Genomic DNA, 56,930 nt, shown 5'->3' with positions numbered 1-56,930 from the left:
GGGCTGTTGGGGTCGTCCTCCCACTTGGTGATGTCGACGGTGAGCTGGCCGGCCTGCCGGGCCGGGATCTGGGCGGTGATGAGGTCGGAGATGAAGCGGGTGCCCTGCTTGCGGATCGCCTCCGGTGAGCCGGCGGGCACTCCGCGGATCGTGAGCTCCCCGGGCTGCCAGGTGTAGATCCACACGTGGCCGCGGTCGATCTGTGCGTCGATGACGCGTTCGACATTCTCCCGGAAGGCGCGCTGGGAGACGTCGTAGGCGCCCAGGGTGACAGTCAGCTCGGTGGGGGCTTCGCGGCCGTCGCGGTCCTCCCAGGCGCCGACCGCGACGGACACGTCGACGTCGACGCCGCGGGGCGCGGGGAAGAGCTGGCCGATGACTGTGTTGATCCACCGCTCGTCCTGCATACGCAGCAGTCGCGGGTCGCCCTCGTTGACGAGATCGCACGCCAGGGAGCCGGGGTTGGCCCAGTCGAAGACCCAGCCGGTGCCGGGTGGGATGGGCGCGGCTTCGACGGCTTTCTCGGCCTGCCACCGGGTGCGGGCCTGAGCTGCCGGCGCCGAGGGGGCGATCATGATGCGGGCGGCGGCGATCGCGGTGGAGCGCCGCCAGCGGGTGACGCGGATGTACTGGCCTTCGTTCACCGGCCGGGTAACGGTGGGAGCCGGCAGTCCGCATGGCTTCATCACACGGCCGTACAGCTCGGACAGAGCTCGCCGCTGGCGGGGGATAACCCGTGCGGCTCGCCCAATCGTGTACAGCAGGGCGGTGACGGTGACTGAGGAGAGGACTTGCCACTGACGCCACTGCAGGTACCAGGCTCCGGCTAGCACCGGCATGATCAGCCAGTTGAGGAGGACGTGCGGCACTTTCCCGAATGCGCGACTGCGGTCGCGGCCCAGGGTGAACGCCAGCCACGTTCGGGTGTGCGCGCCAACCGGCCATCCGGGCCCTGCGGCGGGGCGGCGGGCGGCGGGGCGGCGGCGTTTTCTGGCCGCGGGCATGAGGGTAGTCCTCCCGAGTCGACAGCGGTGTTACCCGGATCGTGCTCGGGAAAGCGGACAGCTCTGATCCGCCGGTTCGCAGCCGGTGAGCAGGGAGGTGGGCAAGAGCCGTGCTCCCGGCCTGGTGTGACGGTGGCCCGCGTGAGGTACGCAGACGGGGCACCGTCACCTACGGACTTGGCCGGGCTATGCGAGCGTCGCGCCGGGGTCGAACCGGGCGTAGGCAAAGCCCTGCCAGATCTCCCAGGCGGTGCTCACGTGACCGGTGCCCGCCGCCGTGCCGGTAGCGGCCCAGAAGGGACGCAGGACCAGAGCACGGGACTCCGGCGGTCGGCATCCGACCGCGTGCGTGACCAGGTGGGCCGTGTGGTTGAACTGGCCGGGGCCGTGCAGGTGGCCGCAGCAGGGAACACGCCAGTCGACGACTCGGTGGCTGGCCGGCACCCGGTGGCGGTCCATGTGGGGACGGTAGTGGTCACGGATGACGTGGTCGCCGTGGGCTTTGGCCGCGTCGAGGTTGGTGTAGGTGCCCAGTGTCTGATCGAACTTCTGGATGTTCCAGAGGCTGGTGCTGGCCATGGTTGAGGTCCTCGCATCTCGGCGGCGCGTACGGATCGCTGCCGCTCGGAGTCGGCGTGCTGTCGGCACGTGTGTCATCGCAGATGGGTGTCGTCATGGAGGGCGACCCTGGCCAGCTCGATGCTCTGATCGGGCAGTCTCCACCACATCAGGCGGGGCGCGGCCGAGGTCTGGTTCTTCAGGTGGCAGCGCATCGCGACGGCCTGGTCGGCGCGTACGAGCGGGACTCCGCCGCGCTCATCGCGGGCCCGCATCCGGTGGACCTGGCGGCCGGGTATCGCGGCGGCGAGGCCGGTGAGCACTTCGACGGTCACCTCGACGATCTTGCGTCGGTCCACGAGTTCGATGGCGTGCAGTGAGGTGAGCCAGTCCGGGCCGAGGGTGAAAGGGGCGAGCGGCTGGCTGGGGCGGTCCGGCTCGGCGATCATGCGCAGCCAGCATTGGTCGAGCTCGTAGCGGAACTGCTGTTCGGGGTCGGCGTAGATGGTGGGGGTGTCGATCTCGGCTCGCTCTTCGGCTGCTCGCAGTGCCTTGCTGAGCCGTCGTACGTCCTGACGCAGCGATGAAGCGGTGCGCTTCTCGGCCACCAGCAGGGTGCGCAGGTGCTCGATGTCATCCGGCGCATGGCCGCTGCGGTCGCCGGGCACGGGCAGACGGCTGTTGCCGGGCTGGGGCGTCGTGGTGCTGTAGACGAGGGTGCGCCCGAGCAGCTGATGCTGGATCTCCCGGAGGGCCTCGTCGCTGCGGCCCGGGGTGATCTTGACGAGAGGATGCCGGTGCTTGGGGTCGTCCGGCGCTGCGCCGGGGCGGACGATGCGGACGGCTCCTCCCCACACGGCCAGATCAGGCATCAGGTCCCGCAGGTTGCGGGCAGCTGTGTGCGTGGTGAGAACTGCGACTTCCGCCTGAGGGTTGATCTGTTCGTACAAACGGATCGGATCGATCAGCGAAACGCCGTCCTCGCGGCGGGGATCAGGAGAAAGCACCACCACGGGAGCTGTGCGGGACAGATCGAACAGATGGTTCATCAAGGCGGCAGTATCCGTGTCGCCGACCTCACGTACAGGGTGAGGCGTCGCCGCGGTGGTCTTCTCCGGTGCGCTCGGAGGGGGGCTTGGTACAGGCATGGGACTTTCCCTTCTCTGAGTCAGATGTCAGCTGGCGTAGGCGTAGAAGGCCTCGGAAACAGGAGGGGCGGGTTCCTCCCTCGCTATGGCAAGGACCTGCTCGCGGGTGGCTCTGCGTGCCCGCCGGATCCGTTCACGCTGCTCGCGGTACTCGGCGCTGGGGGCGTCGCCCGGGTGCGGGCGCGCAGGAGGCGCGGGCGTTCCTGACGGCTGCGGGCAGGTGGGCTCTCCAGCTGCTTTCCGCGCGGCCCGGGCTTCCGCCTGCCGGGCACGTTCCTGCTGGTACTCGGCGGTGGGCGGCGCGGCGCGTTCCTTGCGGAGTACCGGGGCAGGTGCCTCGGGGGCCGCTGGCGCAGCGTCGTGGGATGACGCGGTGGGGCGGCCGCTGCGTAGCTGCACGTCGAGTCGGCGCAGCGGGCTGGAGCGGCGCTTGCCCTGGTACGTCTGGGCCTGGAGCCGCTCGAACTTCTCGTTGATCTCGGCGATCACCTGGGACGAGAGGAGCCGCAGGTTGGCTGCCCATGAGGCGGATTCGCACAGGACTCGCAGGGTGCCGGTCTCTTCGTCGAACTCTTCGGCCTTCCAGTGGGTGGCACGTGTTTCACCGAGGAGGGAGGGCCACTCCTTCTTCAGGTCCGCTCCCGCAGCTTCTCCCTCCCATTCGTTGTCCACCACCAGCTGGCTGATGATGCTGCCCAGGGGGTTGGGGTCCCGGCCGTCAGAGCCGCTGGCCCGCCGGGGAGCAGCAGCCCGCTTGCGTTTGGTCTTGACGGGGTTGTTCTTGGCGTCGGCCCTGGCCCGTCGCAGAGCGATTCGCGCCAGGTCAGCGCCTGCGACCGGCTCCGTGGCTGCTTCGCTGGAAGGGGCGGTGGAGAGAGCAGCGGCGTCCGCATTCGGTGCACCGGTGAGGTCCGGTTCCAGGTGCATGGCGGGGTGTGCCGTCATGTCGTTCGTCCTCCTCGTGCTCGAGTGCGGGTCAGCAGGCGTTCTGCAGGCGCGGGTTGTTGTGGAAGCGGATGCAGGCGTCGACGAGCTGCGCGGTGTAAAGGCGGGATGCCTCGGCCACACCGAGTCCGTCGACGGCAGTGAGGACCAGGTCGGTGTCGCCGTAGTGCTTGAAGCGCCCCCAGGCGTCGGCCCTCATCTGCTGCACGAGGCTGGCATCGAGCTCGTCGATGGTGGTGGCCGCCGCGAATTCCTCGATCTCCTCGGCGTTGCCGGCGCTGTCGTTCCTCAGGGCCTGGACGGCGTTGGTGAACTCGGCGGTGGGCGGGGTGGCCCGGGCTTCGTCGGCCAGCCGCTGCGCCGTCTCCCGTTCCTGGGCGGAGTCTCGCTGGAGCTGTGCGGCGACGTAGGCGTGCGCGCGATGGGGGCGCCAGCGCGGTCCGAAGTAGTGGCTGGGGTTGATCTCGTGGAGCCAGGCGTGGACCTGCTGGAGAGATGCGCCGGCGGCGGCCTTGTCGACCAGAACCCAGGACAGCTGCTCGATGCGGGTGCGCTGAAGCCAGTTGTGGAGCGGGCGGAGTGCTCGGGCGAACCGGTCGGCTACCTCGTAAGCGGTGGCGGTGACGGGGTGGCCGAGGACGGACCTCTTCTTGGGCTGAGTGATCTTGTTCGCTCGCGCCTGGCGCGTAGTTGTTGATCTACCTCTCACGTCAGCTTTAGGGGAGTGGGTGGTGGTGCTACGGGAAGGGGGCTCATGCCGGTTCTGATCTGCTGCTTCCTGCGCGGCGGCGATGGCCTGGGCCCGGCCTTCAGGGGTGAAGCCGGTATGCCTAGCGGTGTATCCGTGGCCGGACAGGCGGTGGCCGTGGGCAGCGTCGTAAGCCGGCGGGATGGTGGCGCCGTAGACCGTGGCCGTGGCGGTGTACGGGCGGCCCGGGAGACGGAGGTTGCGGCGGCTGCCGTGTTCCAGCCAGACGAGCGCGCCGAGCTCGCGCAGGACCTTGATGTGCCGCTTCACGGTGGCGCGCGATATGCCGACGCGCCGGGCGGTGCCTTCGAGGTCGTACAGGACGATGCCCCGCTGGAAGTCCATACGGGCAGCGAGGTCGAGGGCGATGTCGACCGTCGTGGTGGCCAGTGCCTTGGGATGCGCGCCGCTGTCGATGAGCCAGGCGACGGCCCGGAGCCAGGCGCGAGGTTGGCAGCGCCGGGACCGGGTGGTGATGACGTCCTGCTCGGCAGACGGGACAGGCTCCAGCCGATGCGGCTCGGCGTGCGGCTGGTGGGACGGGCGGCGCATGAAGAGGGGCTCTCAGTGTTTTCGGGCAGCACAAAGTCAGGCGTGGCTGCCGCTCAGGTGCGGAGGAAGAAGGGGATCCGCCTCAGGGGCGGGCGCTTGCCGGCTGGAGACCGGAAGCGAGGTAGCCGGGGTCGGCGGTCAGCCGCTGTGGGCGGCGGAGGCCGACCCCGGTAACGCAACGGGCGAGAAGGCCGCTCTCGGCCTGCCGCAGCTCGCGCTGTCCGATGTCACGGTCAGAACCAAGGCAGGAGCTGTTCGGCGGTGCTGAGGACCTTCTTCGGGGTGAGGGGGTTCCGTCGCGGCCGCCGGCGCACGTTGCAGGAGCTGCGCTGCTTGCGGCGGATCGTGCGGGTGGAGCACCCGAGCTCCTCCGCCATCTCCACCTGCGTCAGCTGGCCGGCCGCGGTCATGGCGGCGACCTTCTCAGCGTCGACCTCGTCGTAGGTGCGGCGGACCATGAGGTAGATGTCCGTGTCCTCTTCCGCGAAGGGGGCCAGGCCGAGGCTGCTGCGGATCCGCTCACGGTCAGTCTCGGTGGTGCCGGCGACGATGCCCTTGACCGCATGATCGGTTACCGCGGCGAAAAGACACGACTCAAGCATCGGGCAGGCGGCGCACAGGGCGCGGGCCTGGCCGAGGGCCTCACGGAAGTCGGCTTCCTCGTCGGTGAACATGGCGAGCTGGTCCCCGTCGAGCATCTGGTCGTTGATGCCGGAGCCGGATAGGTCCTCGAGGAGTCGGAAGAGATCGGCGTGGATGATGCAGGGTGTGGTGCTCATGCGATGTCCTGGCGGGAAGCTGCGGAAGGTGCGGGGGCGACGGCGATGGTGACGCCGGGCTCCGGAAGGGCCCAGTCGTGCGTTCCCAGCGGCGCGGGATAGGTCTTGTGGGGGCCGATGTCGTAGCCGACGATGCGGGAGTCCTCCGTGTAGACGCGGAAGGCCTTCTTGTCGGCAGGGGACAGTGCGTCCTGGACGGCGCGGATCAGCTTGTCGATGTCGGGCTTGGTCGCGGCGTGGACGGCTTTGGTCTTGGGCGCGCTCTTGGGCCGGGGCAGGGTGAAGACGGCCGACATGATGAGCGGGCAGTTCGCCGGCTCCCAGTCCGTGCCGCAGGTCTTTTGCGCGGCCGCGTTGATCTGGCGGCGCCACTCACGGAGTTCACGGCTGTACTTGACGACGCCGGGGGCGGGAACTTCGACAGAGCCTTGGGTGACGGGCGTTCCGATGACGGTGAAGATCAGTCGCCTTTCGGGGAGGTTCTGCAGACTGCCGAGGGCTGCTTCGCTGACGGCGGCCAGACGCGAGCCGGAGGTCTTCCTCGGCAGGGGCGCGTCCGCCGACGGGGCCGGCACGAGGGTGCGGCAGTGGGGGCAGCGGGTCGTGGTGGGACGGAGCACGGCAGGGCATGACGGACAGGGACGGTAACCGCGGTCGGTGATGAGGCGCTGTATGTCGATGCTGGTGCCCATCGTGCGTCCTTCTCTCGTTCGGGCCCGGTGGGGGCGGAAGCGTCTGTGCGGCGCTCCCGCCCCCACCGGGGTAGATCAGGCTGCTGTGGCAGCGGATTCGGCCTCGGCCGTCTGGCGGGCGGCGGCGCTGGCCCGGGCGGCTGCGAGGAACGCGGCCGGGTCGGCTTCCCACTCCGCGAGCGCGGGAAGGAAGTGGGCGATCTCGATGCGCTCCAGCTCGTGGGTGCCGAAGCGGTCGGTCAGCAGCGGGAAGACACGGTCGGGCCAGCCCGCGAGGCCGACGTCCTTGTGGGCTATGAGGATCTTGAAGCGGGCGAAGGCGTCGCTTCGGGCCACCGGGTGCACGACGGGGATACCGTCCGGGCCCACGGCGCGGTCGGTCTCGGCGACGCGGGCCACCGTGTCCATCAGCGGGCCGACGGTGGCGATGACCTTGCTGGCCCACGCGTTGCGGGCGAGGACCGCCTCAACGCTGATCGGGTCGGTCATCTCGGCGGTGTAGGCGAGTGCGGGCTGGTGGCTGACGACGAAGTCGATCCACGCACGGGCTTCGTGGTGGGAGCGGTCGGACCGGATGGCGCTGCCGTCGGTCTTGCGGTAGACGCCGAGCTGGATACGGTCGGCCATCCCCAGGATCAGTTCGGCGAGGGTACCGACCACGGCCGGGTCGGTGTCAGGGTCGACGCCCGCCGAAGCGATCATCTGGTGCGCCTGCGCGTACGTCTCCCGGATGGCGGTGGCGAGGTAGGAGCCGTGGTTGAACCGGCCGTCGGTGTTCCAGTCCTCCCACGGCTTGGCCTCGGCGGCGTGGGCAGCCCGCTGCGCCGGGCGGCCCGGGCGCGCGCTGGTGGCCGGGGCGGTGTTGGAAGAGCCGAAGAACTTCTTCAGCTCGTTCCGTATCTGCTGGCTCACGTCGACGCTGCCGGACGAGGCGTTGGCGGCGGGGATGATCGCGCCCTGGAAGACGGCGTACCCGTCGGGGGCGAGACTGCCGTCGCGGTTCTCCCGCAGCGACTCCCACTCCTCGGGGTCGGAGACCAGCTCGTCGGTGAACTCGCCGTTGACCGCGACCACGAGGTTGCGGCAGTTGCGGTTGGTGATCTCCGCGTTCGCCCGGGTCGAGTCGCCGACGATGCCGCGCAGCTCGTGGATGGGCGTGAGAGGGCTGATCAGCTCACCGCTGTCGTTCTGCTTGTACCGGCGGGTCGTCTCGATGGCGACGGTGACCGGCAGGTCGTTCTTGAACGCCTCGGCCAGCAGTTCCGCCGCCTTGGAGTCGGCCTGGACCGACCCGTGGAAGTCGTGCTCCAGCCCGACGGACTCGGCGTCGAAGGTCACGCGGCCGGTGCGGAAGGGGCCGTCGTCGGTCGCCTTCGTCTTCACCTTGTACGCGCTGACCTTCACACCCACGTGCTCCCGCACGTACACGCTCGGGCGGGCGCGGACGGTCTGACCGTCGGGCCCAGCGGCAGCGCGTGCCTTCTTCTCGTACGCGATGAACGGACGGCCCTTGGCCGGCGGCTCGTACGCCATGGGGTGACTCCCTCTGTAGTGGATCGACGGGCTCAGATTCCGGTCGGACGGGCCGCACAGCGAGCTCTCGCGAAAATCCATCGGGCGGGTCGGCAACAGGCTTCGGAAGCCGATCGCCCGGATGATCAGAGGAGGGTCGGGATAGCGAAACTGGCAGAAGTTGTGGAGCCGTCTAGGCGGGGACGGCACGCAAGTGACACACTCATCTCAGGCTCCAACGCTGGGTGGAAACATGCCGAGACCAGGCTTTTGACTGGTTCCTGCGGGCAGGCTCGGTCACGGCTCCTCACGGAGCGGACAGCTGGTGGAGGAGCAGCTGGATCAGCCCCCCCGATAGGGAAATATAGACGAGCCACGTTTGGCTATCAAACGGATAGCTAAACTGAAGTTGCCACATCCCCCCGCCACCACGTTCAGGAGCGTCTCCGGATGCCTACCCCTCGCCACTTCGACGGTTCCCTCGTGCGGAAGCTCCGTCGCGACAAGGAACTCACGCAGAAGCAGGTTGGGGCTGCCGAAGGAGTCGAAGTCTCCGGCACCGCCGTCGCGAACTGGGAAGGCGCAAAGTCCACACCCGACCCGGAGAAGCTGCCGGGCCTCGCCAGAGTCCTGGGGAAGCCGCTCGATGATCTGTTCCCTCGCGACGGCCTGCCGGACCTCGCCGACCTGCGGTGCGACGCCGGCATCCCGCAGTACCGCACCGGCAAGCTGATCGGCACACGCAGCCATATCCCGGTCAGCAACGCCGAACGCGGTGTTCGCCCCCTGGACGACGACTACGTCGGAAAGCTCGCCGCCGCCTACAAGGTGACCACCGAGGAACTGCGGGCTGCCCAGGACCGGTCTTTCGGCAAGTACGTCCCGGACGTCACCGGCGCCTTCACTCCCGCGGCCGCGCCGGCCCGACCGCGCACCATCGCCGAGAAGATCTCGTACATCCTCAACGAGACGTACGACCAGCCCCCCACCGACAGGGAGCTGGCCGCACGTGGCAACGCGAAGTCCTCGCGTCAGGTACTGAACACCGAGCTGGTCTTCGCCCTGCGCACCGGCGCCGAGACGACCGCCTCGGACGAGGTCCTCAACGCCATGGCCACAGCTCTCGACGTCCCGCCCATGTTCTTCCGGAGCGACGACGAAGAGGTCGCCCGGATCGTCGCCAGCATCCGCACCGCGAAGAACGGCCTCAAGGTCATGGCAGCCCGCGGTGGCGAGAACGGCGGGGTGTCGGCCGAACTGCTGGACTACGTCAACGACGAGCTGGCCAAGCTGCTCGGCCCTGACGGGCTCGACGGGCTCGATGACATCTAACCCGCCGGACGACTACACCTCGACGTAGAGCAGCCGACCCTCCGCCCGGGCGATCAGCGCGGCTTCCCACATCTTCCGCGCCAGCGGGGGGATATCCGACTCGGGGATGTCCCCGGGGGCGCTGAAGCGGTACTCGCTCAGCTCCCCCTCCTGCAGGCGGATGGACTGCTCTTCGACTGCGGACAGCTGTCCGCAGTCGAAGAGGTAATACGCGTGCGCCGGCCTGCCAGGGGCCGAGATGAAGGCAGACACCAGAAGGCGCCCCACCTCCAGGTCGAGGCCGACTTCCTCGCGCAGCTCGCGCGCGCACGCCTCACGAGGTCGCTCCCCCTCATCGAGGTGGCCGCCGGGCAGGTTCCAGCCCGGTTTGTACGTCGGCTTCACGATGAGAACGCGGCCTTCGTGATCGGTCACGATCGCTCCGGCGGACACGCCTGCGGTCAGATGGGTGGGTCGCATGATTCTGTGCTCCGTCTGTTCGGTCAGGTCGTCATCGCTGCGACGGGGATCGACGGTCCGCCGCGGTTCTCGCGGGTATCCACCGGGCCGATTCGGCCGTAGACGGCTGCGACGGCCCGAAGGTGCGGGATCTCTTCGGCGAGGTCGTCCCCGGCGCCGAAGGGGAACGGAGCAGGGAGGCCCGCCTCCCGCTCGGCCAGTTCGACCTTGGCGCCCCGGATCCAGTAGGCCTCGGCGGTGATGTCCGCGTCGCTGCCCTGCACTCCGTCCAGTTCGGCCTGCCGCCGGGCCCAGTCGACGAGGCCTTCGGGGGCATGGCGGCGAAGCTCGTAGATCACATCGCGGATCTCAGTGACGTAGCGGCCAAGGCGGCGGGTCGGGGAGTCGTCATGACCGAAGAGGTCGCGCAGTCTGTTCACCGGTGCACTGAGCTTCGTGTTGCCCAGGAACTGGCTCGGGCGGTGCCGTACGACCTGCGGTGCGGTGAGCGCGAGGTCACGCCACAAAGGGTGCAGGTCCCGAAGAGAGCGCAGGGTCCGGTACCTGATGCCGGCGGCGTGCGAAGCCGGGGCAATGGCACCCAGGCCGTAGAGGAGGAACGTCGCGTACAGGATCGTGTCGGTCACGGCCTCCTGTTTGATAGCGAAGGCGTCAGAGACAGGGTGGACCGTGATCAGGATCAGGTAGCCGATGCGCAGGACGGCGTAGACCACGGCCAGGACCATCGAGGCGGACATCATGCGCAGCCCGATCTTCAGCGAGCGCATCGGTGCCTGCGACACCGCCCCACCCCACTGGACGGCACAGACCGCGGCGGCCGCCGCCGTGTAGAGGTAGAAGAGGCCCATGTACACCGCGAGTTCCGGCTCACCGGCGTGGCGGGCGAGGAAGAAGACGGTCGAGGTGTCGGGCTCGTCGAGGCCGATGAAGAAGACGGCCGCCATGACCGCCACGGTGATGAGGGAAGCCCGTGTGGCAACTCGGTGGACGAGGGCGGAGATTCGTACCGATCGGCGGACCTTGGCGGCGTCGTCAGCGGTGCGGTACACGGCCGTGACGTACTTGAGGAGGACGCAGATGCCCAGGATGGCCAGGACGTGTTTGACGAGGTAGGCGAGGTCCGTGACTCCGAAGCCGTTGAGCAGGTTGCGTCCTGGCTCGGTTCGTGCCAGCCAGGACGCGGCCAGGGCAGCGAAGGCGCCCCAGAGCGATCTCTCGCGCACGCGACCCCGTAGTGCGGACTTGGCTCTCAGTACGGCCTGCACGAGCAGCAGGCCCGCGATGGCGTACGCGAGCGCGTCAGACATTGTGATCCCCTCGTAGGGTGCTTGCTGCGTTGCCGCAGGGATAGGCGAAGTCCGCCGCCAGGCGTCGGGCGGTCGTGTCTTCGATGTAGGTGTCGAAGGAGGCTGCTTCGTTGATCCGGGCCGCAGCGGCTTCTGTGCGTACTTCCCGGTATGACTCATACCGGCGACGGGCCGCGACCTGGTTTCGTCCGATGAGCCGGTCCACGAGGGCTGCCGGAAGGCCCGCCACGAGGTCGTCCATCTCACCCTCGGTTACACCGTCTGCGTCGTCGGCCCAGAGATGGACCAGCTCGTGCAGGATGATCTGCTGCCGGTGATAGGCCGAGGTGCTGTCTACGTGCAGGATCACGTCCAGCGCCTTGTGCTGGTGCTTGAGCCACAGTCCGCACACGCCGCTGCTGCCCAGGAGGTGGTCGGGGACCGGCATGAGGATGATCCGCCGGCCTCTGGCTGCCTCGATGTTTGCGATGAGCTGGTCCAGGTCAAACGGGACCGGGATGGGCATCGAGTCGACGATCGTGGAGACGTCACGGCGGAGGGTCCGCCGCTGCTGCCAAGCAGTGCGCCAGGAGGAGAAGATTGGGGGGCGAGCGGGTCTGCGCGGAGCTCGCAGTCGGCGGACCTTGTTGTCTGCCTCGACCTGCGGTGTGTCCTGAGCTATGTCTGCCGACTGGCTGGAGCCGTCGTTGCGCGACATTCCGCTGCTTCCCCCTTGATCATCGAGACGGGTCTCGAACCCTGCGGCGTCGTCGTGACGCCAGCGGGTCGGGCAGCCCTTCCTGTGCTGCCCTCGGCAGGACGCAGGTCAATCCCGGCACGTCCCTGCCTGCTGCGGTGGACACCTGCGGCAGCCATGCCGATGAGCCCCGTCTCCCACCGGCACAGCAACCGCCGCTGGCCGAATCATTGGCACGCGCAGTGCGGAGCTGTTCCGACTGACGGCAGCAGTGCAATTCGCCCTGCAGGAGGGAGGGTTGACTGCGAACTGCTCATCCGCGTCGGCGTGCAGCGCATGGAAAGGTCCTGCGCCACGGCGCGCGGCGTAAGAACCTCACAGCGCCAGCCCCCTCGATCCATCTCAGTTGATCTGGCCGGTATGAACGTATGCGTATGCCCGTGGCATAGTCAACTGAGATGGATTGCCCTCGACGCCGAGAAGGACCGCATGACCCCCGCGAACCCGCGACCCCAGCCGGAAGAGCCGACTGAGGCGAATGACGCCTGTGACGAAGGTCTCTCGCTAGCCGACAAGCTGAACCAGCTCTTCGAAGTCGTACACCCGAAGGACCGCGGCCCTTACACCAATGACGAAGTCGCCGCAGCCCTTAAAGAGCAGGGCGGTTCCACGATATCCGGCACCTATCTATGGCAGCTGCGAACGGGAAGGCGCGACAACCCGACGCGACGCCACTACGAGGCTATCGCGGAGTTCTTCAAGGTGCCCCCGGCATACTTCTTCGATGATGATCTTGCGCGCCGATACGGCGAGCAGTTGAAGCGTCTACAGAAACTCCAGCAGTCCGGCGTGGAACGCGTGGCCCTGCGCGCCGTCGGCCTCTCCCCTAAGAGCATGGACACTCTGATGACCATGATCGACAGGGTGCGGGAACTGGAGGGGCTGCCCGACGAGCCCGACGAGCCGGTTCTCTAATGTGTCTGTCCAGGACCCATGACCAGCCCGGGGGGATTAGTTGATTCAGGAACAAAGGCGAGCCAGCGAAGGCTTCGTCCGCGGCCTCCGCCTCCCACCTGCCTCCAGCATCCGCGACCTGGCGCCCGAGATCGAACGGCGCACAGGTCGCGCAGTCGAGCTACAGCCCGCCGAATTGGACTGGTCTGCCCCGTGCGGCATGTGGGTCGCCACGAAGAGCCGCAACATCGTCTTCTTCGATCCGCGAACCACGTTGGCTCACCAGGATCACATCATCGCCCATGAATTCGCCCACATGCTGAGGAACCATAAGGGCGGCGCGAGCATTGGCGGTGAGACCGTCGGGGGACTTCTTCCGGATCTCGACCCTGAACTGATCCAGATGGTGCTCGGCCGGACCCAGTACGACGAAAGAGACGAGATGGAAGCCGAACTCGACGGCTCGTATCTCCAAGCCCACATCCACGCATCCCAGCGTCGCGTAATTTCCCAACGCGGCGAATCGGAAGTGGACCGACGCGTTGCGCGCACATTTCTGCGCGGAAGAAAGTAAGGCCCCGTGAAGGACATACTTCACCCCATCTGCTTGGTGATCGCAGGCTTGGGGTTCCTTTTCCTGCTCCGGGACCTGAAACAGAACAGACGAGAATCGTCCCTTGTGCTTCTGAGCCTGGTATATCTATCGTCCGCTCTGAGCTTCGCGATATCCATAACACCAATCTGGATTCGCATCGACAGCGTCTTGGGGATCACCAACATTGCGGTTCCGCTCGCGCAAAGCTGCGTGATCCTGGTGCTGGTGTTCCAGACCAGCGTGCTGGCTCACTGGGCCCTGCCGCCCCAGAAGGCGCGTCGTCGGACTCGCCTCTTCGGGTTCGTCGGCGTCGGGGTCATCGTTGGCCTGTTCGTCCTGTTCGCCCTCCTGACGCCGGCCGTGCAGCGGACCTCCGACTTCGCCACGTACTACGTCCACGATCCGGCCTACAAGGCCTACCTCTCGCTCTACATGGCCGCGTACACGACCGCGGAGGTCTACCTCGGGGTCGTCTGCTGGCGACACGCACGCCAGGCCAGCAACGTCTGGGTCGTCCGCGGGCTGCGGACCATCACGACCGGGGCTGTTGTGATCATGGGCTACTGCGCTATCAGGATTAGCGGAATCCTTGGCGACTCGTTCGGCTTCAGTGTCGCCCGCTTCAAGGACATCGCCTGGTTCTGCGGAGATGTAGGGGCTCTCCTCACCTTGATCGGATATTTCCTTCCGACTCTGATGGGGCGGGTTGAGGGCCTTCGCGGCTGGTCCCGAGACCACTACGCCTTGTGGCGCCTTGAACCTCTCTGGCGAGCGCTCCAGGCCGCCGCACCCACGATCGCCCTAATGCCCGCTCCGTCACAGATACGAGAGCTTGTGCGGTTCCGTTCGGTGAGCTTCCTTCTATACCGGCGAGTAACCGAGATCCGTGACGGGATGATCGAACTCCGCCCCTACCTGGACCCGCAAGTTCGAGCCAAGGCCGAAAACCGGCTTAGAGAGCAGGGGCTCCGGGATCCCGACCTCGCGGCTGCCGTCACTGCGGAGCAAATCAGCCAGGGCATTTCCAGCCTGAGGCGTGACCAGGACTTCGCCGAGCCGGCTGAGTACGCCGACGCCCGACTTTCGATTGCCACCACAGAAGAGGACATGCAGGCCCAACTGCGCATCGCCGCGCACTTCACTCCGCCCGTCGTATCCACCCCCATATCGCAGCCGGCGGCACGTGCCGCCGGCCAGACGGGAGGCGAGCAGTGATCAGACGTACCTTCCTCGCAGGCACCGCAGCAGCCGTGGCCGTAAACGCCTCGATGCCCGGCGCTGCCCATGCCGTAGTTCCGCCCCGCACCCAGGACAAGGACGACCGAAGGGCCGCTTCCATGACCACCGCTCCCCACCTGCGCCCCGCCCACGAGCAGGTGGCGGCCCTCATAAGCCGAAGGATCTCCAGCCGGCAGCTCTTGGAGCTGCAGCTGAAGCACATCGAAGCGACCAACCCAGGGATCAACGCGATCGTCACCCTGGATGTCGAGCGGGCCAGAAGGGAAGCCGACAACGCGGACCGGCACATCGCACGCACGGGCAAACCGCTCGGGCCTCTGCACGGTCTTCCCCTCACGGTGAAGGATGCCCTCGAGACCGCCGGTATGCGCACTACATGCGGCACGCCCGACCTGAAGGACCATGTTCCCGACCAGGACGCGGACGCCGTCGCTCGGCTCCGTGAAGCGGGCGCGATCGTCATCGGGAAGACCAACACCCCGGCGTACTGTCAGGACATCCAGACCTCCAACGCCGTCTTCGGTACCACGAAGAACCCGCATGCCCCCGGCCGGACCGCAGGCGGCTCCTCCGGCGGCCCGGCGGCCGCTGTCGCCGCAGGTCTCACGAGCCTCGATGTCGGCAGCGACCTTGCCGGATCGCTCCGTCTCCCCGCGGCCTACTGCGGTGTCTACGCGCTGCGTCCGAGCTACGGACTGATCTCCACCCGCGGGCACATCCCCCGGTTGCCCGGCTGGCTCACCTCGAGTGACATGACCACGCTCGGTCCACTCGCGCGTACGCCGGCCGACCTCGCTCTCCTCCTCGACGCTCTCGTCGGGCCGTCACCGGCAGACTCCCCGGCCTGGCGGGTAGAGCTGCCCGGTCCCCGCTTGTCCCGGCTGCGGGACTACCGGGTCGGCATCTGGGCCGATGACGACTACTGCCACGTCGATTCGGACACCCGTGACCTGATGAACACCGTGACGGGACTCGTTCGGTCCTCCGGGGCGCAGGTCGACGTCGCCGCGCGACCCGTCAGCATGCCGGAGTCCGACCGGGCGTTCACGAACCTGATGTACGCCACGTCGACCGCGACCACCCCGGACTCCGTGTTCCAGGGGGAGGTGGACCAGGCGGACAAGCTCGCCCCCGGCGACACATCACCCGGCGCCTTCTATCTGCGGGCGCGTACGCAGCGCCACCGTGACTGGCTGGTCGCGAACGAGGCCCGCGAGAAGCTGCGCCAGCGCTGGGCTGAGTACTTCACCCAGCGCGACGTCCTGATCACGCCGGCCGCTCCGACAGCGGCCGTCGAGGACCAGACGTCCATTCCAGCGCAACAGCGGTTCATCACCGTCGACGGCGCGAAGCGCAGCTACTACGACCAGACGACCTGGTTGAACCTGACTAGCCAGGTACGCCTCCCGTCAGCGATCGTCCCTGCTGGGCGTACTGCCGATGGGCTACCGCTGAGCGTCCAGGTCATCGGCCCATACCTCGCCGACCGCACCGTCATTTCGGTGGCTGCCCACTTGGCACAGCTGCTGCCGAAGCCTCTGGGCCCTGCTGAACTGCGGAGGCGATAGAGCCAAGCGCGGGCACCGTCGGCCGAGACCTGAGCCGTGGTCGTTGGTATCGGCGGCCGAGGTGGTGTGCAGGCAGCACGATCGCGGCCGTCGGCGGTCGGTGCCTCGCCATCATCGGCCTCCAGGCTGCTGTACAGCTCGTCGATCGGCCGTGCCGGGCGGGTGTGCTGTGCATCGGCTGCCCCCCTGTACGGGTCGAGGCGAATGGGTAGGGTCAGGCGTCCAGGAGTCCGAGCAGCGCGCCCTGCCCCGACTGGAGCACATGCGCGGTCTCCAGCGGGATCCAGAAGCACTCGAACCGGGTCGGCTCCTGCTCGCCGTCGTGGTCCTCCTGGCTCGGCCACCGCTCGGGCGTCGGCTCGGTCAACTCCAGAAGGAAGATGTGCCGCTCCTGGACCTCGCGGCGGTACGGGCCCATGTCGTACTCGCTTACGCCGAGCTTGCGCACGATCTTGAAGTCCGTCAGACCGGTCTCCTCGCGGGCCTCGCGCAGCGCCGCGGCCTCGGGCGTCTCGCCCTCGCGGATGCTGCCGGCCGGGACCTGGACGCCGACCTCCTCCCAGGGGAAGTCGACGTGACGGTGGACCAGCAGATGGCCGTCACCCACGATGTAGCACAACGCCTTGGCCTTGGTGATCTTCTCGGACAACGGGGTTTTCCTCAGGAGTCGTTCGGATCGCGCCCGCAAGCCACAACCCGAAGTCGGGCACGAGAACCGGTCTGATGGGAGGCGCTGAGTCTAGGTATCGCGAGGAGGTCCCCGGCGGAGTCGAAGGCTACCCGCGGCTCTTTGTTCGGCGTCGGGCTGGACGTGCCGCGATCGGTCCGGAAGCCGGGTCTGCGTGGGGCAGCCTCGGCCCGGTCCTCAGCCTGGGTATCCTTCGCGGTCCGGCCGCAGCAGGAACCTCTGAATCTCCGCGATACCGGGCACGTAGCCGTCGGAGGTGTCCACCAGCAGGTTCGGGGCGTCCAGGCTGATGGGCACGAACTGATCGGGGTCGTACACGCCGGCGTCCATGTCGGCGAGCAGGGCCTTGTCGCCGTGGGCGACCCGGTGGCTGTCGGTGCGGGCGCGGTCGGTGATGCGCCGGGCGATGGTCGGGGCGGGGGTGGTGCATCGGATGATCCGGAGGTCGGCGAACGTCGTGAGCGGCTCCAGGCCGGGGCGCCAGAGGCGGTCCTGGAAGGCGGCTTCGGCGACTACGGTCGAGCCCGCTCTGAGGAGGACCGTGATCGTCGCGAAGAACGCTTCCAGTGCGGGGATGTTGAGTGGATCGCTGCCGTCGGGGTCGTGACCCGGATGGTTCATGGCCAGGCCCTGCTTGATCTCGTCACGGATGATCGCGGGGCAGCCCAGGTGCAGGGCGAGCTCCCTGGCAAGGGTGGTCTTGCCGGTCGCCGGCGGACCGCTGACCACGACCAGGGTCGGGGTTTGGACGGGCACGGGTGGACTCCGATGTGGTCGTTGCGGCAGCGGATCCGGACTTCAGGTGCCATTCCGAAGTTCGGTCATGCTGCTTAGGCCTACCGCAGAGCGCGGTCTCGGACCAAGTGACCACGGTGGAAGGGCTGGTACCACGCCTGCGGGAGCCGTACAGGCATATTCGCGCTGGCTCGATCCTTGTGGTTACTGTGTCGCCGCGAAGCCCATGTGGTCTCGTGGGAGAGGACCAGATCCGGACGGCGAGCATCGCCGCCATGGACGAGCACGGAGCCCGATAGCCATGCGAGCACCCTGGTGATGCTGGGGACGACCGGCGAAGGCCATGTCCCGATCGGACATCGTGTCGCCCTGTGGCGGCACCGCCGCGGTGTCACGGTGACCGAGATGGCGTCGTCCTCCAGCCTGACGGAGCAGCTGATCAGCGACGTCGAAGCCGACGTCGACTGGGTGGATCGGCATCGTGTCCTGTACTCCCTGGCAGCCGGGCTCCGCTTGGACCCGACCGAGCTGACCGGCCAGCCCTATGAACCTCACGGGACGCAGCACGGTGTCGTTCGTGCCACGGCGTGGCACCTTCGCCGCCACGTTGTCCAAGCGGGTCCCCGTACGATGGGCTCCGCCCGGGGCCTGGAGGAGCTGCGGGCCGGTGCCGAGGACGTCCGGGCCGCACAGGCGGCCGGAGACGAGCACGCGCTGGCGCTGCGCCTGCCCGCGCTGCTCGAACTGGCGGACCGGGCGTGTGCCGAAGGGAGAGAGGGGCCCGATGCGAGAGCTGCGCGGACTGTCGCCTACGTGGCTGCGGCAGGCCTTCTGCGCCGCTTGGGGTACCGGGATCTGGCGTGGAGTTTTCTCCACCGCGCCGGCCACGGCGCTGGTGGAGATCAGCTTTCGGCGTCCGAGGAGATACGGCTGCTGACGAGCATGGGGCTGCCGGAGACGGCCGCCGACCGCGCCACGCAGCACCTCGCCACGGCGCTGTCCGTCGAGCTGCTGTGCGCGGCAGCGCTCGCCCACGCGTCAGCAGGCCGACGGCATCAAGCCGAGACCCTACTTGGCCAGGCCGGTGACCGTGTCGGCGGTGAGGTGGAAGCCGCGGAAGTCGCGGTGGCGACGGCGGGAAGCGCGATGCAGTTCGGCGTGCTGGATGCGGTCCTAGAGCTGGAGGCGGCTGCCGCGTCGATGCCGCCAGCCCGGCGAGCCGACCTGCTGCTCTTCGGGGCCGAGGCCCGGGCAAGAGGCACGGACACCGACCGGGCCGCCGAGAGCCTGGCCGCTGCCGAGGACGTGGCCCCGCTCTACATCAGGCTCGACCCTCTGGCCCGCGAGCTCCTTCACGCTCTACAGTCCCGCGCCCGGGACACGAACAGCACCGGCCTGCTTGTAAGGATGGCCGGCCGCTTCGGGATGAACTGAGGTCACCGCTTTCGGGGAATGCCCGCACACGCGGGGCCGACCTGGCTTAGCGTATGGATCTTCGGGACGTGGGGCAGGCGAGCATGAACGAGCAGCAGTCACATCGGGCCGCGACGATCGGCTCCAACCTGCGGACCCTTCGGCGCCAGCGCGGAGTCGGCCTGAAGAGCCTGGCGCAACAGACCGGGATCTCCCAGGGGTACCTCTCCATGGTGGAGAACGGGCACCGGTTGCTCGACAGCCAGATGTTCATCGACTCCATCGCCGACGTCTTACGGATCTCGCCCGCCGAGCTGACCGGCCAGCCAGCCGCGCCGATGGACCCGCCCAGTGGCGCCGCCCACGCGGCGATCCCCGCGCTCAGACTCGCCCTCATGGGACTCGCCCTCCCGGCAGCACACGGCGAGCGGCTGCCCGAGGACCCCTTCCAGTTGCTGACGGCCCGCGTCGCTCGAGCCAACAACCTCTACCACGCCTCCGAGTACGGAACGCTCGCGGTCGAACTGCCCGCTCTGCTGTCCGATCTGCGTGCAGCGGCCGACGCCCGGCACGGCTACGCCCGCCGCCGGCTGCTGCAGTTGCTGGCCGGTGCGTACCACCCGGCGTGCGTGCTGCTGTTGAAGTACCTGGGCTACCCCGATCTCGCCTTCGTGGCGGTCACCCGTGCCGCCGAAGTGATCGCCGAACTCGAGGACCCGCAGTACACGGCTCTGTCGGACTTCTTCACCGCCCACGTGCTGCTGGCGGTCGGCAGCCCGGATCAGGCCCTGCTGCGGGCGGCGGCGGCCATTTCGTCCCTGGAGGCGCAGTTGGGGTCCGGGCGCGCGCCGCAGGCGTTGCTCGGCGAGCTCCATCTGATCTCGGCCACGGCCATCACCCGCGACAAGACCCGCGCGGGCGAGGCGCGCCGCCTGGATGCCGCAACCCATCTCGCCGAAGCGGAGCGGCTCGCCCAGCGGACCGGCGAGACGCGCGATTGGCATCTCAACTTCGGTCTGATCAATACCGCCATCCACCGTGTGAGCCTGAACACCGCGCTGGGCCGGCACGGCGATGCCGCGGACGCCGGTGAGGGCCTTCACCCCGAGACGATCACCGCGCCGGGGCGGAGGATGGCCTACCACGCCGACCTGGGACGGGCCCTGGCACACATGCGCGGTCGGGAGGGCGACGCGACCCGCCAGCTGCTGCTGGCCGAGCAGGCCGGGCCGCAGCGGCTGCGGGTAGACCCGCTGGTGCGGGACTGCGTCACCTACCTCCTCGGGCGGCCGATGACCACGCACGCACGCCGTGACCTGCGCGGTCTCGCCCACCGGGTCGGCGCCCTGACCTGAGCGGCCGCCAGCGGGCCCCTTCAGGGGTTCACCACCGTGAACCCCAGCCGTGAACGCGCGGCTACGTTCGGTTCCCGCCCCAGACGGGGCCGGTCGATCGAGGCGCTCTTCCCGTGCGCTGGATCTCCCGGTCTCCTAGGGGTTCGTGACGGCTGCGCTGCGCTTCCGGTCCGCGCGCCTGTCCGGCTGACCGACCGGGGATCGAAGGGGGAAGGCCATGCCTGAGCACACGCTCGACAACGCGCCGGCGCCAGTGAAGGACCTGCGGCGGCGGATCGGGGACCTGTCCCTGCGGCTGAGGACCTCCGGGCCGCTGAAGCCGGCCGAGCCGCGGTTCACCGACTTCGACAAGATCCGGCTGCCCGGCGGCGAGCTGGTCGGCCGGAAGAAGGTCATCATCATGTCCGGCGGCTGCAGTGTGCCGACGTGCACGATGTGCCCGTTCACCAACTTCAACAACTTCGGCATCGACGGCGCCGCCTCGTCCGAGAGCCTTTTGGACCAGGTCCGGCGCACCCTGGCGCGGACCGAGGGCGAGCCCGCCTACGAGGTGCTCTCCCTCTACAACGACGGGTCCTTCTTCGCGCCGCGCGAGATCCCCCGCGACGTCCAGGTGGAGATCGCCCGCCTGGTCGCGGCGGCCGGCGTCAAGCGCCTGGTGGTCGAGTCGCTGCCCCAGTTCGTCACCAAACCGGTGCTGGGCCCGTTCGTGGAGGCGCTCGGCGAGGTGCGTCTGGAGATCGGCATCGGTCTGCAGTCCGCGGACGTGCTGGTACGCGAGACGCTGGTGAACACCCGTATCTCGCAGAGGGCCTTCGAGCGGGCCTTGTCGGTCATGGCCGGCCTGGGCGTCGACCCGAAGATCTACCTGCTGATCAAGCCGCCGTTCCTGAGCGAGGGCGAGGCGGTGACCGACGTCGTCAAGTCGGTGGACTACCTGACCGGACTCGGCGTGAAGGGGATGACGCTGTGCCCGACGCGGGTGTCGCGCCACACGGTGGCGTGGGAGCTGTGGGAGGCCGGACAGTACACCCCGCCGAACCTGTGGACGGTCGTGGAGACGGTCCGCCGGGTCCACGAGCGGCTCGCGGTGCGGGTGGCGTGCGTGAACCTGCGCGGCAGCGACTTCGAGTCGGTCTTCCCCGACGCCTGCCCGAACTGCGCCGACGGCGTGGTGGACGCGCTGATGCGCTTCGGGGAGAGCGGCGAGGCGGCGGACCTGCCCGCGGACTGCTCCTGCCGGCCGCCGCTGAAGGTGGCCCCGCTCGACCACGCGGCCATCATCGCCCGCGCGGCGCAGCAGCTGAACGTGCTGGAGCGAGCCGGTGTCTGAGTCCGCCGCGGCGCCAGCCACAGCGGGGTTACCCCCTCGGCACCCGGAGCGCGGCTTCGCCAGTGACCCGCTCGGTGTCCTCCAGGAGGGGCACCGCCGGAACGGGCCGGTGTTCCGGATGCCGGTCGACGGCGTGGAGACGGTCCTGGTGGGCACCTGGGCCGGACTGGGCGAGCTGTTCGCGGCCGAACGCGGCCGCCTGGAGGTCCTCAACACCTCCCTGGTGCACGACCTGTTCGGCCGAGCGCTGTTCAACCTCACCGCGGAGCACCACGGCGAAGCACGCCGCCGGCTGCGTCCCGCGCTGTCCGGCCGGGCGCTGCCCGGCTACGTAGCGCCCCTGCTGGAGGTGATCGGCCCGACCGTCGACCGGTGGGCGCTGCACGGCACTGCGGATCTGCACGAGCAGGTGCGCGGGCTCACCGGCGCGATGAGCGCCCGCGTCCTGCTCGGTATCTCCCCCGGGGAGGCGGACGCGGCACAGTTCGCCGCCGCCTTCGAGGAGTTCGTCGCGGCGACCGGTGCGCCGCCGGGACCGGCCCGGTACACGGACCGCCGGTACTGGGCCGGCCGGTCGGCCCGCCGGGAGCTGCACGCCCTGTTCGCCCGCCGTGCCGCCCAGACCGCCGGGGACCCGGAGGGCGGGGCGGCGCTCGCCGGGCTGGTGGCGGCGTTCGCCGACGCCCCGGCTGCGGCGGGGCCGCTGGAGGACCATCTGCTGGCACTGCTGATCGCCGCACGGGAGACGACGGCGAGCCTGCTCACCTGGTGCCTGGTCGAGCTGGCCGGCCATCGTGAGCACGCCGAGCTCGCGACGGCCGAGGCCCGCGCAGTGGCCGCTGATCCCGGCCGCCTGGTAGCGCGCGACGCCCTACCGGTGCTCCGGTCGGTGCTCGCCGAGAGCCTGCGCCTGCACGCGCCGAACCTGCTGTCGATGCGGGAAGCGGTCTGCCCGCTGACGCTGGCCGGTCACCGGATCGAGGCGGGAACACGGGTGGCCTACTCCCCGTCGGCCGGGCACTTCGATCCCGAGGTCTTCCCCCGTCCCCGGCAGTTCCGGCCGGGCCGGTTCCTGGCCGGGCACGCCAGCGCCTCGCGGCTGTGGGCGTTCGGCGGAGGCGCGCACGCGTGCCTGGGCCGGCCGCTCGCCGAGCTGATGGCCCTGGCCGTCATGGCCGGCGCCCTGCACAAGGGGCTCCCCACCCTGCCCGCCGGCCCGCCGGCCCAGATCACCTTCCGGCCCGCCAAGGCCCCCGTCGACCAGCTGCCGTTCGCCCTGGAGTCCGCTTCATGACCCGCATCCCGCCCGACGCCCTTGCCGCCCTCCGCCAAGCATCCGCCCAGCACGCGGCCGGCCGACGCAGGCTTCACCTGGTCCCCAGCGAGAACCAGCTGTCGCTGGCCGCCCGCCTCCCGCACCTGATGGACGCCGCCGTCCGCTACGCCTTCCCCGGGCCCAGCGGCGGAGCCGAGAACTGGGCCTGGCCCGGCCGCCAGGACCTCATCGCCATCGAACGGGCCGCGGCGCAGCGGCTCGGCGCCCAGCTGGGCGCCGAGTACATCGACCTCAAACCGACCTCCGGAGTGTCGGCACTGACCGTGGCGCTCTCCGCGCTGGCCGGCCTCGGCGAGACGGCGTTCAACCTCGCCGAGCGCGACGGCGGCCACGGCTCGACCCGTTTCATCGGCACCCGCCTCGGGCTGGCGATGCACGACCTGCCCGTCGACCCGGCCACCTGCACCCCCGACCTGAACGCCCTCGAGCACCTGCTCGCCACCGGGCCCCGGCCGGCGTTGGTGTACCTGGACAGCTTCATGTGCCTGTTCCCCGTCGACCTGGCCGGCCTGCGCGAGGTCGTCGGCCCCGACGCGGTGATCCACTACGACGCCTCGCACACCCTGGGCCTGATCGCGGGCGGCGCCTGGCAGAACCCGCTCGCCGAGGGCGCGGACAGCCTCGGAGGTTCCACCCACAAGACCTACCCCGGCCCGCACAAGGGCCTGCTGGCCACCAACGACGCCGCCCTCGCGGCGCGGCTGGACGAGCACGCCTCGCACTTCGTCTCCCACCACCACCCGGCCGACGTCGTCGCCCTGGCCGTGGCCGCCGCCGAGATGGACGCCCGCGGCCGGCAGTATGCGCACGCCACCGTGGCCAACGCCCGCCGGCTGGGCGCAGCACTGGCCGGGCGCGGGTTCACGGTGTGCGGGGAGAAGACCGGGTTCACCGACTGCCACCAGCTGTGGATCGACATCGCCCCGCTCATGGACGCCGAGGACGCCTCCCGCCGCCTGTTCGAGGCCGGGATCGTCGTCAACGCGATCCCGCTGCCGCACATCACCGCACCCGCCGGGCTGCGCCTGGGCGTGCAGGAGCTCACCTGGGCCGGGCTGCGCGAGGACGGCATCGACGAACTGGCCGAGATCTTCACCGCGGTGCTCCGCGACGGCCGCGACCCGGCGACCGTCGCGCCCCGCACCCGGGCCCTGGCCGAGGCACTCGCGCCGGAGGACGAGCCGGGGGAGCAGGTGCTGCGCGTCGCGCTCGCCGCGGCCGGGATCGGCGGCGCGGCATGATCCCGGAGCAGATCCCCGGCAAGGGCACCTTCCTCGGACCCATCCACACCACCGCCACGTTCGAGATCCACCCGGACTGCCGGCACTTCGCCGGGGGGATGCCGTGCCGGTACTGGCGGCCGTGCCACGGCTGCCCGCACCGTGACCCGGTCGATCACCGGGTGCTGATCGTGATGCTCGGCCTGCTCGGGGACATGCTCATCGCCTCACCCCTGCCCAAGCGGATCCGCGACGAGCGCCCGGGCGCGCACGTCACCTGGCTGGTCGACGAGGCGAACGCCCCGATCCTGCGGATGAACCCGTACGTGGACGAGGTCCTCGTCCACGACTGGCAGGCCGCCGCCCAACTGCCCTCGCGCCGCTTCGACGCCGTGTACTCCTTCGAGCGGACCCCGTCGGCCGCCGCCCTGGTCGACCGGATCGACGCCGGACACAAGGCCGGGCTCGCCTACGGCGGCCCCCACCACGCCCTGTATCCGATGGGCGAGGCCGCGCTCCAGTTCTTCCGGCAGAACACCTGGAACGACTACCGCACCCTCACCAACGCGCAGACGTGGACGGAGCTGTACTTCGCCGTCGCCGGGTACGAGTACGCGGGCGAGCCGTACGTCCTTCACGTTCCGGAGGCCGCGCGCCGGCGGACGGCCGGGCTGCTCGGCGAGCGCACCGGGCCGCGGGTGTGCCTGAACTTGGGCGGCTCGCTGACCACGAAGCTGTGGCCGCAGAGGCACTGGGCCGAGCTCGCCGACGCACTGCTGGAGCACGGCGCGCAGCTGGCCCTCCTGGGCGGGCCGAGCGATCGGGAGGCGTGCGAGGCGCTGGTGCGGCACCTGCGGATGCGCGGCGCGGATGAGTCCCGCGTCGCGTACGCGCCGCTGTCGCTGGAGGAGGCGTCCGCGCTGCCGGGCCTGGTCGACGTGGTGGTCACCGGCGACAGCTTCGGCTTCCACCTCGCCCTCGCCCACGGCCGGCCCACCGTGCTGCTCCTCGGGCCGTCCAACAGCGCCGAGGTCATCCCCAAGCACGCCAAGTCCGTCACCGCGCTGCGATCCACGCTGGCCTGCTCGCCGTGCGCCCACCAGGTCGAGTGCGGCGGCGTCGGCGGCTGCATGGACACCATCGACCCCTCCACCGTCCTCAAGGCGACCCTCGACTACCTGACCACCGCCTGAACCCGCTGCCCGGCACCCGGCCGGGCAGCGGACAGCAACAGCGAGAAGGAGCCCACGTTGGCCACCGTGCTGGGCCTTGGCGGCCCGTACTACCACGACGCCTCCGCCTGTCTGGTCGTCGACGGCCAGGTCGTCGCCTTCGCCGAGGAGGAGCGCTTCTCCCGGCGCAAGCACCACAAGGACTCGCGCAGCTGCGCGATGGCCGCGGCGTACTGCCTGTCCGAGGCTGGGATCACCCTGGCCGAGGTGGACGAGATCGCGATCGCGTTCAACCCGTCCTGGCCCGAGCCGAGCGAGACGTGCACCGACGCCGAGCTGATCGCCGAACTCCTCGACCCCGCCCTGTTCGGCCACCACCGGCCCCGGCAGGTCACCGTGATCGAGCACCACCTCGCCCACGCCGCCTCCGCGTTCCACCCCAGCGGCTTCGAAGAGGCCGCCGTCCTGGTGGTCGACGGCTCCGGCGACGGCGTCTCCGCCACCCTCGCCCACGGCACCACCAGCGGCCTCAAGGTCCTCCGGCAGTTCCCCTTCTCCCAGTCCCTGGGCTGGTTCTACGAGACGGTCGCCGAGCACCTGGGCCTGGGCGACTGGACCAGCTCCGGCAAGCTCATGGGCCTGGCCGGCTACGGCAACCCCGACCGCTACCGGCTCGACTTCCTCACCCCCCTCGCCGGCGGCTACCACCTCGACCTCTCCCGCTACGGCATCCGCCCCGACGAAAGCGTCGAGGACCAGTACACCGACCTGCGCTACTACCGGCGCCTGAAGACCGCGTACGCCACCGCGTACACCGACCTCGGCATCTCGCCCCATCGCCGCGCCCGCACCTACACCGACGGCCGGATCATCCCCGACACCGGCTACAGGCCTGAGCACGCCGACCTCGCCGCTGGCGCGCAGCGCCTGCTGGAGCAGTGCCTGACCGAGCTGGCCCGCGAAGCCCTCACCGCCACCGGCACCACCCGCCTGTGCATCGCCGGCGGCGTCGGCCTGAACTGCTCCGCCAACGGCCGCCTCGCCGCCCTGCGCGGAGTGGAGGAACTGTTCGTCCAGCCGGCAGCCGGAGACGCCGGCTGCGCCATAGGCGCGGCTCTCGAGGCCGCGCGCCGCCGCGGCGACCTCACCCTCCCCGGTCCGGCGATGACCACCGCCGCCCTCGGCCCCGCCTTCACCCCGGGAACCATCCGCACAGCCCTGGACGACCTGGGCCTGCCCTACCGCGACCTCGGCGACGACCTGGCGACTACGGCTGCCGGGCACCTCGCCCTCGGGCGCACCATCGGCTGGTTCCAGGGCCGCATGGAAGCCGGGCCCCGCGCACTGGGCCGCCGCAGCATCCTCGCCGACGCCCACGACCCCCGATCCCGCGACCACATCAACGACAGCGTCAAGAACCGCGAGCCCTGGCGCCCCCTGGCCCCGGCCCTGCTGGAGGAGGCCGCACTCGACCTGATCGGCACCGCCGCCCCGCACCCGTTCATGATCGTCGCCCGGCCCGCCACCGAGAGCGCCCGCCACCTGATCCCGGCCGCCGTGCACACCGACGGCACGCTGCGCCCGCAGACCGTCGCCCGCGACGACACCGACCCCTACGCGGCGCTGCTGGCCTCGTTCGCCGAGCAGACCGGCCGACCGCCCGCGCTGCTGAACACCTCCTTCAACCACGAGCGGGAGCCGATCGTGTGCACCCCGCGCGACGCCATCGCCACCTTCGCCGCCGGCCCGCTCGACGCCCTCGCGATCGGCCCGTTCCTCGTCCGCAAGGACCGCCCGAGCTGACTGTCCGACACCGCCCGCTCACAGCCGGTACGTTGAGCCCGGCCCTGGCCATCATCCGCAGCAAGCGAAGGACCATCCCGCGATGACCAGCACGACCTCCGCCCCGAACACCACCGCCGAGCGGCTGCGCGCCAAGCACGGCCCGACGCTCACCCTCGGCGACGACTGCGACCTGCCCGACGACCTCGTCATCGAGATCGACCACGGTGCCCACCTCACGATCGGCGACCGGGTCTCCATCCGCCGCGGCTCCACCATCCAGGTCCACCGCGGCGCCACCGTCGCCATCGGCCACGACGTCGCCATAGGAGAGCACACCTTCCTCTCCGCCATGGCCGGCATCCGCATCGGCGACGGCGCGGCGCTGTCGAACATGGTCGACCTGCACGACCACAACCACCGCCCCCGCACCGCGGCGAACGTGCCCACCGGACAGCTCAAGCCGTGGGCGTCCGGATTCGAGGCGGCGCCCATCGTCATCGAGGCCGGCGCGATCCTCTCCAACAAGGTCACCGTCACCGCCGGCGTCCGCATCGGAGCCAACGCGCTGGTCGGCGCGAACGCGGTGGTCTCCCACAGCATCGCCCCCGACACCGTCGCCGCCGGCGTCCCGGCCGCAGCCCGCCGCACCTTCGACGGCGCTCCCGTACCCCGTGAGGACCGCCGCATCCTGACCGTCGGCTTCTTCGGCACCTCGATCATGGAGCACCTGGAGGCCGTCAACGCGCAGATGACCAACCAGGCCGACCTGCCCGAGGTCGGCTCCAAGGTCACCGTCGAGGCCTGGCGCCAGCGCGGCTGGGTCCACCGCCTCGCCCTGTCCCTGCGCGCCGCCTGGCCGCACGTCGTCTTCGACGTCCGCAACCACGGCGAGGGCGGCGCCACCAGTCGTGACATCGCCGGCATCGTCGAAGGCGACCGGGCGACCACCGGCACCGACTACGACCTGGCCTTCCTCGGCTGTGGCATCAACGACGTGTGGCGCCGCTTCCAGAACCGGATGTCGGAGGCGGTCGACCTCGACGAGTACACCCGCCACATCAACGCGATGCTCACCCAACTCGGCGGCTGCACCCGCACGATCATCGTCGTGAGCGAGACGCCGTTCGGGCCCGTCGAGGACCCCGGCACCGTCACCGAGATGAACCTGGAGCTCGCCCGCTTCAACGACGCCGCCCGCGCGGCCGCCGCCGCGCACGGCGCGCTGTTCCTGGACGTGTGGTCCCCCTTCACCGCCGCCGCCCGGCACCTCGCCGCCGCCGACGCCGAGGGCCCGGGCGGCCTGTGGAGCGACGGGGTGCACCTGACCGAACTCGGCGACACCGTCCTGCTCCAGCAGGCCGAACAGGTCCTCGCCGAGCACCGGATCGTCAACAAGCTCCTCGACTACCCGCTGCTGCAGCGCGACGCCGCGCTCGCCGCATACGGCCCGATGTTCGCCCGCCACCGGCCCGCAGCGGCCGGCGCCTGAACCGCCGGGGCGTCCGGCGCTGGTCGGCCACCGCCGGGCGCCCCGGCACCACACCTGCCCGCTTCCTCCTCCGAAGGAGCTGCTCCGTGCCCCAGTCGGGCCGCGCACACATACAGGCGCTCACCACCGCACTGCCCCGGCTCGACACCGGCCGCCTCCGCTCCTGGGGAGGCCTGCTCGCCGACCGGCTGCCCGCCGGCGCCCGGCTGCTCGTCGCGGGCAACGGCGGCAGCGCCGCCGAGGCCCAGCACCTCACCTCCGAGCTCGTCGGCCGCTACCGCACGGAGCGCGCGCCGCTGTCCGCGATCGCGCTGCACACCGACTCCTCCTCGGTCACCGCCATCACCAACGACTACGGCGCCAGCGAGGTCTTCTCCCGGCAGGTCCGCGCCCACGGCCGCCCCGGCGACGTCCTGCTGCTGCTTTCCACCTCCGGCACCAGCCCCAACGTCCTCGCCGCCGCCCAGGCCGGCCGGGAGCTCGGCCTCACCGTCTGGGCCCTGACCGGCCCGGCCCCCAACCCTCTCGCCGAAGCCGCCGACCAGGCCGTATGCGTGGACGCCGACCCGGTCGCCACCATCCAGGAATGCCACCTGGTAGCCGTCCACCTCCTGTGCGCGGCCGTCGACGCCCACCTCACCCAACCCGCCACCGCCGCAGAACCGACAGGCGGGCGGCGGCTGGTCGTGGTCGGCGACGTGCTGCTGGACCGCGACATCACCGGAACCGCCGACCGGCTCTCCCCGGAAGCCCCCGTCCCGGTCGTCGCCGACACCCACTCCACCGACCGGCCGGGCGGCGCCGGACTGGCCGCCCTCCTCGCCGTCCGCGAGCCGGACTGGCACGTCACCCTGGTGTGCGGCCTCGGCCAGGACGGGCCGGGAGCACGAGCGGGCGCCCTGCTCGAAGAGGCAGGCGTCGACGTCATCAACCTCGCCACCAGCGGCACCACCCCGGTCAAGACCCGCGTCCGGGCCGCCGACCGCACCCTGCTGCGCTTCGACACCCCCACCGCCCCGCTACCGCTCGGCCCCCTGACCGGCCAAGTCCGCGCCCGCCTTGCCGAGGCCGCGGCCGTACTCGTCTGCGACTACGGGCGCGGCATCACCTCCCACGAGGAGCTCCGCCAGGCCCTCACCAACGCGGCCGGCGGCCGCCCGCTGGTGTGGGACCCCCACCCCAAGGGCGCGGTGCCGGTGCCGGGGACGGCCCTGGCCGTTCCGAACGCAGACGAAGCCCTCCTCCTCACCGCGGAAACGGGGCCCCGGGACCTCGCGGGCGACGCAGCCCGGGCCGCCCGGCTGCGCTCCGCCTGGCCCGTCACCCAGGTCGCCGTCACCCGAGGCAGCCTCGGCGCGGTCCTGGTCGCCGACCCCGAGGCCCACCCCCAGGTCGTCCCGGCCCGCCCGGCCGTCGGCGACACCTGCGGCGCCGGCGACCAGCTGGCCGTCACCGCGGCCCTGATGCTCGGCGCCCGCCAACTGCCCTCCCACGCCCTGACCCGAGCGGTCGACGCCGCCACCGCCTACGTCCGAGCCGGCGGCCCCGCCTCCCTCACCACACCGCCCACCACCCGACCCCTCGGTCCGCTGGAGCTGGCCGAGCGCGTACGGGCCCGCGGCGGCAGGGTCGTCGGCGCGGGCGGCGTCTTCGACCTCCTCCACGCCGGGCACCTCTCCCTCCTCGAACAGGCCCGCCGCCTGGGCGACGCCCTGATCGTGTGCATCAACGCCGACACCTCCGTCAGCCGCCTCAAAGGCGACGACCGGCCTGTTGTCGACGAACAGGAACGAGCCGCCCTGCTCGAAGCCCTGGACTGCGTCGACGGCGTTCTCATCTTCGGCGAGGACACCCCCGAGGAGATCCTCGCCCAGCTGCGCCCCGACATCTGGGTCAAGGGCGGCGACTACGCGGGCAGGCGCATCCCCGAAGCCGATCTCGTGGACAGCTGGGGCGGCACCGTCGTCACCGTGCCCTACCTGGACGGCAACTCCACCACCGCCCGCATCGACCGCCTCACCCAGCGGGCGGGCGCCCGATGACCACGCGAACCCACGTCCTGGTCACCGGCGCCGCCGGCTTCATCGGCCGCCACACCGTCACCGCCCTCCACCACGCCGGACACCAGGTCACCGCCGTCGACCTGCGCCCCGCCCCCACCCACCTCACCCGCACCGCCCACTGGCTGCGCGGCGACTTCGCCGACCCCTCCCTCCTGGCCCAGGTAGCCGACGGCCGCTACACCACGGTCGTCCACCAAGCCGGCATCAGCGACACCCGCGCCCCGGCCGGCCCCGAACTCGACGAGATGAACACCGACGGTCCGCTGCGCCTGGCCGACGCCTGCCGCGCCGGCCGGGCCCGCCTGATCTACGCCTCCTCGCACTCCGTCTACGGCACCCTCCACCGCCACGAGCCGATCGCCGAGGACGCGGACATCGACACCACCCGCTGCTCCGGCCCGCTCAACCCGTACGCGGCATCCAAGCTCGCCCTCGACCAGCAGATGCGCACCCTCCATCCCGGCGGCCTTCAGTGGGCGGGCCTGCGCTACACCAACGTCTTCGGCCCCGACGAGACCGACAAGGGCCCGATGGCCTCGATCCTGACCCAGCTCCTGCGCCAAGCCGCCCGCACCGGGAAGATCCGCGTCTTCGACGACTCCCTGACCGCCGCCCGCGACTACATCTCTGTCGAGACCGTCACCGCCACCATCGTCTGCCTCACCGAGCACCGGCAGCTTCCGTCCGCGGTCTACAACCTCGGCGCCGGCACCACTGTCTCCTTCGCCGACATCGCCCAGTGGTGCGCCCGCCTCCACCACCGGGCGACCGGCCAGACCCTCCACGTGGAACTCGTGCCGAACCCGGTCGCCCACGCCTACCAGTACTTCACCTGCGCGGACATGACCGCACTCGACACGGTCCTGACCGACCGGCCGACCACCTCGGCCGCCTCCGTCGAAGCCCGTGCCACCGAGCTGTTCGAGACCTTCCTCCGCGATGCGGCCGGCTGAACCGCACGTCGACGCCCCGCGCCTCGACCGGCCGCTGCGGCCCGCGGCATTCCTCGACCGCGACGGGACCCTCACCGAGCCCCGCCACTACCCCACCCGCCCCGACGACCTGGTCCTCCAAAGAGACATCGGCTCACCGCTGCGCGCCCTCCAGCACCAGGGCTTCGCCCTGATCGTCGTGACCAACCAGAGCGCACTGGCCAGAGGGCTGCTCGACGCCGAAGGCCTGGACGCGATGCACGACCGGCTCCGCACGCTCCTCGGCCACCACCGGGTGCACCTCGACGGGATCTACGCCTGCCCCCACCACCCCGACGGCACCGTGCCCCGCTACCGCGGTTCCTGTCAGTGCCGCAAGCCCGCACCCGGCATGCTCCAACAGGCCGCCCACGACCTCGGGATCGACCTCACCCGCTCCTGGACCGTCGGCGACTCGCCCTGCGACATCGGCGCCGGCCGCCGAGCCGGAACCCGCACCGCGCTCGTCGCGGCCACGCCGCTTCATCACGCAGTCCCGGACGTTCACCGTGCGACGACATCCGAGGCACTGTGCCAGATACTGCGCCACCATCTCGGCACGCCGCAGGGCCAGTCGTAGCGGGGGATCCGAGAGCGGACGCGTGAGCGAGCTGAAGGATGCATCCGATGGCCGCCGACCCACGATGGGTCGTGCGTCGCGAGCGGACCGCTGCAGCCCGGCGCGCCGTCCGGGAGTTCCGGAGAGCAGGTAGGCGGGTCGGCCTCAGAAGGCCGTGCGGATGTCGCTGCGCGGGTCCCCGGCTACCAGCCGGCTCTCGTAGAGCCCATCCTGCGCCCGGCGGCGCCAGGGCCGGGCGTACCGAAGCGCCACGTCGATGTCCGGGTCGGCCGAGTCGAGGTCGATGTCCGCGACCGCCAGAGCGGGTTGCCCGTCGGTGGGGCACTGCGCGAGCCACCGGCCGCCCGGCGCCACGATCCCGGACGGCACCGTGGCGCTGAACTGCGCCGGCACGGCGTAGCCCAGCCAGTAGCTGTACAGCGTCCCGTAGGCCTGGGCGACGCGCGCCCTCGGAGCGTCGTCGACCATCACGGAGAGCAGGACGCAGTCGACGTCCAAGCGCTCGTACTCGGCGAAGAGCGGTGGGAAGTTCGCCTCGACGCACAGTGCGCAGCCGATGCGGATGCCGTCCACCTCGAAGACCACAGGCTCGCGACCCGGGGTGTACAGGTAGGAGACCTCGGTATGCGACAGGAACCGCTTGTCGTATCGCGCGACCAGCCCGCCGCGGTCGGAGACGACAAAGAGGCTGTTGTGGGGCCGGTTCGGCGGTGTGAGGGGATGGATCGACCCGAACGCCGTCCACAGCCGCAGCTCCCCCGCCAGCGCGGCGATCGACTCGGCCTCCTCGCGCATGACGTCCCAGGCGGCCCGGCTCCAGTCGGCCGGGACCAGCTTGCCGTCCGGGCCGGCCGCCATCACGTGCTTGCTCGGATAGGTGATCGCCCCCTCGGGGAACTGCACCAGCCGCGCCCCCGCCCCGGCGGCCTCGGCCATCAGGGCCCGGATCTCCTGCCCGGCCGACCGCAGCGCCTCTCGGTCTGTGGGGTCCTCCGGCACGGTGCTCTGCGCGACGGCCAGCCGCAACGTCCTCGCCATGGCGCCGAAGCTACGGGATCCCCACCGCCCCGGTCCGAAGCTCCGGGCGGACCGGCCGGATCCGCGCGGGTTCTGTCCGGTTCGCCGACCCGGGGGAGGGCTCGCGCCCTCGCGGTCGTACGAGGCGGCCGCGGCCGCTCCGAGGCACACCACGCGCGAAGGCACTCAGCCAGGTGTGGCAACCGTAGGGGTGATCGCTGAAGGGACGCTGAACTCCGAGGCCAGAGTGTCCATCACGACCTCGTCGCACACCTGCCCGAGCCAGTACCCAGCCTGACGGATCGAGCCGACCTTCTGGAAGCCGGCCTTCTCGTACGCGCGGATTGCGCCTGTGTTAGGCGCGAGGACCTTCAACCAGACCATACGCAGGTTCGTGACGTGGAACGCGTAGTCGAGCGCGAGTCGGGTCGCGGCGGTGCCCAGTCCCCGGCTGCGGACTTCTGGCCCCAGCATGATCACGAACTCGGCCGTACGGACACCGTGATCCGGAAGCAGGGTCGCCACGCCAGCCGGCGCGGGCTCGTCGCTGGTGAGGTCGTAGATGGTGAAGCGGATGTTCTCGCCGCGCTGCTGGTGGGCCATCCCTTCGGTGCGGGCCTCCAAGGATTCGGGGGCCTGGCGTCCGTAGCCGATCAGCAGCGAGGGGTCCTGCTCCCAGCGCCAGTAGGTCTCGACGAGGTCGGTGCGGTACGGGCCGAGCCCGCAGGTCTCGGTGCGCAGCCAGATGATCGGGTCAGCGGGGCTGGTGATGGCGGTCTCCGATGGTGAGCACGGGGGTGTAGGCCTGGGGCGAGGACGGCTCGGCGACGTCGTCGCCCTCATACTGTGCACCCAGGCGCGGAGCCGGATCGGGTCGGACGCAATTCCGTGGCACCAGCGGACGCCGAGGCGGCGAGAGGCGAGCAGCAGGACGGCGGCGACGAAGAGTTCCAGGCATGCGGTGCGGCTGGGGGAGTACCAGCCGGCGCGCCGCACCGCGGTGACGGCGCGACCTTGGCCATCACCACAGGTCCAGCGCTTCCAGGACCTGCCCGGCCATTGGCAGCGGTGTAGTGCGGGTGGTGGTGAGGAGACTGCCGGGGACAGCGGTTTTGGTGTCGAGCTTGATCATCTCGCGCCAGCGCAGCACCTGTTGCCACTGCGCCGTCCAGGCCGGGCGCAGCTCATCGGCAGGGATGCTCTCGAGCCGACGCCCATTGGTCAGGAGCCGGGCGGCGGTCTTGGCGCCGATACCTCGGATACCGGGGATGTTGTCGGCGGGGTCGCCCATCAGGGCGCGGAAGTCCGGCCACTGCTCGGCGAGGACGCCATAACGGGGGAGGATGTGCGCGCCCGCGGTGTAGCGGCGTTCCATGGCTACGCCAGTGTTGAGCAGGCGCACGCTGAGGTCGGACAGGAGCTGGATGTAGTCCTTGTCGCTGGTCATGATGTCGACCGCGCGGCCTTCGGCGCAGGCGCTGGTGGTCAGGGTGGCGATGACGTCGTCCGCCTCGTAGCCGTCCTGCTCGAGCCACCGGACCCCCGTGTGGTCGAGGGCGTTCTTGACCAGGGCGAGTGACTCGATCAGGCCGGGCTCGGGGGCGGGCCGCTGGGCCTTGTAGGTGCTGTCTTGCCCGGCGCGGGACTGGGAGCCGTTCTCAGAGTCGAAGGCTACGAAGATCTCGGCTCTCTCGGCATGCTCGGCCTGGGCTTTGCGCAGGAGCGCGGCGAAGCCGAACACGCCAGTGCGGTCGATGGTGTTGTCGCGGCTGGTGATGCGTGTGGGGAAGCCGTACCAGGCGCGGTGCAGGAGGTAATGGCCGTCGACGAGCAGCAGGGGGGCGGTCATGGCGTGGCCTCCGGAGGGAGAGCGTGCTGGTGGGTGCCTGTGACCGTGGCGTACGGGCGTCCGATACCGGATGACCTTGGAGTGTAGTCACGGTCGTGGTGCGGAGCAGCCAGAGGTTGGCCAGCACCCCCTGACGAGGCGTTTGGCGGCGTTGCGCTCGGCACCGCCCCTTGGCGAGCGGCCGGGCGCGTTCGTCGCTGTTCAGGGCGAGCACCCGATGCGTCTGGACCCTGCCGAGAGTGCCGGGGCGTGGCGGGCGTAGGCACCCAGCGCGCGGGCGAGTACGGGGCGGACACGGGTGGCTCCTTCGGGTGGCGGCGGCTGGATCTGGGAGATCCGGATGGGCCAGCGGTGGCAGACTGCCGGGGAACGCTGACGATGGTGGAAGAAGTTGACGGTGGCCGAGACTCCGGTGGTGTTCCTGCTGGTGGGGCTCACCGGCTCAGGCAAGACGACGTATGCCCAGCGGGTGCTGGAGCCCCGGGGCGCGGTGCGGCTGTCGGTGGACGAGGTTGTCTTCGAACGGCACGGCCGGTACGGCGTCGACTACCGGGAGGACACCTACTTCGAGAAGGAGGCCCCCGTCGTCGCTGAGATGCACCAGCGACTGGCGGAGCTGATCGCAGAGGGCCGGGACGTGGTGTGGGACCACGGGCTGTGGCCACGCAAGGACCGCGAGGCGATGAAGGAGCTGGTGGAGTCGGCCGGCGGGCGGTGGAGGCTGCTGTACTTCCCGGTGGAACGCGAGGAGTTGCTGCGCCGGCTCGAGGAGCGCAACGAGCGTGGGGACGCGAACTCATTGCTGGTCACGCCGAAGGCCCTGGACGACTTCTTCGCCCGGTTTGAGAAGCCCCAGGGCGAGGGCGAGGAGATCGTGGAGCCGGGCTGCCTCTGAGGCGCGGGCGGGCGCCAGGCAGTGGGTGACCGGCTGCTCGGCCGTCGCATAGAGGTCCCGCACCGCGGGCATCTCGGCCGAGAGCTTGTAACACCTCGGCGGAGGGCACCGGCATCACCCGCCGGAGCGTCGGCTGACCGAGGCAGAGCCGTGAGGCCGTGCCTTCCCGCTGCGCTCCCCACCCGAAGCGAGCCGGTGCCCGTGCCTTCGGCCGCGAACGAACGCAACCTGTTCAGCGAAGGGTGCGGGGCCCGTACAAGGCCGTCGGCTGGTTGGTCATCAGGGCCCAGTACCGGTCGCCGTAGCTCCAGTGCCACCACTCCGTGCCGTAGTTGATCAACCCGGCGGTGGACAGGACGTCGGCCAGCAGGGCCCGGTTCGTGCGGGCCTGGGGGCTGATCGAGGCGGCGTCCGTGTAGCAGGCACCGTCGCTCTCTTCGGGGTTCGCGTTCACGCGCGTGCCCATGTCGAGCTCGATGCTATCGGCGTCCACGAGGGTGAGGTCGACGGCGGCGCCGGCGCTGTGCGGGGCGATCTCCGGCGGGGACACATAGCGGCTGGCGGCCTTGAGGACCTGGTCGGCGGGCCAGGCCGGGTTGACCGCGCGGAGCTCGTCCGCGTACTCCTGGAAGTAACGCCGCTGCAGTTCGGGCGGTCGGTAGCCCTCGACGTAGAGCAGACGGAGCCCGTCGGGCAGGAGCGACTGGGCGTGAACGAGCCGGTCGAGGACGCCGCGGCGCAGATGGACGTACGAGCCGGCCGTGTCGGCCCTGCGCTCGTCGACCAGCAGCGTTCCGCGCACGTCGATGAGCGGCTCGCCGCAGTCGGCAACGGGGATGGCCGCCACACGCGGGTCGGACATCAGGACGATCGGCGCCGGAGCGAGGGTGATCTGCATCCAGGGCGCGGCGTTCTCGCGGAAGGAGTGCCCGAGGGGTTCGATGCCGCTCTGGTCGGTGAGGCTGAACCCGGTCACCATGGCCATGCTGGAGCCGTCTGCCACGGACACCAGATGTGTCCCGCAGTCGGGGCAGAAGCCCCGGTGCAGGGTCGCGTAGGTCGAGTACCACTTCGGCTCGCCGCCAGGCCCGGTCCAGATCAGGGAGTCCCGGGGGAAGCCCACCCACAGCACTGCGGGTCCGCCGGAGATCCGCGTCTCGTGCTCGCACGAACACAGGTGCGGATCATCCGGGGTGCCGGTGACCTGGTAGGAGATCCGGCCGCACTGGCAGTGCCCGGTTCGAACCGACGCCGGGGCATCCGATGCGGCTCGTGTGGCCGGCAGGGGCCGAGCGGGCACGGGGGGCGTGCCGAGGGCGGGTGATGTGTCGCTCATGCGAGTCCTCGCTTCGAGATGGGCCGGGGCGGGCTACGAGAGGGTGAGGTCGGTGGCGTCCGGCAGTTCGGTGAGGGGCTGCCGCGCAGCACGGGGGATCCCGAGCCGTGCTCGGGCCTGGTGGACGGCGGCGAGCTGGCCGGCCGCCGGGGGTCCCCAGTCGAAGAGCTCCAGGGCCTGCTCGGGTGTCGCCAGGACCCGGATGTGGGTGCGGCCGGTGGCCGGGTCGACGGGTGGCGGGCCCAAACGGGTGAGGGGCGCGGCGTAGCGGAGGCGGGCGTACGGCTTGTCGGGGTCGGAGAGGTGGCCGAGGAACAGCGGTTCGCCGAACTCGGCCGCGGCTTCCTCGCGCACCTCCCGGCGCAGTGTTACGAGCGGGTTGCCGAGGTCCGGGGGTTCGGGGGTGCCGCCGGGCAGGCAGGCCGCGCCCGTGTCCGGTTCCAGCAGCACCAGGGCTCGGCCGTCGGGTCCCAGCAGCCATCCCCAGACCTGAGCCACCGAGAGCTGCTCCGGGGCGGGGCCGGTGTGGAAGGGGAGGTGGTGCCGGGCGCGGGCGGTGCGAAGGGCGCCGGCCCGGTCCAGGACGGTGGGGGCGATCGGGAGGCCGTTTTCCAGCAGGGCGGGGCCGGCGGAGTTGATGCGGGCGCGCAGGGCGGACAGGGCCCGGCGGGCGTCGCCGGGGGACATCAGGTCCGGGAGTTGGGCGGGTTCGACGAACTCGACGGAGGTGATCTCGCGGTCGGGCAGCTGGATGGCGGCGATCTGCTCGTCGTTCCACGTGCCGCCGTCGTAGACGTGCAGGATCTCGCCGGGGAAGCGCATGGCGGCGGGCGCGTTGAGGCTGTCGGCGCTGACCCAGTCCACGGCGAGCCCGCGGTCGACGGTCCTGGTGACGCCGAGCTCCTCGCACAGTTCCCGCGAGGCTCCCTGGGCCGGGGACTCGTTCGTGTCGACGGCGCCGCCCGGCAGGAGGCAGGTCGTGCGGTAGTCGACGCGCTGGATCAGGACCCGGCCGCGCTCGTCGGTGATCAGTACGGACGTCCCGGCCCACAGGGCGGCCGAGGCGCGTAAGGCCCCGTACTCCGCATCGGTCATCGACGTGCCGGGCGGAGCGTCAGGGGAGGGCGTGGTGGTCATCTCGTCTCCGGTCGTGCGGGCGGGGCCATGCGGACGGTGGGCAGGTCAGGCGACGAGCTGGTGTGGGTCGCCCGGAGCGGGGCCGGGGGAGAGCCGGGTGAACTGCTCGGTGTTGATGATCTCGTTGCGTTCCGGTTCGGGCAGGCGGGCGAGCAGGCCGGGTAGGGGTCGCGGGCGGGCGGCCTCGCTGCGGTGGGCGCAGATCGCCTCCCACTTCACCGCGGCCCAGGGTGAGACGTCGACGGTCGTGGTCACGTAGGCGTCCGGTACCGCGAGGAGCGTTTTGCCCACGCTCTGAAGGAGCGGGCCGAGCCGGCCCATCCCGGATTCCGAGTGCGTGGCCGCGTACAGCGCGGCGGGCTGCCAGGGCTCTCCGGCGTCGGGGTGCAGGTGCGGCAGGGCGGCCGCTTCGACGGCGAGGAGGGTGATCTGGTGGGCGCGCCGGTGGTCCGGGTGGCCCGTGAGTTGGCCCAGGGCGTCGTGGCCGACCACGATGTCGGGTCGGAACTCGCGGATGTGTGCGACCAGGCGGCCGACGGCTTCGTCGAGGGGCGCGTCGACGAGGCGTACGCCGCCGCCGGGTGTGGAGGCGGGGTTGCGGGCGTCGGCGTAGCCGAGTAGCCGCGGTGCCCCGGCCCCAAGAACTGCGAGGGCGTCGGCGAGTTCGGGGGCGCGGTGGCTCGTCGGTGCCCAGGTGGTGGTGACGACGCAGGTGCGGGCGCCGGCGGCGTGGTGCTGCGCGAGCACACCGCCGGCCAGCAGACTCTCGTCGTCGGGATGGGCGAACGCCCCCATCAGTGAGGGCACAGACGGCTGGTTCATGGCGAAGAGGACTCCTTGACGTGGCGGACGGGGCGAAGGGGTCAGATGATCGGCGGCCGCCCGGCGGCGGTGAGCCGGTGGACGGTGCGCCAGCTCATCGGACGCCGCCGCTGGGTACGCCGGGACGTCCACCCTTCCCGCATGCCGCGCAGTGTCTGGCCGAGTCCGCCACCGTGCACGGCCCGGGCCAGGGTGATCGTGGTCCACACGCTCAGGTAGACGGGGATGAGGGGGGCGGGGAGGTTGCGGTAGGCGATCCAGATCCTGTTGCGGGCGGCGAGCCGGTGGTACAGCGCGTGGCGGGCGGGTTCGGTGAGTGGGTGGTGCATGCGGATCGAGGCCGCGTACCAGCCGCTCCAGCCCGCCTCGTACAGCCGCCAGGCCAGGTCGAACCCTTCGTGATATAGAAAGAGTTGATCTTCCCAGCCGCCCACTGCGTCGAAGGCGTCGCGCCGGATCAGGACGACGCCTTCGGTCATCGAGGCGACCTTCCCCGGCCGCTCCGGGTTGGAGGCGCGCAGCCGGGGGACCCAGCGGCGTGGCGTGGTCGCATCGTCCGGGCCGGTCAGCCGGGGCTGTACCCAGGCGGCTTGTGGGTGCTGCTCGGCTTCGGCGACGAGTCGGGCCAGGACCTCGGGGCGGGGGAAGCTGGCGTCGTTGTCGAGGAAGTAGAGCCAGTCGGCCAGATCGCCCGCGTCGCGCAGCGCGGCGGCGCCGGCGTTGCGCCCGCCGGGGATTCCGATGTTCTCGGGCAGGGACACGGTGAGCGCACCGGGTGGCACGACCTCGGGCTTGCAGCCGTTTCCGACCACCACCACCCGCACGTCGACGCCGTTCTGGGCAAGAAGCGTCGCCTGCGCGGCTGCTTCCTCGGCAGGGCGGTCGTTCATGGTCAGCACGACGACGTCGACGCGTGGGCGGGGCATGGGTTCCTCCAGGCCGTCGGGGCCGGGCAGTGGTCAGGGCGTGGGGACGGGCATGCCGGTGAGGTGCTCGGCCTGGCGGGCGATGAGCGGGGCGAGGTGAGGGTGGACGCCCCGGGAGCACGCTTGGAGGAGTTGCCCGAGGGCGATGAGCTCCCCGGTCCGGCCGGCGTCCGTGTCGAGGACGTCGGCGAACTCGTGCCGGAGCCGGGCGGCGGTCGCCGGTGCGGCCAGCGAGTACGCGTGGAGCAGACCCAGGTCGTAGCCGACGGGCAGGCGGCCCCAGTTCTCCCAGTCGAGCAGGACCAGGGGCGCGCGGGTGAGGTTCGCCCAGTGCAGATCGGCGTGCCCGGTCGTCGTCTCGCGGATACGGACGGGGTCGATGCCGAGGAAGCGGCGGAGGTTCCGGTCGACCCAGTTCTGTCGTACCGACTCCCGGCAGGTGGGCACCGTCGCGAGCGCGCCGAGCGCGGACTTCAGCTCCGCCCACCACGAGTCGGGCAGAGCGATGTCCTGGTCGAGGGCGGGAGTGCCGCTGGTGACCGGCGGGACGGACACGTACTCGGTGAGCTCCGCCCGGAACGCGGCGTCCCGGAAGGTCCAGTCGAGGACGCCGCGAAGCCGCGGCCGCGGTACCGACCGGGGCACGTGCGTGTCCGCGGTCGCCGTCCCCTCCCACAGCCGTCCGCCCGCTTTGTCCACCTCGGCGGAGACGATGCGCAGCCAGCAGTCCCCGGCCCGGCGCCCCAGGGTGCGGCCCTGCCACCCCCACACCTCCGGCCCCGACGCGGACACCTGGAGCTGCTGCGCGGCGGCCGCGTGCGCGCGCCGCATGCGCTCCCGCTCGTCTCGCTCCGCCGGAGCGACGAACATCGCCTCCTGCACGGCCCGTTCCACCGTCACACCCCCTCCGCCACGACCGCGGCCTCAGGCCGCTCAACGGGCCCGGGCAGCACCACGTCACGCCCCGGCCACCGGAAGACCAGACGGCAGTGCTCCTTGTCCAGGACGTCGCCGGCGGGCAGCGCATCGTCGGGCGTGCCGGCCGGGTGGACCATCAGAACGGGATCGGCGTGCTGGTCGTTGTCGTCGGCGCGGATGTGTCGGTCCCAGGCCCGGACCGTGGCCGCCAGCCGCTCGGCGAGCTCGGGGCCCTGCGCGCCGAAGGCGTGGACGACCCATTCCCACGCCTTGCCCTGCGGGCTGTCGCCGTCCGTGGTCTGGACGTGGACCAGGTAGGCGAGCGAGGCGTCGCCGACGATCGCGGGGGCGTCGCGGTCCTTCGCGATGCCGGTCACGCCCTCCTCGGGTTCCTGGTGGGAGGCCAGGCGGCAGAAGCCCGGCAGGGTGGTGGCCGCGTACAGCTGAAGGGAACCGAAGTAGGAGTTCGTCGCCCCCATCGTGATGCCGGTGGCGACCTCGTGCCGCGGCCCGCGCAGCGCCTCCTCCAGGCCCGTCGTCTCGGCCGCCGTGCCGTGCTCGAAGCGCAGAGTCAGGCCCCCGTCGAGGAGGGGGACGACCGGAATGCTGCGGGCCTGTTGTCCTTGGTCGCGGACGAAACCGCAGTAGGTGAAGTGACGGGCGTGCAGTACCTGGCCGCGCCGTTCGAAGGTGACCGCCCGGGTGTAGCCGCCCATCTCCAGCGGCAGGACCAGGCAGCCGCCCTCGGCCAGCTGCTCCCGCCAGGCCGGGGCGATGTCCCAGCAGTTGTAGGTGATCATGCTGGCGTCGAAGCCACCGCGCGGCACGAGGTGCCCGGGCGCGCCGAGAGCGGCGTCGGCTTCGACGGAGGTGACGCGTCCGCTGCCGGCCTCCGTGAGGAACCGGCGGGTGCGGCGCACGACCCACGGGTCGATGTCGACGGTGACCACGCGCCCGTCGGGTCCGGTGACGTGGGCGATCAGCTCGGCGTTGTAGCCGCCGGATCCTGCCTCGAACACGACCGCGCCCGGCTCCAGGCCCAGGTGCTCGATCATGTCGGCCTGGAGCCAGGCCGCGGACACCGAGCTGATCGCCCTTCCGGTCTCGTCGTAGCGGGTGATGACGGCCCGGTCGCCGCCGTCGTACGCGGCCGCGAGGTTCACCTCGGGGGCGAAGCGGTGCCGGGGCACGGCCCGCAGTGCGTCCCGGACGCGCTCCGAGGGTGCCCAGCCGCCGTCGATGACCATCTGGGTCATCGACGCGCGCAGCCTGGCGGCCTCCGCCGGTTCCCCTGCCACGGGCGGCTGGTCGGCGGCGATGAGGTAGGAGGTCGCCGGCGGCAGGCTGGGAAGGATGCCGGGCCACACGGCGTCGAGCGCGAGAGCGGCTGGGGCGAACACGTCCCCGACGCAGGCGAGGGCGTGGAGGTCGTAGAACTCCCACCGGTCGAACAGCTTCGGTTCCGGGTTGGCCAGAGTGCCCGTCCAGGTGGTGATGCGGACGACGGCCGTGAGCCGCGGGACGCCGTGGCTGTCGTCGGCCAGCATCGTCACCACGTGCGCGTCGGCCGGCTCGGCGACCAGGCCGGTTTCCTCCGCGAGTTCGCGCACCGCTGCCGTGGCGAAGTCCTCCGGGCCGGTGGTCTTGCCGCCGGGCAGCTCGAGCATGCCGCGCCGGGAGCGGCCCAGCAGGACCCGGCCGGCGTCGTCGGTGACGACGGCGAGGGCGCCGGTCAGGGCGTGGCCGGTGGTCGGCCGCTTCTCCACGGCCCGGGTGTCGAGGTGGCACGGCCCGCGCAGGACCAGGAAGGCCAGGCCGTCCGCGTCCGCACGCTCCACCGTCTTCCAGCCGGCACCGAGCAGCGTGATCTCGTCCTCGTCCAGGGCGATCCCACGCCGCTCAGCAGGGGTGTTCTCGACGGTCGGGGTGATGACGACGAGTGCGCCGCCGTCGCGCAGCCGCTCGCCCAGCCCGTGAACGACCCGGCCGCGATCCCCCACGAACGGGTACACCAGCCGCATCGTGATCAGGTCGTACCCCTCCTCGTGCAGTGGGGCCGGGTCGTCGCGCTCGATGTCCAGCTGCAGCCAGCGCACGCCGTCGACGTCGGCGTGCTCGTCGTGGGCTCGGGCGATCGCGCTGTCCGTGAGGTCGACAGCGTCCACGGTGTAGCCGGCGCCGGCCAGGTGGGCGGCCAGCTCCCCGGTCCCGCAGCCCACATCCAGGGCCCGGCCCCCGCCCTCGGGGACCGGGGCGTGCACGGCAAGGAGCTGCTGTTCGCGCTCACCGAGCAGACGCCACCCCTTCCCCTCTCCGTAGTGCTGCTCCCACTCCTCGCGGGCTGTGTACATCAACGTGCTGCTCCTCGTGGTCGTGGTCGGTGGGGTGGGGATCAGGGGTGCTGTTCGGTGCGCAGCCGGGCCAGGGTGCGCAGGCCGCGCTCGACCAGCTCGGGATCGCCGTAGGCGGTGCCGTAGGAGATGCCGGAGACGGCGTCGAGGACGGACAGGACCGTGAGCTGGGCCTCTTCTTCCGGGGTGAAGGTGCGGCCGTAACCGTCCATCACGGCCTGGAGGAGGTCGGGCCGGCCGTGCCAGGCGTCGGAGAGCCGTACGAAGTCCCTCACGGCCGGGCCAGGTTCCGACCGTTCGAAGTCGATGACGTAGAGGGTGTCGGCACTCTCGTCCCAGCGCAGGTTGCGGAGCTGGAAGTCACCGTGTGTGGGCACCTTCTGCAAGGGGGCCAGGGCGGTGGCCTGCTCGGCGGTGGCGCGGATGAACTTCTCGTCGCCGGGCGCGAGGTGGGGCAGGGCGCCGGCCAGGTGCCGCTCCAGCTTCCCCAGCGCCAGGACGTCCGCGGCGGGCTGGGGTGGGGCGCTGTGATGGATGGCCGCCGCGAGCTGCCCGATGCGGTGGAAGACGCGGCGCTGCTGCTCGGGCGGGTGGACGGCGCCGTGCAGGGTTCGGCCGCCTACCGCGGTGAGCACGACGGCCCGCAGCGTGGGGTCGGCGGCCACCAGCCGGGGTGCGGCCGCTCCGAGGCCGGGGACCCAGCTGCGGAGGGCGTCCACTTCACGATGGTGGAAGTTGTCGTTCTGGTGGATCTTGACGTACCACTCGCCGCCCTCGGCGCCGACCGCCCGCCAGACACGGCTCTGCTCCCTCGCCCAGGACACGTCCGTCCACGCGGTGATCCGCCCGACCGCCTGCTCGGCGAACGTGCGCACCGCCTGCTCCGGGACCGCGCTGCGCGCGGCAGGTTCGGGGACCAGGACCAGCCGGTCGACGGACCGGTCGTAGGCGATCGGGTCGCCGGGCTCCTGGAAGTGCACGGCCATCCGCGCGCCGGCCCGGTAGGCATCCAACCCGGCCCGGCAGTACGCCACCATCGGCTCCGGCAGGGCGTCGAAGGAGAACCACCCCATGGCGTCGCACACATGGTGCTCCATGACCTCGGGGGTGCCCTCCCACCGCTTCACCTCGAAGAACACCCCGAGCCGGGCGCCGCCGGCGGGGGCGCGGTGGTGCACGGTGACGGCCGCCCTGACATCGGCCGGGTCGATGACGACGCCGGACTCCTCCCGGGCCTCGCGCACCAGGGCGGTGACCATGTCCTCCCACGGGCCATCCAAGTGCCCGGACACGAGATGCCAGCAGCCCGGCGCGTACACGTTCCCGGCCCGCCGGGATAGCAGCACCTCGGGTCCCGCCGCGCCGTCGCGTACGGCGAGCAGGTGGACGTCGAGCGGCTCGGTGTGCCGCTGGGTGCCGCTCACGCGTCACCGCCGGGGCGGCGCGCGAGCAGCACGGTGAACACCGCGTCCTCGACAAGGCCGCCGGGCTCGCTGTGCCGCTCCAGCAGCTCCAGGGCTTCGGCTTCGAAACGGCCGTGGCGGTCGCCGAAGAGGTCCGGGCGGGCGAAACTCGTGCTGCGCAGGTAGCCGAGGACCTGAGCCGGCCTCCAAACACGGCGGACAGGGAATCGGCGCTCGGTGACCTGGCTGAACGGCGATGCGGTGAGGTCGTCCTCGTACCGCTGGCCCGGTCCGGCATACACGCCGCCCGTGCCCGCGCGGCGCTCCTCGCCCAGGTAGGACTGGATCAGGAGCTTGAGTGCGGCCGTCCAGTCCGCCCGGTAGGTCCACAGGCTGCCGTCCCCCATGATCGCCACCGTGGCCTCGGGAGCGGTGGCACGGTCGGCCATCTTCAGGACGGCGGACCGGTCCATCCAGTGGAAGGACCGCGCGCAGGTGATCAGGTCCGCCCGGTAGCCGTCGAACGGGGGCGTGAAGTCCTCGGCCGCCACCAGGTGGAAGCCGGCCGGACGGCCGCCCAGAAGGGGTTCGAGAGTGGCGGTGGCCTGGCGGAGCATGTCCTGGTCCGAGTCGACCAGGTCCACGCGGTCGATCCGGGGAACGGCAGGGAGCAGAGCGGCAGGCACCTGGCCCGTGCCGGAGCCGAGGTCCAGGAGGGCCGGGCGGTCGGCTCTCCGCATCGTGTCGGCGAGGAGCGAGACGGCCTCCGGCGGGATGCCGGGCCGGTGGCGGGCGTAGTCCGCCGCCGTCGACGTGAACAGTTCCTTGGGCTCGTTGTGCGGTGGGGTGGTCATGCGTCCTCCAGCAGTTTCCGCAGCGCATCGGCGTCGGCCTGTAGCTGTGCCTCGATCTGGCGCCCGCTGTCGAGGACGTCCCAGGGCAGTGGCCCGCCCGGCGCCGGGTCGGTGTCACCGGCGTACCGGGGGCAGATGTGGCTGTGCAGATGGGGTACGACGTTGCCGAGCGTGGAGAAGTTCAGCTTGATCGGTTCGTAGAAGGCCGTCAGGGCTCTGCCGAGCGCGAGGGTGTCGCGCCAGTAGGCAGCGGCGTCGGCTTCGGACAGATCGGTGGGCTCGGCCGCGTGCGGGGCACCCCGGTGGATGAGGACGCAGTAGCCGCGCAGGCGTCCGCTTCGCCACAGGTAGGCGTTGGCCACTTCACCGCGGCGGAGCAGGAGGCCCCAGCCGATGTCGTCCGCGGAGTAGTCGTTCGCGCACATGGGGCATCCGTCGCCGGCGCGATGGCGGAGGAAGGTCTCGGGCCAGCCGGACGGCGCGGCGGGGCTGACCGCTTGGGGGTCAAGAGGGCTTGGTGGCTGGGGCACCCGTAACTCCTTGTTGTTGTGCGGCTGGTGGGGCGGTGGGGGCGGGGCCTGTCAGAGGTAGCCGTGCTGGTAGGCGAAGGCGACCAGATGCGCCCGGTTCTTCAGCTGCAGCCGGGTCTGCAGGCCGTGGATGACGTGTTTGACGGTGCGTTCGGCGTAGCCGACCTTCTGGGCGGTCTCCGCTGTGTCGAGGCCGTCGGCCAGGCACCGCAGGATGTCGACCTCGCGGTCACTCAGCTCGGTCAGCCGCTGCTCGACGGGGCCGGGCAGGCGCGCCCGCAGGCGGCTGAACGCCTCCAGCACGCCGTTGACGAGGTCGTCCGGCAGATATCCGTCACCGCGAGCGGCCGTCGTGATGGCCTGGACGAGTCGGTCCGGCGTCGCCTCGGCGCGACGCAGGAGACCGGCGAGGCCGCACTCGGCCGCGTCGATCAGCTTCGTCTCGTCGATGTCCGCCACGACGAGCACGGACCGTGCCGTGCTCGTGTGCTTGATCTCCCGCAGCAGACGCAGCGTCGCCTCCTCGACGGCGTCGGTGACGATCAGCGCGACCTGGGTGTCCACGGCAGGTCCGGCGGCGTCGACGAGGGTGATCTCGGGGCGGGGCCTGAGCAGGCTGACCACCCCCGCCCGGCAGATGGGGTCCGGGGCGTGCAGCATGACGGCGATCCGAGAAGGCGCGGTCACGGCGCCCGCCGGGGCACGGCTGCGAGCGGAGGAAGCGTCCATGCCAGGGCCTTCGGGCCCGCGCCGGCGGTGACGTACTGGACCCCGGAGCTGTCGCGGAGGTCGACCCGGTACCACTCGGGCCGTCCGGCCTGCTCCCAGCGAGCGTGGAGATCCTCAAGTTCGGCCCACACATCACGCGGCCCATGGACTCGGACGGTGCCGTCGCCCGGGCCGGCCACGGCCCAGGAGTCGTCCTCGGGCGCGACGATCGTCATCGTCTCGGCCTGGAAGTCCCGGACCAGACCGGGGGCGAGGTAGGCGGCGGCGAGCCAGAAGCCGAAAGCGTCGTCCGGCGGCGGCGCGAGCCGCGTGGACCGTTCCGTGCCGGGGTCGTCCTTGATGCGGGCGCGGTGGTCCAGGGCGTTGAGCCACCGGTAGCCGAGCAGGGGCCGGTACCCGCGCGGCCGGCCCCGCAGGACCGCCTCGACCGTGCCGGCCGCGGTGCGGGTGACGAGGAGTTGTCCGGGCCAGCTCGGCGTACGGGTCGCGAGCGTGGTGAGCAGCCGGCCGCCCGGTGCGAGTTGTTCCACCCACGGCTCCGGAACGCAGGGGACGCCGATGCCGGAGTGGATCCGGTCGTAGGGCGCCCTCGCCTCGTGCCCTTCGAGCGCGTCACCCTCGATCACCACCGCACCGACGCCAAGGTGGTCCAGGTTCCGCTGGGCGAAGGCCGCCATGGGTCCGTCCCGCTCCACGCCGGTGGCGAGTCCGGGGCCGGTGATGGCGGCGGCGAGTGCGAGGGAAACGCCGGGGCCCGGCCCGAGCTCCAGATACCGCTGCCCGGAATCGAGTTCCATGGCTTGAAGGGCTTCGACCGTGGCGGGGGTGTAGGTGGACATGGACGTCATGTGTCCGCCGGTGATCGGCCCGCGGGGGAGAGCGTCGAGGGGTTCGCCGTCGCGCTGGAGCAGGATCGACTCGTTGCTGTGGATCAGCTCGAGCCACTCCTGACGGTCGTCGGGGTGGGAGCCGTCGAGGAGGCGCCAGTCGATCGGGTCCGCGCCAGGGCCGCTGACCCGGACGTACGCGTGCGGGAGCAGGATCTCGCGTGGCAGTGCGAGCAGAGCCTCTCGCACGGGACCGCGGCCGAGCTCTCCGCTCTCCTCGAGCCGGGCGACCATCGCCGCCCGGGCCGCCGCAGTCTCGGAGGTGTCGGCGGCGGACTGCGGCGGAAGGAGGGGCGCGGCGGGCACGGTGTTATCGGTCAGCACGGGTTTCTCCAGGGGATCGGGTGGTGCGGCAGCTGGAGTCGCCATCGAGTTCGGCACCTGGTTCACGAGGCATCGCCTCCCAGTGAGCGGTCGTGCGGTGCGTCGTCCGTGCACGCTGCAGTGGGCACGGTGGGAGGGGCGGTCCGGGCTGCGGGAGGCGATGGCAGGGTGGTGGCGGGCGGGTCCGGCATCTGCCGTAGGGCGCGGATCGGGGAGCGGGCGAGGACGACGAGCGGGACGAGCAGCAGGAGGGTTCCGGCGGTCAGGGCAGGCCGGACACCGAGCCATGTGCCCAGTGCGCCGGCGAGGAGCGCGGCCACGGGCCGGGCGCCGGACGTCAGCCAGGTGCTCACTGCCTGCATCCGCGCCTGCATCCCGGCCGTGGTGACGATCTGGCGGATGGATCGCTGGGTGGTGCCCGCGGCACCGGCGCAGGCGAGCTGCAGGAACAGTGCCGCCCCGATCGTGATCTGCCAGGCACGGCCGGGGGAGGCGAGCAGCAGCGGGAGCTGGGTCAGCGGGGTGATCGCGAGCGCGGCCAGCATCATCGGCCCCGGCCCGTACCGGCGGGCCAACGCCGGGGCGGTGAGCGCTCCGGCGGCCGCGCCCAGCGCGCCGAGGCCCAGCACCACACCGAACGCGGTCGCGCTCATCGTCAGGGACCGCAGTAGGTACAGGGCCCACAGGGTGTTGAGCAGCCCGAGTGCGAACGACGTCGTGGCGTTGACCAGGGTCAGGGTCCACAGCCGGTCATCGCCGCGCACATACCGCAGACCTTCGCCGATCTCACTGCGCAGCCGGCGGGACTTCGTGCGGGCGCCGGTGGGTTCGGCGGTCTGGATTCTGGCGGTGCACACGGCGCTGATCAGGTAGGAGCCGACGTCGCCGAGCAGGGCCCGGGCGGGGCCGAGCAGCGCGGTCAGCGCGGCGCCGAGGTGGCTTCCGGCGGTCGCGGCGACCGCGAACAGGGCGCCGACGCGGCTGTTGCTCCGCTGGATCAAGGACGGGTCGACGAGGCTGGGCAGCAGGCTGATGGCCGCCGCGTCGTGGAGGACGCTCGCCGCCCCTTGCACCACGGCGACGATCATGAGCTGCGTCAGGGTCAGGGTGCCCAGCGCGGCGGCCACCGGCACGGTGGCGAGTACCGCGGCGCTGACCAGGTCGCCGGTGATCATCTGCCGGCGTTTGGAGTGCCGGTCGGCGAGCGCGCCGGCGTGCAGGGCGAGCAGGGCGGGAGGGAGTTGTCCGAGGAACGCCAGCCAGGCGACCTGGGCGGTGGTCGCGTCCAGGTGGAGCACGGCCAGCACCGGTAGCGCCATCTGCGTGATCGAGCTGCCGGCCACGCTCGCGGCCTGGCCGGTCAGGTACCGGCGGAAGTCCCGGTGCCGCCACAGCGAAGTGCCGGTGGCGGAGGGGGGCTCAGTGGAGGGCGGCACGCAGTACCTCCTTCGGCTCCGCCAGGCGCTCCCGCTTGAGGTGCGAGGGCTCGGTCTGGGCCCGTCGGCTGGGTGCGCTACCGGCGGGTGTGCTCACCCTGCTCACCAGCCCAGCTGGGAATAGAGGTGGCCTTCGGAGATCGCGGTGATGGCCGTGCGGGTGTAGGAGACGATCGGGTCCGGCAGCTCGTCACGCGGCCACCACCGCCAGGTCAGGCACTTGTCGGACTCGCGTACCTCGGGGGTGCCCTCCCACCGGCGAGCCCGGAAGATGAGCTGCATCAGGGGCAGGCTGCCCGGGGTGTCGACGACGTGGACGACGTGCGCGAGCTCCACGTCCGCGGGGTCGATGACCAGCCCTGCTTCCTCCCACGCCTCGCGGACCAGGCAGGAGAGCGCGGACTCCTGCTCGCACCGCCCGGCGAGGTAGTGCCAGGTGTCGCCCGCGTACTTCGACTCGGGGTGCCGCAGGCCGAGAAGCACCCGGCCTTCGGCGTCTTCGAGGTGGAGGTGGACTCCGACACCGTTCAGCACCACCCGGCTGCCGCCGTCCCACACGGGGGGCGCCACGGCCGGCTCGCTGCCCGGGGGATTCTCGGCCGCGTGCCGACGGATCAGGTCCCGGGTGGCCGGGCTCAGGCGCAGCCGGTCCAGTTCGTCGACCGCGAACCAGCGCAGAAGCACACCTTCGTGCAGTCGGATACGGTCGGGGTTGCCGCGCCACCGGCCGGTGAAGACCCGGACCGGGACGCTGAGGCCGTCGACGCTGGTGGCAGCCTCCACGGCGTAGGGCTTCACGTCCTCGAGGCGGAGGTCGGGCACCTCCTCGGACAGCTCCCGCAGCAGCGTGCCCTCAAGGCTCTGGTCGTCGTGGGTACGGCCGCCGCCGAGGAGGGCGAACGCCCCCGACTGCCAGATGATGCCGGGCTTGTGGTCACGCAGATGGAGCAGGTACCGGCCGGCCCCGTCGTGGATCAGAGCGGACGCGTTCACCGGCTCCGGCCTGCCGTCCAGGTTCGCGGCGAGGAGTTTCGCACGCAGCGTGGGCGAGGTGACCTCCGGCTGCGGGATCCACTGGGCGCCGGACACCTCCTCGTCCTGCAACACGATCGCGGGCGGTTCCTCGCCGGCGAGGTAGAAGACGTAGCGGAAGTCGTAGTGGCGGTGGGCCGGTTCGCCCTTGGAGGGGCTGGCGTCGATGTCGTGGAAGTCGATGTCGATCGGAGAGCCGAGCATCTGCCGGGTCAGGCACAGGGCGCCCGGCGCGATCCCGGTCTCCTCCGCCGCCTCGCGCAGCGCCGAGGTGAGCAGGGTCCGGTCCTCGGGCTCGGTGTGGCCTCCTGGGGTGAGCATGAGACCGCCGGTGGCCCGGTGCCGGATGTGCAGGACCCGGCCCTGCCGGTCGATGATGACGGCGCTGCACGTGACGTGCCCGGGCAGCGTCGTCCGGGCGGTCGCGTCGACGGGCCGGTCCAGCAAGGCGAGGAGCCCGGCCAGGGCGTCACGCTCGCCGGGGTGCCGGCCGAGGTACGCCTCGACGGTCCTGCGGATCGCGGTGGAGCTGGGGGACATGGGCGTCGTCTCGCCTTCGAAGTCGTGGGGGCTGGGTCGCGGGCAGGCTGGGGGGTGGAGCTCGGGTGGATCAGGGCGCCGTCTCGTGGCCGGACGGCTGGGCGCTGCGGGGGCCGGGAACGCCGTCGGATGCGGTCGCGATCCCGTACTGGGCGGCCTGGGCGGTGAACATCCCCTGGTACAAGCCGCCCGTGCGGGACATCAGGACCTCGTGGGTGCCGTCCTCGACGACGCTGCCCTGATCGAGGACGTAGATGTGGTCGGCGTGCATGGTCGCGGCGAGCCGGTGGGTGACGAGCACGACCGCGTACCCCTCCTCGGCCAGGGACCACAGCCCCTCGAACGCGGCGATCTCCGCATGGGGATCGAGGGCGCTGGTCGGCTCGTCGACCAGCAGGAACGGCGCCTGCCGGTACCTTGTTCGAGCGGACCCCAGCTTCTGCCACTGCCCGCCAGAGAGCTGGACACCGCGCTCGTACCCCTTGAACACGATCGAGTCCCAGCCGTGCGGCAAGCCCTCGACCAGCTCCAGCACGCCCGCCTCGCCGGCTGCCAGGCGGACGCGGTCCATGTCGCGGGGACGGTCGCCGGCACCGATGGCCACGTTGGCGGCCGCCGTCATCTCCCAGCGCGGGAAGTCCTGTGCCAGCAGACCGACTTCGGCGAAGATCTGGGTGCGGTCGGCCTCACGCAGCTCGACCCGCTCGCCCGACTCGCCCACCCACCACACGTCCCCCTCGGCAGGGAGCAGCAGTCCGGCCAGCACCTTCGTGAGGGTGGTCTTCCCCGAGCCGTTCGCACCCACCAGGGCCGTCACCTTCCCCCGCGGCACGCGCACGCTCACGCCCTTCAGGGAGGGGCCGTCGGCGCCCGGATAGGTGAAGGAGACCGCCTCCGTCCTCACCTCCCGCACGGGTGCGGGCAGCGGCGTACCGGTGAGCGGGATCGCGTTCTCGCCTGCCACCTTGATGGCGTCCTCGGTGTCGGTGAGGAACAGCAGTTCCTCGTACAGCCGGTTGACCTGCTGAACCAGCGACGTGAGCCGCGCCGTCGACGTACGGATGGCGATCACCGCCGTCCCGCCGACGGCGAGCGGCAGACCACCGGTCGACAGCAGCCACCACAGCACCCCGTAGCAGGCCAGCGACGCCACACCGGCGAACCCGCCCGCGACCAGGTCCGTCGACGCCTGCGCCCGGGCCAGGCGCCGCTGCTCCGCCTCCGTCTGCCGCGACATCTCCTCGTAGCTGGACAGCAGCTTCGTGCCGGCGGCGTGCACCCGCAGCTCCCCGGCGGCGTGCGGGCGGGTCAGGTAGGCCAGCAGGGACGCGATCGCCCGGCGGTGGTCGACCCAGTTCATCCGGGAGAGGTAGTCCCGGCGCGCGGAACGGACCGCGCCCCACCCCTTGGGCAGGGCGATCGCCAGCAGCATCGGCAACAGCGTCCAGTGCAGCGCCGCGAGCACGACCGCGGCCGCCGCCATGCCGATCACCACGTTGCCGACGCCGACCGACAGCCTCAGCATGCTGCGGGCCGAGTCCGTGCCGAACTTCCCCGCCTCCAGGACCCGCTGGACCTCCGGCCGCTCGGTCGCCTCCACCTCCACACCGGTGACGGCCCTGTAGTAGCGGGCGGAGACCGCCCGCTCCACCTGCGGCTCCAGCCGCCCCGACATCGCCGTCGACCACGCCGACAGCACGGCGCCGGCCACCGCCGCGACCGCGAGTACGACTAGGGAAGGCAGAGCGTCGCGGAGCTTGTCCACGGTCGGACCGTCGGCGAATAGCTGCGCGAGGACGCCGTTGACCGCCACCAGGCCCCACGCGGCCGTCACGCCCTGCCCGAGCTCGGCCGCTACCACGCCCATCAGCGCGCGCCGGTCCGCCTTCCAGCCGGTGCGCAGCACCATGCCCACCATGTGCGGGAGCGCGGCCGCCATGTGCCCGAACTTCAGTCGCGTCAGCGGGCCTTCGTGCCGGACGTAGGACTGGTCGTAGCGCAGCCGGCCCCCGTACAGCTCCCGCTCGGCGTCCGAGATGTTGTCCGTGGCTTCGGCCTTCGGGCCGCTCGCGCTCTTGTCGCTGTCTGGTTCGACTGGCGTCAATGTGTTCCCCCCTCGTGGACGTGGCGGTGGCGTCGCCGTGTTCAACGACGCCGCAGGATTTCGAGCACCTGTTCCTTTCGGACGCGTTGTGCGCCCTGTGATTCAGCGGTTTTCCGAGGATGCGCAGTGCACCGACCCTTGCCGCGCAAGGGCCCGCGGCTCGGGGGTGATTGGCCGAAACGCCGACGTTCGGTCGCTGCGGCGGTCGGCTGTCAGCCGGCGCCCGTCGCTGGTGCTTCGCCGTGTTCGCCCGGCGTGTACGGCAGGCCCAGGCGCAGCGTCATGACCGCGTGGTCGGTCAGCCCCGCTTCGCGGGCTTCCTGGTGGTAGTCGCAGGCCAGGACGCGGTCGGCGTGGGGCGCCGAGACGAAGAGGTGGTCGAAGCGGAAGCCGTTACCAGTGAGCCCGAACCAGGAGTGGGTGACCTCGTCGGGGTGGAGACGGCGGAAGGCGTCGGTGAGGCCAGAGGCCTGGAACGAGTCATAGAAGGCGTACTCCCACTCGCCGAACACCTTGTGCGGGGGCTGGTGCCCGCGCTCGATGACGTTGAGGTCCCCGGCCACGATGACGGGCATGTCCGGGAAGGCGGCGAGCAGTCGCGGCAGGCTCTCGGTGACCGCCTCCTGGAAGGCACGCTTGGCAACGTTGCGCTGTGCCTTCGGGCCGCGGGAGGGCACATACAGGCCCAGCACTCCGATGTCGTGGCCGCCGACGGTGACGCGGGCCGCCGGGGCGCGATGGGGTGTGACGGTGACCGGGCTGGGGACCGGCCGGACGCCGCCGGTACGGCAGGCGATGACCGTGCGGTAGTCGGGGGTGGACGGCTGGGGAGCGATCACGGTGGCGTACCCGCGCTCGGTGAGCGCGGTGACGAGGGCGTCGCCGCCCTGAGTGGAGGACACCTCGGTGAGGACGGCGATGTCGGCGTCCTCCTGGCCGGCGATCCATTCGGCCTGGCGGCGCGAGCGCTCCGGAGAGGCGTGCTGGGCGTTGAACAGCAGCAGCCGCACGGCGTCGGTGGCCGGCTGGTGGGCGCTTTCGTCGGTGGCGAGCAGGGACAGCTGCTCCGCGGCGGGGGTCATCGGCCGGCTTCCTTCTCGTCGAGGAAGACCTCGCTGTGCGCGTCCAGGGTCTTCTGGAGGCGGCCGAGGGTGTCGAGGGCGAAGGCGAGCTCGTCGCTGGTCAGCGGCGTGCCGACGGCCGTCAGGTTCTCGGTGACCTGCTCGGGGCGGGTGAAGCCGACGAGGACCGCGGCGTTCTCGGCCCGCTGCAGGCACGCCTGGAGCGCGACACGCGTCAGGGCGGCCGGGCTGTCACCGAAGCGCTCCCGGAGCGGGCCGAGACCGTCCTGGATGATCTGCAGAGCCTGCGGGGTGAACCATGCCTTGCGCAGCCGGTGGTCGCCGGGTGTGAAGAGGGGCGGGTGCTCGGGGTCGTACTTGCCGGTGAGCAGGCCCTGGGCCAGCGGCTTGTTGATCAGCACGCTCGCGCCGAGTGAGGCGGCGAGGGCGAAGATGTCGGGTCGGCCGTCGGCGGGCGGCGGGGTCAGGGCGTTGTACCGGGCCGCGAGGTAGTCGGGGCGGATCTTCTCGGCGAGGTAGGCGAACCGGGCGTACTTGTCCTCGCGCTTCTCCTTGGCGACGGTGACCCGCTCGGTGGCGTGGCGGTGCGGGCCGCGCATCCCGACCGCGGTGACCAGGCCCTGGCGCTGGAAGTCGCGCATCTGGGCGACGGCCTCCTCCAGGTAGCGGTCGTCGTCGCCGAAGTCGGCGTTGTGGAAGAAGTAGACGTCCAGCCGGTCGGTGCGCAGGTTCTCCAGGCTCGTCTCGAGCTGGCGCCGCATGGCCGAGGGGAGGTAGGCGTGCCGGGCAGTGCCCCGGTGGTAGCCGACCTTGGAGGACAGCACCACGGTGTCGCGGGGGACGGTGGCGACGAGATCACCGATGATCCGCTCGGAGTGCCCGTGCCCGTACACGTCGGCGGTGTCGATGAGGTTGGCGCCGAGCTCGTAGGCCCGCTCCAGGCCGCGGCGCGAGGCGGTGTCGTCGGCCGTGGACCAGCCCATGGGCAGCCCGAGGTTGTCGTCGGAGCCGCCCACGGCCCAGGCACCGATCCCGATCGGATGAACGGACAAGCCGCGGGCGAGCGTGCGGCGCGCGATGGAGGAGGGAGCACTCACAGGAAGTACCTCTTAACTCTCAATTAGTAGCAAACACTGATGAATCGCTTCGGGGAGTGAGTATGGTGCCTCGCGTGACGACACAACCCCCCTTCACCGAACTTGACTTGAACGCGATCACCGAGCGGCGCTGGGTCGACCGAGGCGACTTCACCGACGCCGAGTTCGACCGCGCCCGCGCCTTCTACGGGCAGATGCGCGTCCACGACGACCGCCTGGAGCAGGTGCGCGCCGAGGCGGCCGCCATGATCAGCGAGTGGACCGGGCACAAGCCGCGCGACGTCGGCAGCTTCGGCACCCGCCTGAACCTGGAGACCTCGGACCTGGACCTGGGCATCGGCTACCCGGTCGAAGACCGCGACCGCCTGCGGGCGGTTCTCGCGCCGCACACCGCGTTCCTGGGCGAGCGCAAGACCCGCTACTCCACCTCCCGGCTCGTCTTCTCCTTCACGCTGGATGGCATCGAGATCGACCTGAGCGCGCTCGAGGTCGAGGACTTCGCCGTCGCCTGCCGGATGCTCGACCAGATCGACGTGACCATGACCCCCGACGAGCGCATCGCGCACACCTGGGTCAAGCACCTGCTGCGCAGCTCGGGCCGGACCGAGGCGTACGCGACCTGGAAGCTGACGACGTACGCCCGCTTCTGCCCGGAGTTCAACTGGGTGCCGATCCCGGAGAAGACCGCCGGCACGTGAGCGCGCGAGCCTGGGTGACCCGACGCGTCGGGTCACCCAGGCTCGGTGCCGGCTCAGTCCGCGCACGAGTCCCCTGCGTTGATCAGCTCCCAGCCGGCCGCTGCCTCCCACCGGCTGTACACCCGGGCCAGCGTGGCCGCGTGCTCGCCGGTGAGGTAGGTCGTGACCTCGCGCACCGTGGACGCCATCTGCCCGCGCAGACTCACCGCCCGCTCTTCCAGCGCCGCCTCGATCCGCGAGGCGAGCACCTGTTCCTGCTCCGGTCGCTCCAGGTCGTGGTGCTCGATCGCGGCGATCAGGTCGCCCAGGACCTGGTAGGCGGCGTCCTTCAGCACGACGCGGGCTTGGCGGACGACATGCCGCGGTGCGTCGTCGAGGACCTTCTCCAGGCTCTTGAAGGTGTAGTCGAGGGAGAAGTGGCGGTCCACCCAGCGCTGGGCCCAGTTGCTGGCCACGCCGATGCGCCAGTCCAGGTACCGGCAGGCGACCCGGCCCATCAGCGGCTCTTCCGCCCCGGTGAGGCCCTCGGCGGCGGCCATCCGGGTGTAGGCGGCGCCGATGAGGGACTCCATGCTGACGAGCATGTAGCTGATCCCGGTGTGCAGCGCCCGGCCGGTGGTGTGCTCGGCGACCCACGCCTCGTCGCGGACTCCGCGCACGATGTCGGCAGCCGGCAGTCCGGGCTGCGGCCGCAGCAGCAGATCGGTGCGGCCCTGGAAGGCGTGCGTGGCCTTCAGCTCCTCCAGCGTCATCAG

The 56,930-nt window shown here is 71.1% G+C and carries 51 protein-coding genes and 1 pseudogene (2 of these 52 cut by a window edge); 18 read left to right on the top strand and 34 right to left on the bottom strand.

All coding sequences use genetic code 11. From position 1 onward, the window contains the following. The 8 genes from ABT170_RS14260 to ABT170_RS14225 all read right to left on the bottom strand — a co-directional run. Positions 1-644, bottom strand: partial view of an FtsK/SpoIIIE domain-containing protein gene (locus ABT170_RS14260; RefSeq protein ID WP_351867124.1) — the beginning only. The gene continues 1,738 nt to the left of window position 1, outside the view; only the first 644 of its 2,382 coding nucleotides appear in the window; the start codon lies at positions 642-644; its stop codon lies off the left edge, out of view. A 546-nt stretch (positions 645-1,190) separates the two neighbouring features. Then, positions 1,191-1,583, bottom strand: coding sequence for a hypothetical protein (locus ABT170_RS14255; RefSeq protein WP_332757173.1), 393 nt, complete (start codon positions 1,581-1,583; stop codon positions 1,191-1,193). Between the two features lie 74 nt (positions 1,584-1,657). Further along, positions 1,658-2,611 carry a hypothetical protein gene (locus tag ABT170_RS14250; RefSeq protein WP_351867121.1) on the bottom strand — a complete coding sequence of 318 codons (954 nt, stop codon included), beginning with the start codon at positions 2,609-2,611 and terminating at the stop codon, positions 1,658-1,660. 126 nt (positions 2,612-2,737) lie between these two features. Further along, on the bottom strand, positions 2,738-3,655 hold the full coding sequence (locus ABT170_RS14245) for a DciA family protein (protein WP_351867118.1): 918 nt from the start codon (positions 3,653-3,655) through the stop codon (positions 2,738-2,740). A 31-nt stretch (positions 3,656-3,686) separates the two neighbouring features. Next, positions 3,687-4,955 (bottom strand): hypothetical protein, encoded by a 1,269-nt coding sequence (locus ABT170_RS14240; RefSeq protein ID WP_351867115.1) that lies wholly within the window; start codon positions 4,953-4,955, stop codon positions 3,687-3,689. Between the two features lie 233 nt (positions 4,956-5,188). Continuing rightward, positions 5,189-5,734, bottom strand: a complete 546-nt coding sequence (locus tag ABT170_RS14235) for a WhiB family transcriptional regulator (protein ID WP_351867113.1) — start codon at positions 5,732-5,734, stop codon at positions 5,189-5,191. Next, positions 5,731-6,426 (bottom strand): RusA family crossover junction endodeoxyribonuclease, encoded by a 696-nt coding sequence (locus ABT170_RS14230; RefSeq protein WP_351867110.1) that lies wholly within the window; start codon positions 6,424-6,426, stop codon positions 5,731-5,733. Before ABT170_RS14230 ends, ABT170_RS14235 begins: the two co-directional genes overlap by 4 nt. A 75-nt stretch (positions 6,427-6,501) precedes the next feature. Next, positions 6,502-7,959 carry a hypothetical protein gene (locus ABT170_RS14225; RefSeq protein ID WP_351867107.1) on the bottom strand — a complete coding sequence of 486 codons (1,458 nt, stop codon included), beginning with the start codon at positions 7,957-7,959 and terminating at the stop codon, positions 6,502-6,504. A 429-nt stretch (positions 7,960-8,388) separates the two neighbouring features. Between ABT170_RS14225 and ABT170_RS14220 the strand changes: the two genes are divergently transcribed. After that, positions 8,389-9,270, top strand: coding sequence for a helix-turn-helix domain-containing protein (locus tag ABT170_RS14220; protein WP_351867104.1), 882 nt, complete (start codon positions 8,389-8,391; stop codon positions 9,268-9,270). A 12-nt stretch (positions 9,271-9,282) separates the two neighbouring features. Here the strand turns inward: ABT170_RS14220 and ABT170_RS14215 are convergent, their stop codons facing one another. The 3 genes from ABT170_RS14215 to ABT170_RS14205 are packed head-to-tail and all read right to left on the bottom strand — an operon-like array spanning position 9,283 to position 11,541. Next, positions 9,283-9,729: an NUDIX domain-containing protein gene (locus ABT170_RS14215; RefSeq protein WP_332757165.1), complete on the bottom strand. Its 447-nt coding sequence runs from the start codon at positions 9,727-9,729 to the stop codon at positions 9,283-9,285. 23 nt (positions 9,730-9,752) lie between these two features. Next, complete coding sequence (locus ABT170_RS14210; protein WP_351867100.1) at positions 9,753-11,036, bottom strand: MAB_1171c family putative transporter; 1,284 nt, start codon at positions 11,034-11,036, stop codon at positions 9,753-9,755. Further along, positions 11,029-11,541 (bottom strand): hypothetical protein, encoded by a 513-nt coding sequence (locus ABT170_RS14205; protein ID WP_351867097.1) that lies wholly within the window; start codon positions 11,539-11,541, stop codon positions 11,029-11,031. Before ABT170_RS14205 ends, ABT170_RS14210 begins: the two co-directional genes overlap by 8 nt. Positions 11,542-12,201: 660 nt before the next feature. On the opposite strand from ABT170_RS14205, the gene ABT170_RS14200 reads away from it, so the two are divergent. The 4 genes from ABT170_RS14200 to ABT170_RS14185 all read left to right on the top strand — a co-directional run bounded on the left by ABT170_RS14200 (position 12,202) and on the right by ABT170_RS14185 (position 16,068). Further along, complete coding sequence (locus tag ABT170_RS14200) at positions 12,202-12,687, top strand: XRE family transcriptional regulator (protein ID WP_351867094.1); 486 nt, start codon at positions 12,202-12,204, stop codon at positions 12,685-12,687. Between the two features lie 40 nt (positions 12,688-12,727). Next, the gene (locus tag ABT170_RS14195; RefSeq protein WP_351867091.1) at positions 12,728-13,240 is read left to right on the top strand and encodes a hypothetical protein; all 513 of its coding nucleotides are present in this window, start codon (positions 12,728-12,730) and stop codon (positions 13,238-13,240) included. 6 nt (positions 13,241-13,246) lie between these two features. Next, the gene (locus tag ABT170_RS14190; RefSeq protein WP_351867088.1) at positions 13,247-14,476 is read left to right on the top strand and encodes an MAB_1171c family putative transporter; all 1,230 of its coding nucleotides are present in this window, start codon (positions 13,247-13,249) and stop codon (positions 14,474-14,476) included. Positions 14,477-14,598: 122 nt separating this feature from the next. Next, positions 14,599-16,068: an amidase gene (locus ABT170_RS14185; protein WP_351867085.1), complete on the top strand. Its 1,470-nt coding sequence runs from the start codon at positions 14,599-14,601 to the stop codon at positions 16,066-16,068. A gap of 214 nt (positions 16,069-16,282) precedes the next feature. Here ABT170_RS14185 and ABT170_RS14180 read toward each other — a convergent pair whose 3' ends face one another. Continuing rightward, the gene (locus ABT170_RS14180; RefSeq protein WP_351867082.1) at positions 16,283-16,717 is read right to left on the bottom strand and encodes an NUDIX hydrolase; all 435 of its coding nucleotides are present in this window, start codon (positions 16,715-16,717) and stop codon (positions 16,283-16,285) included. A gap of 216 nt (positions 16,718-16,933) precedes the next feature. Beyond that, positions 16,934-17,512, bottom strand: coding sequence for a P-loop nucleotide/nucleoside kinase family protein (locus ABT170_RS14175; protein ID WP_351867079.1), 579 nt, complete (start codon positions 17,510-17,512; stop codon positions 16,934-16,936). Between the two features lie 297 nt (positions 17,513-17,809). Between ABT170_RS14175 and ABT170_RS14170 the strand changes: the two genes are divergently transcribed. The 11 genes from ABT170_RS14170 (at position 17,810) to ABT170_RS14115 (ending at position 32,208) form a co-directional block, all read left to right on the top strand. After that, positions 17,810-18,925: a DNA-binding protein gene (locus ABT170_RS14170; RefSeq protein WP_351867076.1), complete on the top strand. Its 1,116-nt coding sequence runs from the start codon at positions 17,810-17,812 to the stop codon at positions 18,923-18,925. Between the two features lie 83 nt (positions 18,926-19,008). Beyond that, positions 19,009-20,259 (top strand): helix-turn-helix domain-containing protein, encoded by a 1,251-nt coding sequence (locus tag ABT170_RS14165; RefSeq protein WP_351867073.1) that lies wholly within the window; start codon positions 19,009-19,011, stop codon positions 20,257-20,259. Positions 20,260-20,476: 217 nt separating this feature from the next. Further along, positions 20,477-21,592, top strand: coding sequence for a hypothetical protein (locus ABT170_RS14160; RefSeq protein WP_351867070.1), 1,116 nt, complete (start codon positions 20,477-20,479; stop codon positions 21,590-21,592). Next, positions 21,585-22,886 carry a cytochrome P450 gene (locus tag ABT170_RS14155; RefSeq protein ID WP_351867067.1) on the top strand — a complete coding sequence of 434 codons (1,302 nt, stop codon included), beginning with the start codon at positions 21,585-21,587 and terminating at the stop codon, positions 22,884-22,886. The genes ABT170_RS14160 and ABT170_RS14155 overlap by 8 nt, the downstream gene beginning before the upstream one ends. Next, on the top strand, positions 22,883-24,169 hold the full coding sequence (locus tag ABT170_RS14150) for a PLP-dependent aminotransferase family protein (RefSeq protein WP_351867064.1): 1,287 nt from the start codon (positions 22,883-22,885) through the stop codon (positions 24,167-24,169). Before ABT170_RS14155 ends, ABT170_RS14150 begins: the two co-directional genes overlap by 4 nt. After that, on the top strand, positions 24,166-25,341 hold the full coding sequence (locus tag ABT170_RS14145) for a glycosyltransferase family 9 protein (RefSeq protein ID WP_351867061.1): 1,176 nt from the start codon (positions 24,166-24,168) through the stop codon (positions 25,339-25,341). Before ABT170_RS14150 ends, ABT170_RS14145 begins: the two co-directional genes overlap by 4 nt. A 66-nt stretch (positions 25,342-25,407) precedes the next feature. Continuing rightward, a complete protein-coding gene (locus tag ABT170_RS14140; protein WP_351867478.1) occupies positions 25,408-27,123 on the top strand; it encodes a carbamoyltransferase family protein in 1,716 nt (571 codons plus the stop codon). An 82-nt stretch (positions 27,124-27,205) separates the two neighbouring features. Continuing rightward, positions 27,206-28,594 carry a GDSL-type esterase/lipase family protein gene (locus tag ABT170_RS14135; RefSeq protein ID WP_351867059.1) on the top strand — a complete coding sequence of 463 codons (1,389 nt, stop codon included), beginning with the start codon at positions 27,206-27,208 and terminating at the stop codon, positions 28,592-28,594. An 86-nt stretch (positions 28,595-28,680) separates the two neighbouring features. Further along, entirely contained in the window at positions 28,681-30,636 is a 1,956-nt protein-coding gene (locus ABT170_RS14125; RefSeq protein WP_502970516.1) for a PfkB family carbohydrate kinase, read from the top strand. Further along, a complete protein-coding gene (locus tag ABT170_RS14120; protein ID WP_351867056.1) occupies positions 30,633-31,610 on the top strand; it encodes an NAD-dependent epimerase/dehydratase family protein in 978 nt (325 codons plus the stop codon). The genes ABT170_RS14125 and ABT170_RS14120 overlap by 4 nt, the downstream gene beginning before the upstream one ends. After that, positions 31,597-32,208 carry a D-glycero-alpha-D-manno-heptose-1,7-bisphosphate 7-phosphatase gene (locus tag ABT170_RS14115; RefSeq protein WP_351867053.1) on the top strand — a complete coding sequence of 204 codons (612 nt, stop codon included), beginning with the start codon at positions 31,597-31,599 and terminating at the stop codon, positions 32,206-32,208. Before ABT170_RS14120 ends, ABT170_RS14115 begins: the two co-directional genes overlap by 14 nt. Before the next feature lie 144 nt (positions 32,209-32,352). On the opposite strand, the gene ABT170_RS14110 is transcribed toward ABT170_RS14115, so the two are convergent. The 3 genes from ABT170_RS14110 to ABT170_RS14100 all read right to left on the bottom strand — a co-directional run bounded on the left by ABT170_RS14110 (position 32,353) and on the right by ABT170_RS14100 (position 35,074). Next, a complete protein-coding gene (locus tag ABT170_RS14110) occupies positions 32,353-33,246 on the bottom strand; it encodes a carbon-nitrogen hydrolase family protein (RefSeq protein ID WP_351867050.1) in 894 nt (297 codons plus the stop codon). A 165-nt stretch (positions 33,247-33,411) separates the two neighbouring features. Further along, a complete protein-coding gene (locus ABT170_RS14105; protein ID WP_351867047.1) occupies positions 33,412-34,221 on the bottom strand; it encodes a lasso peptide biosynthesis B2 protein in 810 nt (269 codons plus the stop codon). A gap of 25 nt (positions 34,222-34,246) precedes the next feature. After that, positions 34,247-35,074 carry a 5'-3' exonuclease gene (locus ABT170_RS14100; protein WP_351867044.1) on the bottom strand — a complete coding sequence of 276 codons (828 nt, stop codon included), beginning with the start codon at positions 35,072-35,074 and terminating at the stop codon, positions 34,247-34,249. 397 nt (positions 35,075-35,471) lie between these two features. Here ABT170_RS14100 and ABT170_RS14095 point away from each other — a divergent pair, with 397 nt between their 5' ends. Continuing rightward, the gene (locus tag ABT170_RS14095) at positions 35,472-35,969 is read left to right on the top strand and encodes an ATP-binding protein (protein ID WP_351867041.1); all 498 of its coding nucleotides are present in this window, start codon (positions 35,472-35,474) and stop codon (positions 35,967-35,969) included. 232 nt (positions 35,970-36,201) lie between these two features. Here the strand turns inward: ABT170_RS14095 and ABT170_RS14090 are convergent, their stop codons facing one another. From ABT170_RS14090 to ABT170_RS14010, 17 genes and pseudogenes are all read right to left on the bottom strand, one after another. Then, positions 36,202-36,831, bottom strand: coding sequence for a M15 family metallopeptidase (locus ABT170_RS14090; RefSeq protein ID WP_351867473.1), 630 nt, complete (start codon positions 36,829-36,831; stop codon positions 36,202-36,204). Between the two features lie 69 nt (positions 36,832-36,900). Further along, a pseudogene (locus ABT170_RS14085) lies at positions 36,901-37,305 on the bottom strand (GFA family protein); the annotation flags it as partial. A 33-nt stretch (positions 37,306-37,338) separates the two neighbouring features. Next, positions 37,339-38,442, bottom strand: a complete 1,104-nt coding sequence (locus ABT170_RS14080; RefSeq protein WP_351867039.1) for an NUDIX hydrolase — start codon at positions 38,440-38,442, stop codon at positions 37,339-37,341. A 45-nt stretch (positions 38,443-38,487) separates the two neighbouring features. Then, positions 38,488-39,264: a PIG-L deacetylase family protein gene (locus ABT170_RS14075; RefSeq protein ID WP_351867036.1), complete on the bottom strand. Its 777-nt coding sequence runs from the start codon at positions 39,262-39,264 to the stop codon at positions 38,488-38,490. Between the two features lie 41 nt (positions 39,265-39,305). After that, entirely contained in the window at positions 39,306-40,190 is an 885-nt protein-coding gene (locus ABT170_RS14070; protein WP_351867033.1) for a glycosyltransferase family 2 protein, read from the bottom strand. Between the two features lie 33 nt (positions 40,191-40,223). After that, positions 40,224-41,090 carry a hypothetical protein gene (locus tag ABT170_RS14065; RefSeq protein WP_351867030.1) on the bottom strand — a complete coding sequence of 289 codons (867 nt, stop codon included), beginning with the start codon at positions 41,088-41,090 and terminating at the stop codon, positions 40,224-40,226. Further along, positions 41,087-43,459, bottom strand: coding sequence for a methyltransferase, FxLD system (gene fxlM / locus ABT170_RS14060; RefSeq protein ID WP_351867027.1), 2,373 nt, complete (start codon positions 43,457-43,459; stop codon positions 41,087-41,089). Before fxlM ends, ABT170_RS14065 begins: the two co-directional genes overlap by 4 nt. Before the next feature lie 41 nt (positions 43,460-43,500). After that, positions 43,501-44,883, bottom strand: a complete 1,383-nt coding sequence (locus ABT170_RS14055; RefSeq protein WP_351867024.1) for a phosphotransferase — start codon at positions 44,881-44,883, stop codon at positions 43,501-43,503. Beyond that, positions 44,880-45,716 carry a class I SAM-dependent methyltransferase gene (locus ABT170_RS14050; protein WP_351867021.1) on the bottom strand — a complete coding sequence of 279 codons (837 nt, stop codon included), beginning with the start codon at positions 45,714-45,716 and terminating at the stop codon, positions 44,880-44,882. Before ABT170_RS14050 ends, ABT170_RS14055 begins: the two co-directional genes overlap by 4 nt. Further along, positions 45,713-46,141, bottom strand: a complete 429-nt coding sequence (locus ABT170_RS14045) for an HIT family protein (RefSeq protein WP_351867018.1) — start codon at positions 46,139-46,141, stop codon at positions 45,713-45,715. Before ABT170_RS14045 ends, ABT170_RS14050 begins: the two co-directional genes overlap by 4 nt. Positions 46,142-46,297: 156 nt before the next feature. Further along, positions 46,298-46,906 carry a response regulator transcription factor gene (locus ABT170_RS14040; RefSeq protein ID WP_351867015.1) on the bottom strand — a complete coding sequence of 203 codons (609 nt, stop codon included), beginning with the start codon at positions 46,904-46,906 and terminating at the stop codon, positions 46,298-46,300. A gap of 23 nt (positions 46,907-46,929) precedes the next feature. Beyond that, positions 46,930-48,231, bottom strand: a complete 1,302-nt coding sequence (locus ABT170_RS14035; protein WP_351867012.1) for a methyltransferase domain-containing protein — start codon at positions 48,229-48,231, stop codon at positions 46,930-46,932. A 17-nt stretch (positions 48,232-48,248) separates the two neighbouring features. After that, on the bottom strand, positions 48,249-49,622 hold the full coding sequence (locus tag ABT170_RS14030; RefSeq protein WP_351867009.1) for an MFS transporter: 1,374 nt from the start codon (positions 49,620-49,622) through the stop codon (positions 48,249-48,251). Between the two features lie 102 nt (positions 49,623-49,724). Beyond that, a complete protein-coding gene (locus tag ABT170_RS14025) occupies positions 49,725-51,194 on the bottom strand; it encodes an NUDIX hydrolase (RefSeq protein ID WP_351867006.1) in 1,470 nt (489 codons plus the stop codon). Positions 51,195-51,264: 70 nt separating this feature from the next. Beyond that, entirely contained in the window at positions 51,265-53,196 is a 1,932-nt protein-coding gene (locus ABT170_RS14020) for an ATP-binding cassette domain-containing protein (protein WP_351867470.1), read from the bottom strand. 314 nt (positions 53,197-53,510) lie between these two features. Next, complete coding sequence (locus ABT170_RS14015; RefSeq protein ID WP_351867003.1) at positions 53,511-54,380, bottom strand: endonuclease/exonuclease/phosphatase family protein; 870 nt, start codon at positions 54,378-54,380, stop codon at positions 53,511-53,513. Then, positions 54,377-55,477 (bottom strand): aldo/keto reductase, encoded by a 1,101-nt coding sequence (locus ABT170_RS14010; RefSeq protein WP_351867001.1) that lies wholly within the window; start codon positions 55,475-55,477, stop codon positions 54,377-54,379. Before ABT170_RS14010 ends, ABT170_RS14015 begins: the two co-directional genes overlap by 4 nt. 74 nt (positions 55,478-55,551) lie before the next feature. On the opposite strand from ABT170_RS14010, the gene ABT170_RS14005 reads away from it, so the two are divergent. Further along, positions 55,552-56,175: a hypothetical protein gene (locus ABT170_RS14005; protein WP_351866998.1), complete on the top strand. Its 624-nt coding sequence runs from the start codon at positions 55,552-55,554 to the stop codon at positions 56,173-56,175. Between the two features lie 53 nt (positions 56,176-56,228). Here ABT170_RS14005 and ABT170_RS14000 read toward each other — a convergent pair whose 3' ends face one another. Next, a protein-coding gene (locus ABT170_RS14000; RefSeq protein WP_351866995.1) for a B12-binding domain-containing radical SAM protein crosses the window boundary here: on the bottom strand, positions 56,229-56,930 show its 3' portion. The gene runs 1,464 nt beyond the window's last position; the window shows 702 of its 2,166 coding nt (coding positions 1,465-2,166); its start codon lies off the right edge, out of view; the stop codon is at positions 56,229-56,231.

Origin of the sequence: Streptomyces sp. NPDC001787 (assembly GCF_040297465.1) — a bacterium.
Taxonomy (GTDB): Bacteria; Actinomycetota; Actinomycetes; order Streptomycetales; family Streptomycetaceae; genus Streptomyces.
Note: the sequence above shows the minus strand (reverse complement) of the source record. Positions and strands in the feature narration are given on the sequence as shown.

Bases quoted from the DNA above. Each gene is read 5' to 3' on its own strand.
- ABT170_RS14215 (WP_332757165.1), bottom strand. From the start codon at position 9,729: ATGCGACCCACCCATCTGACCGCAGGCGTGTCCGCCGGAGCGATCGTG.
- ABT170_RS14145 (WP_351867061.1), top strand. From the start codon at position 24,166: ATGATCCCGGAGCAGATCCCCGGCAAGGGCACCTTCCTCGGACCCATC.
- ABT170_RS14220 (WP_351867104.1), top strand. From the start codon at position 8,389: ATGCCTACCCCTCGCCACTTCGACGGTTCCCTCGTGCGGAAGCTCCGT.
- ABT170_RS14090 (WP_351867473.1), bottom strand. From the start codon at position 36,831: ATGTCCGACCCGCGTGTGGCGGCCATCCCCGTTGCCGACTGCGGCGAG.
- ABT170_RS14050 (WP_351867021.1), bottom strand. From the start codon at position 45,716: ATGACCACCCCACCGCACAACGAGCCCAAGGAACTGTTCACGTCGACG.
- ABT170_RS14235 (WP_351867113.1), bottom strand. From the start codon at position 5,734: ATGAGCACCACACCCTGCATCATCCACGCCGATCTCTTCCGACTCCTC.
- ABT170_RS14250 (WP_351867121.1), bottom strand. From the start codon at position 2,611: ATGAACCATCTGTTCGATCTGTCCCGCACAGCTCCCGTGGTGGTGCTT.
- ABT170_RS14210 (WP_351867100.1), bottom strand. From the start codon at position 11,036: ATGTCTGACGCGCTCGCGTACGCCATCGCGGGCCTGCTGCTCGTGCAG.
- ABT170_RS14080 (WP_351867039.1), bottom strand. From the start codon at position 38,442: ATGACCACCACGCCCTCCCCTGACGCTCCGCCCGGCACGTCGATGACC.
- ABT170_RS14230 (WP_351867110.1), bottom strand. From the start codon at position 6,426: ATGGGCACCAGCATCGACATACAGCGCCTCATCACCGACCGCGGTTAC.
- ABT170_RS14165 (WP_351867073.1), top strand. From the start codon at position 19,009: ATGAACGAGCAGCAGTCACATCGGGCCGCGACGATCGGCTCCAACCTG.
- ABT170_RS14225 (WP_351867107.1), bottom strand. From the start codon at position 7,959: ATGGCGTACGAGCCGCCGGCCAAGGGCCGTCCGTTCATCGCGTACGAG.
- ABT170_RS14170 (WP_351867076.1), top strand. From the start codon at position 17,810: ATGCTGGGGACGACCGGCGAAGGCCATGTCCCGATCGGACATCGTGTC.
- ABT170_RS14075 (WP_351867036.1), bottom strand. From the start codon at position 39,264: ATGAACCAGCCGTCTGTGCCCTCACTGATGGGGGCGTTCGCCCATCCC.
- ABT170_RS14100 (WP_351867044.1), bottom strand. From the start codon at position 35,074: ATGACCGCCCCCCTGCTGCTCGTCGACGGCCATTACCTCCTGCACCGC.
- ABT170_RS14200 (WP_351867094.1), top strand. From the start codon at position 12,202: ATGACCCCCGCGAACCCGCGACCCCAGCCGGAAGAGCCGACTGAGGCG.
- ABT170_RS14045 (WP_351867018.1), bottom strand. From the start codon at position 46,141: ATGTGCGCGAACGACTACTCCGCGGACGACATCGGCTGGGGCCTCCTG.
- ABT170_RS14245 (WP_351867118.1), bottom strand. From the start codon at position 3,655: ATGACGGCACACCCCGCCATGCACCTGGAACCGGACCTCACCGGTGCA.
- ABT170_RS14115 (WP_351867053.1), top strand. From the start codon at position 31,597: ATGCGGCCGGCTGAACCGCACGTCGACGCCCCGCGCCTCGACCGGCCG.
- ABT170_RS14070 (WP_351867033.1), bottom strand. From the start codon at position 40,190: ATGCCCCGCCCACGCGTCGACGTCGTCGTGCTGACCATGAACGACCGC.
- ABT170_RS14135 (WP_351867059.1), top strand. From the start codon at position 27,206: ATGACCAGCACGACCTCCGCCCCGAACACCACCGCCGAGCGGCTGCGC.
- ABT170_RS14015 (WP_351867003.1), bottom strand. From the start codon at position 54,380: ATGACCCCCGCCGCGGAGCAGCTGTCCCTGCTCGCCACCGACGAAAGC.
- ABT170_RS14185 (WP_351867085.1), top strand. From the start codon at position 14,599: ATGACCACCGCTCCCCACCTGCGCCCCGCCCACGAGCAGGTGGCGGCC.
- ABT170_RS14150 (WP_351867064.1), top strand. From the start codon at position 22,883: ATGACCCGCATCCCGCCCGACGCCCTTGCCGCCCTCCGCCAAGCATCC.
- ABT170_RS14120 (WP_351867056.1), top strand. From the start codon at position 30,633: ATGACCACGCGAACCCACGTCCTGGTCACCGGCGCCGCCGGCTTCATC.
- ABT170_RS14035 (WP_351867012.1), bottom strand. From the start codon at position 48,231: ATGGCGACTCCAGCTGCCGCACCACCCGATCCCCTGGAGAAACCCGTG.
- ABT170_RS14110 (WP_351867050.1), bottom strand. From the start codon at position 33,246: ATGGCGAGGACGTTGCGGCTGGCCGTCGCGCAGAGCACCGTGCCGGAG.
- ABT170_RS14205 (WP_351867097.1), bottom strand. From the start codon at position 11,541: ATGCCCATCCCGGTCCCGTTTGACCTGGACCAGCTCATCGCAAACATC.
- ABT170_RS14240 (WP_351867115.1), bottom strand. From the start codon at position 4,955: ATGCGCCGCCCGTCCCACCAGCCGCACGCCGAGCCGCATCGGCTGGAG.
- ABT170_RS14160 (WP_351867070.1), top strand. From the start codon at position 20,477: ATGCCTGAGCACACGCTCGACAACGCGCCGGCGCCAGTGAAGGACCTG.
- fxlM (WP_351867027.1), bottom strand. From the start codon at position 43,459: ATGTACACAGCCCGCGAGGAGTGGGAGCAGCACTACGGAGAGGGGAAG.
- ABT170_RS14255 (WP_332757173.1), bottom strand. From the start codon at position 1,583: ATGGCCAGCACCAGCCTCTGGAACATCCAGAAGTTCGATCAGACACTG.
- ABT170_RS14040 (WP_351867015.1), bottom strand. From the start codon at position 46,906: ATGCTGCACGCCCCGGACCCCATCTGCCGGGCGGGGGTGGTCAGCCTG.
- ABT170_RS14025 (WP_351867006.1), bottom strand. From the start codon at position 51,194: ATGTCCCCCAGCTCCACCGCGATCCGCAGGACCGTCGAGGCGTACCTC.